Below are 57,671 nucleotides of genomic sequence, written 5' to 3' on the forward strand. Positions count from 1 at the left end.
TCATGACTTACTCTGACGGCCACTAGCTCTAGGAATTTAAGAAGAATCTTTGATGTCAAATTCAGCTTTTTTGGGCGAAGTTTCCAAACGTAGGACGTTCGCTATTATTTCCCACCCCGATGCGGGTAAAACTACGATAACAGAGAAAGTTCTTCTGTTTGGACGTGCAATTCAAACTGCTGGTACGGTTAAAGGAAGAGGCTCTGCGCAACATGCCAAGTCAGATTGGATGGAGATGGAAAAGGAACGTGGAATTTCTGTCACTACTTCTGTTATGCAGTTTCCATACAATGATTGCCTTGTTAACCTGTTAGATACTCCAGGACACGAAGACTTCTCAGAAGACACTTATCGGACTTTGACAGCGGTTGACTCGTGCTTGATGGTGATCGATGCAGCTAAAGGTGTCGAAGATCGTACACGCAAGTTAATGGAAGTGACACGTCTTCGTGATACGCCGATTGTGACTTTTATGAACAAACTTGACCGGGATATCCGTGATCCTATGGAGCTTCTGGATGAAGTCGAAAGCGAGTTGAGTATTGCTTGTGCTCCTATTACTTGGCCAATTGGTTGCGGAAAGGAATTTAAAGGTGTTTATCACATACATCGCAATGAAACGATTCTTTATGCAACGGGCCAAGGACATACCATTCAAGATATGCGCATTGTTAAAGGCTTGGATAACCCGGAACTTGATGAGGCTGTCGGGAGTGAATTAGCCCAGCAATTACGTGAAGAACTAGAGTTGGTAATTGGTGCGTGCCCTGAGTTTGATCAAGAGCTTTTCTTAGCCGGAGAACTCACACCTGTCTATTTTGGTACAGCACTAGGTAACTTTGGCGTTGACCATATGCTTGATGGCTTGACTAAATGGGCTCCAGCTCCGATGCCACGTCAGGCGAATGAGCGTCAGGTGGAAGCTCATGAAGATAAGTTCTCTGGTTTTGTATTTAAAATCCAAGCGAATATGGATCCCAAGCATAGAGACAGAATTGCCTTCATGCGCATCGTGTCGGGAACCTATAAGCAAGGCATGAAAATGAATCATGTCCGCCTTGGTAAGCAAATCAATATATCCGATGCTGTAACCTTTATGGCTGGTGACCGTTCAAGGGCCGAAGATGCTTGCGCTGGAGATATTATAGGCTTGCACAACCACGGAACTATCCAAATTGGTGATACCTTTACCCAAGGAGAAGCTCTAAAGTTTTCCGGTATTCCTAATTTTGCTCCAGAGCTTTTCCGTCGTATTCGTCTCAAAGATCCACTCAAGCAGAAACAATTATTGAAAGGCTTAGTCCAGCTCTCAGAAGAAGGTGCGGTACAAGTGTTTCGTCCGCTGCAGAATAACGATCTTATTGTTGGTGCGGTTGGTGTGCTGCAGTTTGATGTGGTCGTTGCTCGATTAAAAGCTGAATATAACGTAGAGGCTATTTATGAGAGTGTTAATGTAGCGACGGCGCGCTGGGTAGAGTGTGCAGATGGTAAAAAGCTTGATGAATTCCAGCGTAAGAACCAAGTCAACTTAGCACTTGATGGCGGCGACAATCTTACTTACATCGCACCGACTATGGTTAACCTCAACCTAGCAAAAGAGCGCTTCCCTGATGTCGATTTCAGAGCGACTCGTGAGCATTAATAATATCAATGTTTGTGCTTAATTAAGAATAAAGGGCTAGCGCTAATGGCTAGCCCTTTATTGTATCTGTGATAGTTATTTTTTCTTCTTAGTGGTTTTTTTCTTATTGTTGGGCTGTGCGGCTTTTTTGTCGTCCTTTTTCTTTTTCTTGAATACAGGCTTTTTGTGCTTTGGGCGAAGCTCTTTTATAAACCGCTCTTTAATTTCTTCTTTGACGTAACGAGCAACGCGTTCCATCATAGGTTGATCATGGGCTTCAATCAGTGAGATAGCATTGCCTTTTTTCCCTGCGCGAGCAGTGCGGCCAATCCGATGCAAGTATACATCTGCACTGCGAGGCATGTCATAGTTGATGACATGGCTTATATCTGGTAGGTCGATACCGCGAGCCGCTACATCTGTCGCAATAAGTATGTTGACTGTCCCATCTCGAAAGCGAGCAATAGCATTGTTGCGCCTATCTTGTGGCATTTCACCTTGAATCCAAGCACATGGAATCTGTGCTCTTTCTAACTCTGAACGCAGCTCTGCTAGACGATCGCGAGTTTTCACAAAGATAATGGTGCGTTCAGCTTGTTCTGTAAGTATGTTTTTGAGTAGGGCAAGTTTATGAGCTAAGTCATCCGCTCTGTGATACCACTGAGATATTTTCTTTCTCTCTCTGCGTGAGGGCTCTGCATCGATATGAGCGGGATCTTTCAATAAGTCAGCAGTGAAACCTTCTACCCCTTTTCCTTCTAATGTTGCAGAGAACAGCAGAGTTTGCTTACGCCAGCGGCATTCTGACGATAGACGGTCAACAGTTGGGCCAAAGCCCATGTCTAGCATACGGTCTGCTTCGTCCAAAATGAGCCATTCTATCGCTCGGCAGTCAAAACGTTCAGCCTCGATGTATTCCATTAGCCTGCCCGGAGTCGCCACCACAATATCTTGTGTTGTTGAAAGGATATCCGCATGCTCTTGATATTGGACGCCACCAGTAATGGTAAAAATATTCAAGTTGGTATGTTTGGCCAAAGCTCTCGCTTGCTCGGCTACCTGCATGGCCAATTCGCGTGTTGGTGTTAGGATCAATATACGTGCGGGGCCTGGTTTTCGGCGAGGGAAATCTTGTAGATACTGAAGTGCTGGAAGAACAAAGGCGGCCGTCTTACCCGTACCTGTAGGGGCTGATGCGAGAATGTCTTTGCCATCCAAAGCTTGCGGAATAGATTCAGCCTGAATTTGAGTTGGGCGGCTAAAGCCCATTTCTTCTATTGCGATGAGCAGGTTAGGGTCCAGCTCTAGTTCAGCAAAATGTTTGATCACTCTGGTATCTCCACAAACAGGTAAGTGAGAACAATAAATTGAGGACACGTATTATAGAGGCTTCGGTGATAAGGATCACACCTTAATTTTTACATCTTGAGGTAAAAGTCTTTGGTTAGAGCGATAAAGTCTTCTGTGTAGGTATTATTTTCTTGAATAATAATTTGCTGATACTCGGCTTCGGTTTCATGTGGGGTGAGTTGTATCAAAAGTCTATTCGTGGCTTTTTTGCCTGTAGGTTTAACTTCACATAGTTTTGATAGATGCCAACCAAATGTTTTGGCTTGTTCAATGAATTTTATTCCTTCTACTTTCGGGAGAATAAAACATGCTTTACCATCTTCAGTGATTAAGCGTAAAGCGATTTTCAGAAGCTCTTCATGCTCAAGTGTTAAAGTGTGCCTTGCAGTTGCTCTCGCCTTTATCTGGGCTGTTTCTCCATTGTTAAAATAGGGTGGATTGCATATCACAGTGTCATATTTGTATTTAAAGGGAAAGGTTAGAACGTCACCTTGTTGCAAACAGATACGAGTATGCCAGGGTGAAGTAAAGAAATTATTTTTGGCAATAAGACAAGCTTGTTCGTCAATTTCAATTGCATCAATCAAGCAATGATGGTTTCTCTGGACACACATTAAAGCTAACAATCCAGTTCCTGTTCCTATGTCTAGAATTCTTTTTGAGTTATGTATATCACTCCATGCGCCCAACAGGACGCCATCTGTACTGACTGGCATACCTATGCGCCCACTGTTCACTTTAAACTGTTTAAAGGCAAAACTTTTGGTCCTAATATCACTTTTTTTCATTGTTTACAGCCATAAATAAAGGAGGTTTTGTTTCTGATTTGTTTAAAATTTGTATTTATTGTGTTAGGTTGTTTTTGTGTGTGAGCGAAATTATTATCTTATTTTTATTTAAATCTTAGTCAATAATACTATCAATTGACCTTTTCTATAAATTTATATGGCGTTCTTTAAGCTAGGGTTGCGGGTAAGAGAGTGTTTCGTCATTATTCGCCTCCAAATTTATAGACTGAGTCGCCTACTTGGACAGCTCAGCATACACAACATCAATCTCAGATAGTTAAAGGGTCTCTTGTGAATCAGACTTTAAAATTAACAGATATTATCGCGTTAGGCTTTATGCTTTTCGCTTTCTTCTTAGGCGCCGGCAATATTATTTTCCCTCCACTGGCGGGCCAGTTAGCCGGTGAAAATATCATGCCTGCAATGATAGGTTTTCTCGTAACTGCAGTAGGTCTTCCTCTAATTACAATCGTTGCTATTGCAGTATCTGGTGGCTCATGGGAGCACCTTACTAAAGATTTACCTAAACGCTCTGCAACCTTAATGGCCGTATTAATCTTTATCATTATTGGCCCTGCTTTTGCGGCGCCTAGAACTGGGCTTGTTGCTTATGAGATGGCGGTTAAGCCATTTTTTATCGAAGCAACAGATGCGCATCTTGCGCTCTTTTCTGTGCTGTTTTTTACCATCGCAATGTTTTTTGCGTGGTCTCAGGGTAAATTAATTGATGTGATAGGTAAGGTTTTAACACCAGCTTTATTTATCGGATTGATTATTCTGGCATTTGCGGTGTTTTATGATCCTCAGGGTTCAATGCTATTTGCTCAAGATGAATACTTAAGCCATCCATTGCAAAAAGGCTTTCTTGATGGTTACAACACCATGGACACCTTTGGCTCGCTTATGTTTGGTGTTTTGATTGTTGATGCGCTTCGTAAAAAAGGTATTACAGAACAAAAAGCAACAGCTCGATATTTGATTAGCGCGGCTTGTATAGCAGCTGTCGGACTCGCTTTTGTTTATATTTCGCTTTTCTATTTGGGAGCGACGAGTTCTGTGGTTGCATCTGGTGCCGACAATGGTGGTGTGATCCTTAGCTTGTATGTTCAGTCTCTATTTGGTTCATACGGCCAAACTGTGCTGTCAGTTATCGTATTGCTTGCCTGTTTGACAACCGCGATAGGCCTTATTTCTGCCTGTTCTGACTACTTTAGTTCTTTGACTTCAATATCATACAAAAATTGGGTCATCATAATCGGCGTGGTTTGTGCTGTGGTCGCAAATGTTGGCTTGTCACAATTAATTGCACTGTCAGTACCTGTGCTTTTCGCTCTTTATCCTGTGGCGATTGCACTTGTAGGGCTTACATTTATTCGCAAGTTTTTACCGAATCCTAAGTTAGGTTATAGAGTTGTGCTCAGTGTATCGCTTATCTTTGCATTGATTGATGCAGCAAAAGTGGCAGGTGTTGATGTATCTGCTTTGAGCATACTGCCTATGTTTGATATCGGTATGGGCTGGTTACTGCCCACTCTTGCTGCCATGCTATGCATGTTCTTTATTGGTAAGGCTGAGCAGCCCAGCTTAAACAAAGAAGCAGCATAACTTCGCTTACCTTTACAAGTTCACATCCCTCTGTTTGGCCTAGTTCATCAGAGGGATTTTTGTATCCAGATTCGTGATTCGCTTCTAAAAAAAATCTGTATCTTCATCACACTTTTCAGTACAATCTTTCGGTTAAATTCTACTCATAAATGTTGAGCAAACATGTTTGAAATCAATCCAATTAAAAATCGCCTTAAGGACGTGTCTGAGCGCACGAGTGTCCTGAGGGGGTATCTTTGACTATGACGCTAAACAGGAGCGTTTAGAAGAAGTCAACGCAGAACTAGAACAGCCAGATGTGTGGAACGAACCTGAGCGTGCGCAAGCCTTGGGTAAAGAGCGTTCTGCCCTAGAAGCGGTTGTGGCAACGATTGACCAACTTGAGCAAGGAGTGGAGGACGTTGATGGTCTTCTCGAGCTTGCGGTTGAAGAAGAAGATCAAGAGACCTTCGATGAAATTGAACCAGAGCTTGCTGAGCTTGAAGCTAAGCTAGAAAAGCTGGAATTTCGTCGTATGTTCTCTGGCGATCATGATGAATCAGACTGTTATATTGACTTACAGTCGGGATCTGGTGGCACAGAAGCGCAAGATTGGACATCGATGATGCTACGCATGTATTTACGTTGGGCTGAAGCTAAAGGCTTTAAGACTGAAGTAATCGAAGTCTCTGAAGGTGAGGTTGCTGGTCTTAAAGGTGCTACGGTCAAAATATCCGGTGAGTATGCTTACGGTTGGCTACGGACTGAAACAGGTGTTCATCGTTTGGTTCGTAAATCGCCATTTGACTCTAGTGGTCGTCGCCATACATCGTTTGCTTCTGCGTTTATCTACCCAGAGATTGATGACAACATCGACATCGACATTAACCCTTCTGATCTTCGTATTGACGTATACCGAGCATCAGGGGCGGGTGGTCAGCACGTCAACACAACTGAATCTGCGGTACGTATTACGCACGTTCCAACCAATACAGTGGTCCAGTGTCAGAATGATCGTTCTCAGCACAAGAACAAAGATCAGGCGATGAAACAGCTTCGTGCGAAGTTATTTGAGTTAGAGATTCAAAAGCAAAATGCTGAGAAGCAAGCCAATGAAGACGCGAAGTCAGACATAGGCTGGGGTAGTCAAATTCGTTCATACGTACTGGATGATTCACGCATCAAAGATTTGCGTACTAGCGTTGAAAACCGCAATACTCAAGCGGTTCTTGACGGCGACCTAGACAAATTTATCGAAGCTAGCCTGAAATCAGGCCTGTAAGCTTTTCACCGAAAAACTATTTTCATAAAGAAAGACAGGATACATCAAAAATGACTGATGCTGTTCAAAACGACAATGTACAAGAAGAGAATAAGCTGATTGCTGAGCGCCGCGCTAAGCTGGATCACATCCGTCAGAGCTGCAAAGCAAACGGTCACCCAAATGACTTTCGTCGTGAGCACCTAGCTGGCGATCTGCAAGCAGAATTCGGTGAAAAGACGAAGGAAGAGCTAGAAGAGCTAAACCATGTTGTGGCGATCGCTGGTCGTGTCATGGCTAAACGTGGTCCATTCCTAGCGATTCAAGAAACCTCTGGTCGTATCCAAGCCTATGCTGCAAAAGATGTTCAAAAAGAGCTGAAAGAGAAATATCAAGGTCTAGATATTGGCGACATCATAGGTGTGAAAGGTGCACTTCATAAGTCAGGTAAAGGTGACTTATATGTGAACATGGAGTCTTACGAGTTGCTAACGAAAGCACTTCGTCCACTTCCAGAGAAATTCCACGGCTTGACTGACCAAGAGATGCGTTACCGTCAGCGCTATGTAGACTTGATCGTTAATGAAGATTCTCGTAATGCGTTTATTGTTCGTTCAAAGCTAGTCTCATCTATTCGCAATTTCATGAGTTCAAAAGGCTATCTGGAAGTTGAAACGCCTATGATGCACGTGATCCCAGGTGGTGCAACGGCTCGTCCATTTATTACTCACCACAACGCACTTGACATCGACATGTACCTACGTGTTGCTCCAGAGCTTTACCTGAAGCGTCTAGTAGTCGGAGGTTTTGACCGCGTGTTTGAGATCAACCGTAACTTCCGTAACGAAGGTCTATCACCACGTCACAACCCAGAATTCACAATGATGGAATTCTACCAAGCATACTCTGACTACAAAGACCTAATGGATCTGACCGAAGAGATGCTAAGTACAGTTGCAATGGACGTTCTAGGCTCAACGTCTATGCCCTACGGTGATGAAACCGTTGAGTTTGGCGGTAAGTACGCTCGTATGAGCATGTTTGAGGTAATCAAACACTACAACCCAGAGCATGCTGAGATCCAAGCACTAACAGAACAAGACCTTACTAACCGTGATAAGATGGTTGCTATCGCAAAATCGGTACACGTGGAAGTAGAAACGTTTTGGACATGTGGTCAGCTTCTAGAAGAAATCTTTGGTGAGACTGCTGAACCTCAGCTAATTCAACCAACCTTTATCACCGGTTACCCAGCGGATATTTCTCCTCTTGCTCGTCGCAGCGATGACAACCCATTCTTCACAGACCGTTTCGAGTTCTTCATCGGTGGGCGCGAAGTAGCGAATGGTTTCTCTGAGCTAAACGATGCTGAAGATCAAGATGCTCGCTTCAAAGCACAGGTTGATGCTAAAGATGCTGGTGATGATGAGGCTATGTACTACGATGCAGATTACATTACTGCTTTGGAACACGGTTTACCACCAACGGCAGGGCAAGGCATAGGTATTGATCGCCTCGCTATGCTGTTTACTGATACACATACAATTCGCGATGTCATTTTGTTCCCCGCGATGCGCCCTCAATCGCAGTAAACTTAATCCATATATCGACGAATATATTCATAAGGCCGCCACAAGTCGGCCTTTTTTGATATTTAAATTAGGCGACTTGTCAATACTTTTACCGGCTTATCCTTCTGTGTTGGGTAAAAATTTGCTCTACTTTGTATTTCGGTGAAGGATGAAAGAAGTGAAAGCCTTGGATAGAGTTGCAGTTTAAGTTTGTGACTAGCGCTGCTTGTTGCTTTGTCTCGACCCCTTCAGCAACAACATTAAGATCGAGAGATTGACCCAGTTTGATGATGTTTTCTATCACCGTCTTTTGTTTGGGTATAGATTTTATGTCTTTTATAAAGGTTCGGTCTATCTTGAGCTCATCAACAGGAAAGCGTGCCAGATAGGACAGTGAAGAGTAACCCGTACCAAAGTCATCGATAGACAGAGTAAACCCCAATTGTTTGATTGCATTAAGCGTTTCCAGTGTGTGCTCACTGTTGCCCATAACGGTACTTTCTGTTAACTCAAAAGTGATAGAGTGTGGGTTGATTCCAGTACGTTGTAAAAGCTTGTTGATGTAGGTTACTAGGTTTGGATTACAAAATTGTTCGGCAGATAGGTTGACGGCAATTTGACCAGGTAGGATACCTCGTTGGTCCCATTGCTTAACCGTATCGAAGACTTCTTGCATCACAACTTGGCCTAGACTTTCTATCAACCCTGAACGTTCCGCTATTGGAATAAAGGAGCTTGGACTGATGTAGCCCTCAATGGGATGCTTCCAACGTAACAAAGCCTCTGCACCATTAATATCGTGGCTGTGGGCATTAACTTTGGGTTGATACCAAACCTCTAGGCCATCTTGTTTTAAAGCCTTTTCCAATTCAATTTCTAACCAAAGTCGCATGCGAGCATTTTTGTTCATTGATTGATTAAACTTGATTGAGCGGTGTCTGCCTCGTTCTTTGGCTTCGTACATGGCGATGTCAGCATTTTGAACCAAAAGGTGTGCATTATTACCATCTTTGGGGTAGGTGACGCTGCCAATAGAGCAAGATAATCCTTTACTGAAGTGATTTAGGTCAAAAGGCACGCTCATCAGTGAAATAATACGTCTTGCCCAAACATCAGCAGAGCATGTATTACAATGGCTGGGAATTAGGATACCAAACTCATCACCGCCGAAATGTCCTACCGAAGCATGATGAGGTAAAAATTCAATAAGGCGAGTTGATGCTTGAGCTAATACCTTGTCACCAATGTTGTGACCCAAAGAACCATTAATACTTTTGAAATTATCAATATCGAGATAGAGGAGTAACAGGGGAACTTCGTCATTGATTAATTGGTTGATACTTTGGATAAATTCTAACCGGTTCAGGGTATTACAGTGTAGGTGCTCTAAAGTGGTATTCGGAAACAAAGGGTTAGAGGTTATCTTTTTCAACCAGTATTGCAGTTGTTGCGACAGTATCAAGGGTTTTACCGACTCTCCTGAGAGTAATGTAGGCTATAGATTAGGCATAATGCCTAATCTATAGCCCGGTGAATGTTCGACCAAGAGGATTGAAATTTACGGCTCACTGGAAAACTATATAAATTAGAGCGTGACCATATTCCGTTATTTACAAACTAACGGATTACTAGCTTGATTAACAAGAGCTTACATATGTAGATGTATGCTTGTATGTCGTTTTTGAGATATTCAATCCAGTTATTGCTATTTTTGACTAAATAATGTTTCAAAATTTTTTCGTGCACAGTTGGACTGAGATGAACGAATGAAAAATGTTTAACTCGTTGCAAACTTTTTTGATTTGTGTAGCGCATTGTGAGGATTCGCAGGTACAATGAATCATACGTAAAGAGAGGTGGTTAATGCTTATTCGAACTGAAGCACCGGCAGATATCTTGACCGTTGATACATTGATTAAGTCAGCTTTTGACACCGAGTCTGAAGCAAATCTTGTTATGAGGCTCAGAGAAAATGGTCGTAGAACATTATCGCTTGTCGTGAGTAACGATGAGGGTGAAATTATAGGTTATGTGATGTTTAGCCCTGTGACATTAAATGGTGAAGATTTGAATTGGCAAGGGCTTGCTCCATTAGCTATTCAAAAAGAATACCGATGCCAAGGGCTGGCTGCTGAGCTTGTTAAAGAAGGCTTAGCTTCTCTTAAAGAGTTTGGCTATCCCGTGTGCGTTGTACTTGGTGATCCCAACTATTATTCGCGTTTTGGCTTTAAAGCGAGCGAAAAATATGGTTTTTCGTGTCAGTGGGATGTCCCTAGTGGTGCATTTCAAGTATTAGAGCTTAGCGACAATGAGTTTGCTAATCGTTCAGGAAGGATTGAATACAGCTCTGAGTTTTCAGAACTTTAGTTCATATATTGGGCCGAAGAATAAGAAACACTCTTTTTGACCTTTTTTTGAACGCTTGACGTCTCTTATATGATTTTTTTTTAAATTCTGCTTGTCAGCGTAATAACCTTTCGTTAGTATTGCTCGGCCTTCAATAAGGGGGCCGCTAGCCTTGTTCAGAAAGTGATTTCGAGCGGCGCTGGCTCAACAATTTGGAACATAGGTGGAAGCAATGTTTACAGTTCTACTTGTGATTTACCTGTTGGCAGCGATTGGTGTAATCGGACTAGTGCTGATTCAACAAGGTAAAGGCGCAGATATGGGAGCCTCATTCGGTGCTGGCGCATCAAACACAGTGTTTGGCGCAAGTGGCTCAGGAAACTTCCTAACCCGAATGACTGCAATTTTTGCAACAGTATTTTTTGCACTCAGCTTAACGCTAGGTAACATGTCAACACACAAAACTGAATCTCAGTGGGTTGACCCGACTCAAGGTCAAGTTATTCAGCAAGCTGATGACGCAGCGAGCGAAGTTCCAGCACCAACAGGTGATGAAATTCCTCAATAAGCTAAAAATTTAGCTGCCGAGATGGTGAAATTGGTAGACACGCTAGCATGAGGTGCTAGTGCCTTAGGTGTGAGGGTTCGAGTCCCTCTCTCGGCACCATTTTTACAAACTTGTAAAACAACTTAGAGAGCGTATAATGCTCGACAAGTCGGACGCGGGGTGGAGCAGCTTGGTAGCTCGTCGGGCTCATAACCCGAAGGTCGTCGGTTCAAATCCGGCCCCCGCAACCAATCCTTTTGGAGTGGGCAAGTTTGCACAGCAGCGACCAAGTTGCTGTGGTTAGGCGAAATTTATTGCCTAGCATATAAGGGTCCAGCATAAAAAACCCCGACTAATCGGGGTTTTTTGTTATCTAAATATCCGAATTTGGGATAGTTAGAAGTTGCTTGGAATTTAAATTGGGCTATAAGCCCTTTTTTTGTTTCTGGAGTGGTTTAAATGACTGGTTTAGAAAGACAACTTACTGAAATGCTTGAAGTTCCAGTAGTGGCATTAGGCTATGAGTTAGTTGGATTAGAGTTTATTCGCGCAGGCGAACACTCAACGTTGCGTATCTTTATTGACCATGAAAATGGCATTACAGTGGATGATTGTGCAGAAGTAAGTCGTCAGGTCAGCGCAGTTATGGACGTCGAAGATCCAATCACAGTGGCTTACAACCTCGAAGTGTCTTCTCCAGGTTTAGAGAGACCACTTTTCAAAGCAGCACATTATGAACAATTTATTGGTCACGAGGTCAGCATTGTTTTGAAAATGGCTGTGGGTAATCGTCGTAAGTGGAAAGGTACTATCCATTCTGTCGACGGTGATACAGTCGCAGTCAATATTGACGGCAATGAAGAAGAGTTTGCTTTGAGCAATATTTCAAAAGCTAACCTGATCCCTAAATTTTAATCAAGGTCTTAGAGGCTATTTAAAATGAGTAAAGAAATTTTAGCGGTAGCAGAAGCGGTATCGAATGAAAAAGGGGTACCTCGTGAACGTATTTTTGAAGCGCTAGAGACCGCTTTAGCGACATCGACTAAGAAAAAGCACGAAATCGAGATTGATGTGCGTGTAGAGATTGACCGTAAAACAGGCGAATTTGACACGTACCGCCGTTGGCTTGTGGTTGAAGAAGTAGAAAACCCAACCAAGGAAATTTCTCTAGAAGCAGCTCAGTATGAAGACGACTCAATTGAACTTGGTGCTTTTGTAGAAGATGAGATCGATTCGGTTACTTTTGATCGAATCACTACTCAAACCGCAAAGCAAGTTATTGTACAGAAAGTACGTGAAGCAGAACGTGCACAGATTGTAGAACAGTTCATCGATAATGAAGGTGAGCTGGTAACTGGTGTGGTTAAAAAGGTAAACCGCGACACCATTATTCTTGATTTGGGCAATAATGCTGAAGCGGTAATCCTGCGTGATGACCAACTTCCGCGAGAGAACCATCGTCCAGGCGACCGTGTTCGTGGATTACTGTACCGTGTAGCGCCTGATGCCCGTGGCTTTCAGCTATTTATCACTCGCTCAAAACCAGAAATGCTTGCAGAGCTTTTCCGTGTTGAAGTGCCGGAAATTGCTGAAGAGATTATCGAGCTTAAAGGTGCTGCTCGCGATCCTGGCTCTCGCGCAAAGATTGCGGTTAAGACTAATGATAAACGCATCGACCCAGTGGGTGCCTGTGTAGGTATGCGTGGTGCTCGTGTTCAAGCTGTGTCAGGTGAGCTTGGTGGAGAGCGCATTGATATCGTGCTTTGGGACGACAATCCAGCACAATTCGTTATCAATGCAATGGCGCCGGCAGATGTTGCTTCGATCATTGTTGATGAAGACGCTCATGCTATGGACATTGCCGTTGAAGCCGATAACTTGGCACAAGCGATTGGTCGTAACGGTCAGAATGTACGTTTGGCATCTCAGCTTACTGGTTGGGAACTGAATGTGATGACAGTTGAAGATTTGCATAAGAAACACACAGAAGAATCTCAGGCAGCGATTGAGAACTTCATGAAGTACCTCGATATTGAAGAAGACTTTGCTCAATTGCTGGTTGAAGAGGGCTTCTCTTCACTCGAAGAAGTAGCTTATGTTCCAGTCAACGAGCTATTGGAAGTTGATGGCTTGGATGAAGACTTGGTTGAAGAACTACGTAATCGAGCTAAAGATGCTTTGACTACCTTGGCTCTTGCCCAAGAGGAATCTTTTGATGGTTTAGAGCCCGCTGAAGACTTGCTAGCGTTAGAAAGTTTAGAGCGTGAGCTTGCTTTCAAACTCGCAGCAAAAGGAGTGGTGACACTTGAAGATCTTGCTGACCAAGGTATTGACGATCTCGAAGGTGTAGAAGGTCTTACCGAAGAGCGTGCTGGTGAGCTTATCATGGCAGCACGTAATATTTGTTGGTTCGGTGAAGAAGAATAATTTCAGCAAGGAGGAAGCGCATGACACAAATTACTGTTAAAGCTTTGAGTGACGAGATCGGCACACCAGTTGATCGCTTATTGGAGCAACTTGCTGATGCTGGTATGGCAAAGGCAAGCGCAGACCAGGTGAGTGAAGAAGAGAAACAAAAGCTTCTTACACACCTTAAGAAAGAGCATGGTGACACTTCTGGCGAAGCCGAACCGACTCGTTTGACTCTACAAAGAAAAACTCGCAGCACCCTTAGTGTGAATGCAGGTGGAGGCAAGAGTAAAGATGTTCAAATCGAAGTTCGCAAGAAGCGAACTTATGTGAAGCGCAGCATTATCGAAGACGACGCAAATCGCGAAGCTGAGGAAGCAGCAAAGCGTGAAGCCGAAGAGCTTGCGAAGCGTGAGGCTGAAGAAGCAGCAAAACGTGAAGCTGTAGAGAAAGCAAAGCGCGAGGCTGAAGAAAAAGCGAAACGAGAAGCGGATGCAAAACGTGAAGCTGAAGAAAAAGCCAAACGCGTACAAGCTGATAAGGCTAAAAAAGACATGAATGCAAAAAGTGCCGAATTGACCGTGCAAGCGAAAAAAGAAGCAGACGATCTAAAACGTCGTCAAGAAGAAGAAGCTCAGCGTAAAGCAGAGCAAGAAGCGGCAAAATTAGTCGAAGAAGCTCGTAAACTGGCTGAAGAAAATGAAGCACGTTGGAGCGAAGAAGAACAAAAGAAAAAAGAACTGGAAAATTCGGATTACCACGTGACAACCTCGTCTTACGCACGTGAAGCTGAAGATGCAGCTGACCGTCGTGAAGAGGGTGGCCGTCGCAAGAAGAAGAAGAAGGCTTCCGGCTCAAACACTGAAGAACAAAGCCGTAATAGCCGCAGCCCTCGTGGCGGCAAAGGTCGTAATAAAGGCAAGCTGGCTAAACCTGCTTCAATGCAGCAGGGCTTTGATAAAACAGCGACTGTTGCGAAAGCAGATGTTGTTATCGGTGAGACGATTGTTGTTTCTGAGCTGGCAAGCAAGATGTCAGTGAAAGGCACTGAAGTCATCAAAGTGATGATGAAAATGGGTGCGATGGCAACGATTAACCAAGTGATTGACCAAGAAACTGCACAGCTTGTTGCAGAAGAAATGGGCCATAAAGTTATTCTTCGCAAAGAGAATGAACTGGAAGAAGCCGTTCTATCTGATCGTGATAGCAATGCAGAAGCGGTTCCTCGTGCTCCTGTTGTCACTATTATGGGTCACGTAGACCATGGTAAAACGTCAACACTTGACTATATCCGTAAGGCTCACGTTGCTTCAGGTGAAGCTGGTGGTATTACACAGCATATTGGTGCATACCACGTTGAAACTGACAACGGTATGATTACTTTCCTTGATACTCCTGGACACGCTGCGTTTACTGCAATGCGTGCTCGTGGTGCTCAAGCAACTGATATTGTTGTACTTGTTGTGGCAGCAGATGATGGTGTGATGCCGCAAACTATCGAAGCGATTCAGCACGCTAAAGCTGCTGGTGTACCTTTGATTGTCGCTGTTAACAAGATTGATAAAGAAGACGCTAACCCAGACAATGTTAAGAATGAGCTTTCTCAGTATGACGTGATCCCTGAAGAGTGGGGTGGTGAGAACATGTTTGTTCACATCTCAGCTAAACAGGGCACTAATATTGAAGGCTTACTTGAAACTATTTTGCTTCAGTCAGAAGTTCTTGAACTGACTGCTGTGGAAGAAGGCATGGCTTCTGGTGTTGTTGTTGAGTCCCGCCTAGATAAAGGACGCGGTCCAGTTGCAACGGTTCTTGTACAGTCTGGTACTTTGAACAAAGGTGATATCCTTCTTTGTGGTCAAGAATATGGCCGCGTTCGTGCAATGCGCGATGAAAATGGCAAGGAGATCTTCACTGCGGGTCCTTCTATTCCGGTCGAGATCATCGGCTTGTCTGGTGTTCCTGCATCAGGTGATGAAGCAACGGTTGTACGTGATGAGCGTAAAGCTCGTGAAGTTGCAAACTACCGTCAAGGTAAGTTCCGTGATGTTAAACTCGCTCGTCAGCAGAAAGCTAAGCTTGAGAATATGTTCTCTAATATGGCCGCAGGTGAGGTTGCTGAACTTAACGTTGTACTTAAAGCGGACGTTCAAGGCTCTGTAGAAGCTATTGCTGATTCACTACTGAAACTTTCTACTGATGAAGTGAAAGTAAACATCGTTGGTTCTGGTGTTGGTGGAATCACTGAAACTGACGCAGTGCTAGCGGCTGCTTCTAACGCAATTATTCTTGGCTTTAACGTGCGTGCCGATGCAACAGCACGTCGCGCAGTGGAAACTGAAAACCTAGACTTGCGTTACTACTCAATCATTTATCAATTGATTGATGAAGTGAAACAGGCTATGGGTGGTATGTTAGCGCCTGAATTTAAGCAAGAAATCATTGGTCTTGCTGAAGTTCGTGATGTGTTTAAGTCGCCTAAGCTTGGTGCGATTGCTGGCTGTATGGTGACTGAAGGCCTTATCAAACGTAACAACCCAATCCGTGTTCTACGTGATAATGTTGTTATCTATGAGGGCGAGCTTGAATCACTTCGTCGCTTTAAAGATGATGTTCAAGAAGTTAAGAGCGGCTACGAGTGTGGTATCGGCGTTAAGAACTATAATGATGTTCGCGTTGGTGACCAAATTGAAGTATTCGAAATCGTTGAAGTAAAACGTACTCTTGATTAATTGACTAAGAAGCTTTGAAAAATAAGCGGTAATTGGTTGTTGAATACGCCATGGGGGGCTGGTTATAACCATCCCCCCATTCTTTCTAATAAGAGAAAAGATATGTCAAAAGAATTTAGTCGTACGCAGCGTGTCGCACAGCAGCTGCAGAAAGAACTAGCGATGATCTTACAAAGAGAAGTCCGTGACTCACGTTTAGGTATGGTTACGATTTCTGATGTGGAAGTATCACGTGATCTTGCCTACGCAAAAGTATTTGTAACCTTCTTGTGTGTGGGTGAACAAACTCCTGAATCATGTTTGACGGCATTGCGTGAGCATGAGGTTCATATTCGTATGATGCTGGGCAAACGCATTCGCTTGCGCTTAACCCCAGAAATTCGTTTCCACTATGACAATACGCTTGTCGAGGGTATGCGTATGTCAAACTTGGTCAGCGAAGTCATTAGTGAAGATAAACGTAAGCAGAAAGATTCAGGTCGCGAAGATAGCAATCCAGAAGAGGGGACGGCTTAATGGGTCGTCGTCGTAAAGGCCGGCCAATTAATGGTGTGGTTCTTTTGGATAAACCTACTGGCATTTCATCTAATGACGCACTGCAGAAAGTAAAGCGTATCTATTTTGCAGAAAAAGCCGGTCATACGGGAGCTCTGGATCCTCTGGCAACGGGTATGTTACCTATTTGCTTGGGCGAGGCGACTAAGTTTTCTCAGTTTTTGCTCGATTCTGATAAACGTTATCGAGTGATTGCTAAGCTTGGTCAACGAACAGATACTTCAGATTCAGACGGTGAGGTTGTCGAAACTCGCCCTGTTAATGTTTCTCATGAGACATTAGAAGCCTGCATTGATAAGTTTCGTGGTGAATCCGATCAGGTCCCTTCGATGTTTTCAGCATTAAAGTACCAAGGTAAGCCATTATACGAATATGCACGACAAGGTATAGAAGTACCGCGTGAGGCTCGTAAAATAAAGGTATACGAAATTTTGCTTCATTGCTTTGAAGGCAGTGAAGTTGAAATGGAAGTGCACTGTTCGAAGGGCACTTATATCCGCACTATAGTGGATGATCTTGGTGAAATGCTTGGTTGTGGGGCGCATGTTACTATGCTTCGTCGTACAGGTGTTGCTAATTATCCATACGATAAAATGGTGACGTTAGAGCAGCTTAGTGAGCTGCTGGATCAAGCGCATCGTGATGAAGTGGCTCCGAAAGAGCTCCTTGATCCTTTGCTTTTGCCTATGGATACGGCAGTAGAAGATTTACCCGAGGTCAATTTGAACGCTGAATTGACCGACTTAGTCCAGCACGGTATGCCTGTTCAGGTTTTTGGTGTACCTGACGCTCCAGCTCTGCGAATGACATCGGGTGAAGAACGTACTTTTATCGGTGTTGCTGAGCTTAATGATGATGGCAAGGTTGCGCCTAAAAGATTGGTCGTATTTCGTGATGAAGTGAACTAATTCACCATAGAATCTCTAAGCCGAAGCCAAAATGCTTCGGCTTTTTTACGTCTATTTTATAGAATGAGTTTCTCTGTTTGAAGCTGTTTTCTTAGTTGTTCTGCTCGCTTTCTGTTAACGCCAAAGTCTGAATAACCTATTCGTGACTCTGAGCGCACGAGCAAAACATTACCGTCTATTCGTAACTCCAAGTCATCGACAAAACGCATGATCTTTGACGTGCATTCGATACGTAAATAATCGTCTCTCTTTTCAGCAAGTTTTGCTCCGGGCAATTCTAGAGCGGCTTGCTCAATCGCATTGATATTGGCTTGCTCTGTCAAAATGAAGGGCTCTATATTGTGCTCGCCTCTGGGATCTTGCGTAGATACACAATTAGGTTTATCACCGCAAGGTAGTAAAGTTCTGTCAGTCATTGTTTGAACTCCTTGGCTACAAGCCGAAAGCATCAGTAGTGATAAAGTCAAAAAGGCGGCTCTTATCATTCGAATTGTCCTAACTAGATAAGGTTTTAGTCATGACTATAAAAAAGGGTTGACGCAAATAGGTCAACCCTTTTTATACGTTTATGCCAAGTTATACATCGAGATAATCAAGAATGCCTTGTGCTGCTTTGCGGCCTTCATCTATGGCAGTGACCACAAGATCAGAGCCTCGCACCGCATCACCGCCTGCAAAAATTTTTTCATTCGTGGTTTGATATTGAAACTCTTGGTCTTTAGAAGCTTTGATACGCCCCCATTGATCAAGCTCGACTTCAAAGGGTGTTAACCAATCCATTTTATGTGGCTGAAAACCAAAGGCCATGATAACAGCGTCTGCAGGCAATATATGCTCAGAGCCTTCCATAGGTTCTGGTCTGCGTCGGCCTGCATCATCTGCGATGCCCAGCTGCGTTTTAACCACTTTAACCCCAGAAACCTTACCAGAAGCACCAACCTCTATACCAAGAGGCTGAAGATTAAATTGGAATTTAACGCCTTCTTCTTTGGCATTTTTAACTTCGCGTCTTGAGCCTGGCATGTTTTGTTCATCTCGCCGATAGGCACAAGTGACACTTGATGCTCCTTGTCTGATGGATGTTCGGACGCAATCCATTGCTGTATCACCACCGCCTAGCACGACTACTTTCTTTCCTGCCATATCGATAAAAGATGGGCTGTTTTCAAGCTCCATCACTTTGTAAGTGTTGGAAATTAGGAAAGGTAGAGCGTCGTATACGCCTTGAGCTTCTTCATTATCAAGACTGGCTCGCATACTTTTATAGGTACCAACACCGAGGAAAACAGCATCATGATCCGCCAGCAATTGTTCCATTTTGATATCTTGTCCAACCTCTACATTAAGGCGAAATTCAACCCCCATATCAGAAAAAATTTGGCGGCGATTTTCCATTACGCCTTTTTCCAGCTTAAACGAAGGAATACCAAAAGTGAGTAGGCCTCCTATCTCTGGGTAGCGGTCAAATACTACAGGTTTTACGCCGTTACGAACGAGAATGTCGGCAGCGGCAAGTCCAGCAGGTCCTGCGCCAATGATAGCCACTTTTTTATCTGTCCATTCGACTTGTGACATATCAGGCTTCCAGCCCATTTCAAATGCCTTATCGGTAATATACTTTTCAATATTTCCTATTGTAACCGCGCCAAAATCATCATTTAGGGTGCAAGAACCTTCGCACAGGCGGTCTTGTGGGCATACTCGACCACAGACTTCTGGTAAACTATTGGTTTGATGTGATAGCTCAGCCGCTTCTAAAATTCGCCCTTCATTGGCAAGTTTTAACCACTGTGGTATGTAATTGTGCACTGGACACTTCCATTCGCAGTAAGGGTTACCGCAATCTAAGCATCGATCTGCTTGTGCGGTTGCTTGCTGTTTTGTGAAAGGTTCATAGATTTCTACGAACTCTATTTTTCTCACCTTTAGCGACTTTTTTGCAGGATCTACACGATTTACGTCAATAAATTGGTATACGTTCTGGCTCATGATTCAGACATCCTCCTTGATTACTGTGCTTGAACGCGCAGCTCTGCTGCACTGCGACTTTGATGACCGAGCAAAGTGCGAAGATCCGCTGACTTCGGTTTAACTAAATAAAATTTAGGGATCCATTCATCAAAGTTGGCCAGAATATCTTCAGCGTGTGTAGAGGCTGTTTCTTCTAAGTGTTCTGCGATAAGACCACGTAGATGTTCTTGGTGTATGTAGAGATCTGATAGAGACAATGCTTCAACCGACTCATTGTTGACTCGACCTGTAAAATCTTGGTTTTGGTCTAAAACGTATGCGAAACCACCAGTCATCCCTGCACCAAAGTTGACGCCTGTGGCACCTAATATGGCAACGATACCGCCCGTCATATATTCACAAGCATTGTCGCCTGCACCTTCAACAACAGTTATTGTTCCTGAATTACGCACACCGAATCGCTCTCCAGCTTTTCCTGCGGCGAACAGTTTACCTCCCGTCGCACCATACAGGCAGGTGTTACCAATAATGGTTGCCTCGTTAGAGCGAAATGCACTACCAAGATGCGGTTTGATAACTAATTTACCTCCAGCCATCCCTTTTCCTACGTAGTCATTGGCATCACCAGTTAGGTATTGTTCGACCCCGCCAGCATTCCATACTCCAAAAGACTGCCCTGCGGTGCCCTCTAGGTGAAGTTTAATAGGAGAGGCGGCCATCCCCTGGTTACCATAGCGCTGTGCGATTTCACCAGAAATACGAGCGCCAATTGAGCGGTCAGTATTAATGACGTTATAGAAAAAACTTGCCGGTTGACGCTTTTCAATCGAGGTGGCTGCATCATCTAGAATTTTCTGATTGAGATCGCCTTTATCAAACGGTGTATTGGGCTCAGTCCAAAATAATGGATGTTTATCAGGCGAGACTGGCGCCTCTAAAATATGAGTTAAATCTAGCTTAGACTGCTTCGCTGATACGCCTTCCATCGCTTGCAAGAGGTCAGTTCGGCCAATAAGGTCAGTGAGTTTCTCGACGCCTAATTCAGCCAGTAGTGTGCGCACTTCATCAGCAAGGCCGATAAAGTAATTCATGACTTGCTCTGGCAACCCTTTGAAGTACTGCTTACGTAGAGTTTCATCTTGAGTGGCAACGCCCGTTGCACAATTGTTTAGGTGACAAATACGTAGGAATTTGCAACCCATAGCGACCATGGGGGCTGTACCAAAACCAAAGCTTTCAGCACCTAATATGGCTGCTTTTACTACATCCAATCCCGTTTTTAAGCCGCCATCGACCTGGAGGCGAATTTTGTGTCTTAGTCCATTTGCCACTAATGCTTGTTGAGTTTCTGCCAGCCCAAGCTCCCATGGACAACCTGCATATTTCACTGAAGTCAAAGGACTGGCCGCTGTTCCTCCATCGTATCCTGAGATGGTGATTAGGTCGGCATAGGCTTTTGCAACTCCAGTCGCTATGGTACCCACACCAGGCTCACTGACCAATTTGACAGAAACCAGTGCTTTAGGGTTAACCTGTTTTAAATCAAAGATTAATTGAGCAAGGTCTTCAATCGAGTAAATATCATGATGTGGAGGAGGAGATATCAACGTCACGCCTTGTACGGAGTAGCGAAGTTGCGCTATCTCTGCTGTCACTTTATGTCCCGGAAGCTGTCCTCCTTCTCCTGGCTTTGCTCCCTGAGCTACTTTTATTTGCAGTACATCTGCATTGGTTAGGTAGTGCGGCGTTACTCCAAATCGCCCTGACGCAATTTGCTTAATGCGAGAGTTACGTTCTGTACCAAAACGGCGAGGATCTTCACCGCCTTCACCTGAATTTGAGTATCCGCCTAGGCGATTCATTGCTGTCGCTAAAGCTTCATGAGCTTCAGGGCTTAAAGCTCCAATAGACATGGCGGCCGAATCAAAGCGCTTGAAGAGATCCTCACTTGGCTCAATGCGCTTAAGTGAGAGCGGTGTATCAGACTTTTTCAGTATCATTAAGTCTCTAAGGGTTGCCACGGGTCTTTGATTGACTTGTTGGGAGAAATGCTTGTAATCACTTTCGTCCCCCGATTTTACTGCTTGCTGCAGAGTACTAACTACATCTGGGTTGTAAGCGTGATATTCTCCGCCGTGAACATATTTAAGTAAGCCCCCATGTTCAATCTCTTTTCTTTTCGTCCATGCCTTTTTCGATAAGTTGAATAAATCTTGTTGGAAGTCTTCAAAGCCTGCTCCTTGGATACGGGTTGTAACGCCGTGGAAACAGAGGTCTACGATTTCGGAGCTGATGCCTACTGCTTCGAATAACTGAGAACAGCGGTAAGAAGCAACGGTCGAAATACCCATTTTCGACATGATTTTATATAGCCCTTTATTGAGCCCGTATTGGTAACTTTGCATCACATCGCGATAATTCTCATCCAAGATGCCATCATCAATTAACTTACCCAAGGATTCATAAGCTAGATATGGATAAATTGCGGTTGCTCCAAAACCGAGTAGAACAGCGAACTGGTGCGGGTCTCGCGCGGTTGCTGTTTCAACAAGTATGTTGGCGTCGCAGCGAAGGTTTTCTTCTATCAATCTGCGCTGAAGGGCTCCTACTGCCATGGCTGCTGGAATAGGAAGCTTGCCTTTTTCTATCGCTTTGTCTGATAGTACAACCAATACTGTGCCAGCTTTTACACACTCAATGGCTTGCTCGCATACATCATTGATTGCTTGTTTGAGGTTTTTACTATCAGGGTCGTAGTTAATATCGATTACTGTATTTCGGTAGTATTCATCGGAAAGTTCGAGGAGTTGCTGCTTATCTGAGTACAGTAATACAGGAGACTCAAAAGTGACTCTGTGAGCATGGCCGTCGGTTTCGCAAAACACATTCATCTCTTGGCCAACACTGGTTGCCAAAGACATCACATGCTTTTCACGTAATGGATCAATGGGTGGATTGGTGACCTGAGCAAACTTTTGACGGAAATAATCAGTGATCAAACGCTCTTTTGAAGATAGTACGGCCATTGGGGTGTCATCCCCCATGGAGCCGACGGCTTCTTGCCCCGTATCTGCGAGAATTCTGAGTACTTGATCGATCTCTTCATTGCTCACCGCAAATTGCTTTTGGTAAGTTTTGAGAAGAAGGTTGTCGAATTGACGTTGACCAATTTGGTTATCAGGTAACTGAGAAAACGGAGTGAGTTTATGGACGTTATTGTCCATCCACTCTTTATATGGATGGCGGCTTTTTAAATCATTATCGATGTCACTAGATTGCCAGAGCTTCCCATGACGTGTATCGACAACAAGTAACTCCCCAGGGCCGACTCGACCTTTTTCAGCAACCTCATCGGGTGCATAATCCCAAATTCCAACTTCCGATGCCAAAGTAATGAGTTGATCTTTGGTTATCACATAGCGTGCGGGGCGCAAGCCATTTCGATCAAGATTACAAGCTGCATAACGGCCATCAGACAAAACGATACCAGCAGGACCGTCCCAAGGTTCCATATGCTTAGAATTAAAGTCGTAAAATGCACGTAAGTCGGGATCCATATCTGGATGATTCTGCCAAGCAGGCGGAACCAGCATTCTCATTGCCCGAAACACATCCATGCCTCCCGCTAAGAATAGGTCGAGCATATTATCTAAACTGGATGAGTCCGATCCTGTTTCGTTAACAAATGGCGCTGCGGTTTGTAAATCAGGCAGTAAAGGGGAAGCGAATTTATATGCACGAGCACGGGCCCATTGGCGGTTGCCTTCAATAGTATTTATTTCACCATTATGTGCAAGGTAACGGAAAGGTTGAGCAAGGGGCCACCTCGGTTGGGTATTGGTTGAAAAACGCTGATGGAATAAACAAATAGCGGATTCCATGCGTAAATCAGCAAGATCAAGATAAAAGCGTGGTAAGTCAGCTGGCATACAGAGACCTTTGTAGACTAATACCTGAGTAGATAGGCTACATATATAAAAATCTTGATCGTTAACTATCTGTTTTTCTATGCGTCTACGGGCGATGTAAAGACGGCGTTCAATATCACGTTCACGCCAGCCTGCCGGAGCTGATATAAAGACTTGTTGAATGTTGGGTAGGGAGTTATGAGCTATTGGTCCAAGTACTTCAGGGTTGGTCGGAACGTCCCTCCAGCCTGCGATAGATAAGGTTTCTTGGGTTAGCTCTTTATTGATAATGTCTTTCGCTGACTGAGCTTTTATTGGATCTTGGCTGAAGAACACCATACCGATGGCGTATTGTTTGCCAAGCTTAAAACTGTTTTCTTCTGCGATGAGTCGCAGATAAGAATCGGGTTTTTGCAGTAGTAAACCGCATCCATCACCCGTTTTACCATCCGCTGCAATACCGCCGCGGTGAGTCATACGATCGAGCGCTGAAATTGCGGTACGAACCAGTTTGTGGCTTGGATGTCCATCCATATGTGCGATTAAACCAAATCCACAGTTGTCTTTGTCAAGACTTGGATCATATAAAGCCATTGCAATTCTCCCTTTGCTTCTCTGTCTTCCAGACAGTGTTGCCTAAATAATGAAAACGAATGCAGGCGATTTTCTATGCACTCATAGGGTTTAAATCAACATAATAATGTAAATTAAACCTCTTATTATTTTTCTCATTATGATGAAATCATTTTCATCTATCCCAACAACGTAAATCTTATGATATTAAAGGTCAAGCTTTTGATTAAATAGAGCATTAAATGCCTATTTATGAGATGTTTTTCTTTAAATTATTTATTTTTCAATTGCTTAGTGTTTTTGTTGTTACATTTTTGCAACAATTAGACTCGGGAGAAATTTAAAAACATTAGAACAATATACTGACTTAAAGATAAATTTTGGAAGGATTGAGTAGTTATTCTTCTTATGGCTAGAATTATTCATTGTTATTTAACTAAATACGCTTCCACTTTGGTAAAAAAGGGGACCAAGTAGAGAAAAATCAGCAGTCAACTGATATTTTTTGTAGTCTTATATAAGTGGTAGTTAAAGGCAGAGAAGTAAGAATGGAGCAGGTGTTTTACTGGTTGTGGGATACGTCTCATGGGCATGGTCTTGACCTCGTAGTGATTCTATTCTTCATTCTATTGTCGGCCGCGCTCTATTCCCGGGTTCAAAAACATATCGAGCTTCTGGTGCAGGATGCTCCATCAGCGCTTATTCTGGTCGAGGCTAAGACAGGCAAATTGTTGCTTTCCAATAAAAATGCGATGCAGTTATTGGCTATTCGTCGTGTCGGTAAATCTTTTTTATTCCCTGATTCTGTGTCGCGAGATTTTTTGATGTCGACAGTGGGGCTTTTTGCTGGAGATGGTTTCAAGTGTTTTCCGATTGAGTGGAAGGTATCCAAAAACAACCGAATCAAAGTAGATATAAGTGGACGAAGAACCATATATAGAGGTCGTATTGCTTGGTTACTCTATTTATCATCTCATCAAGCCTCACATGCAGAGATGGAGCGTGAAATACAGTCACTGTCTGTGGTGCGCAGTGCTTTGGATAATTTGTCTGAACTTGTGTTCGTCAAAAATAACGAAGGTGAACTTATATCCACAAATAGAGCTTTTGAGCGTTTTTGGGGAGAGCGTCAACAAGAAGGATGCGCTGATATTAAAGGTGTTGTTAAAGGCCGAGCTAACAAACGTAGATGGACGACGGATGAGGAAGGTCGAAGCTGCTTACTGGAAACCTATCAAAATATTCTGATTTCCTCTTCTGGCGAAAGAATCGGCACAATAGGCATTAGTCATGACGTTACAGATTGGCACAATGTACAGAAGAGTCTGCGTGATGAAATGGATAGACGTCGAGATACTGAAGTTGCGTTAGCACAGCGTGATACCATTTTGCAAAACATCCTTGAGTCCAGCCCAGATGCCATCGGCATTTTTAATGAGAATATGGTTTATCAAGCTTGCAACAAGCCTTTCATCAGAGCACTAGGAATTTCTGACGTCAATGAACTAATCGGCAAACGCCTTCAAGATATCATTCCTAATGACGTGTACCGTCGCTTATCAGAGACAGATCAAAAAGTGTTGTATGAGGGAAAATCACTTCGTTACATCGACCAACTGGTTGACAGTAAAGGAAACTTTACTTGGTACGATGTTGTGAAGTCCCCTTTTCGCGATCCTGCTTCAGGTACAAATGGTGTGTTAATCATGGCGAGAGATGTTTCAGAACGTTATTTGGCGGCACAAAAGCTTGAAGAAGCTAATCAGGAACTGGAACGCTTGAGCTTAGTTGATAGCTTAACGCAAATAGGTAATCGCCGCTTTTTCGATGAGCAGCTCACTACTTTGTGGTCTTTGCACAGTCGCGAGAAAAAAACTTTAGCTGTTATGCTATGTGACATAGATTATTTTAAAGGTTTTAATGATCATTATGGGCACCAAGCCGGCGATGATGCGCTAGTTAAGGTTGCTGAGGCTTTTAGTTCAGTCTTGCATCGCGGTAGTGATTGTGTTGCCCGTTATGGTGGTGAAGAGTTCGCATTTATTTTACCTAACTCTACTGCTGAAGGAGCATATCAAGTGGCAGAAACCATTCACTCAAAAGTTAGACAGCTTAGACTTGAACATAATGCTTCAAAAGTGTGCCCAATTTTGACCGTCAGTATAGGTATTGCAAGCATAGTCCCTGAACCTTCTGACACTAGCGAAAACTTAATAGCACTTGCTGATAGCGCTTTGTATCAGGCCAAAGCTAACGGACGAAATCAAACTTGTGTTCATCACACATCTAACAACTAGGTTCATGCAGTAATTAGAATTTTTAGCCGTGTGAGGTGAAAAAAGGTAAAATTTCACTATCTTGTTGCACGGAGCGTCTAATGAAACCTATTAAAAACCTCGCTCAGTATTATGTCGATCTTTTGGTAAAGCTCGGTATTTTACGTTTTTCTATTCTTCTCGCATTAGCCATCGTTGCTTTGGCCGTGGTTGTTCAAGTTGGCATCACATTAGTTCTTAGTGGGCGTGTCGATGATATTGATATTGTTCGCTCAGTGTTTTTTGGGCTCTTAATTACTCCTTGGGCTGTTTACTTTTTGTCTGTTGTGGTTGATCAGCTTGAAGAGTCGAGACAAAGACTTTCTAAGTTGGTTTCTAAACTGCGAGATATGCGTTCACGAGATCAAGATTTAAATCATAAGCTTCATCAAAATATCTCTAAACTGAATCTGGAAATAGAAGAGAGAATTAAAGCTGAAGAAGCGAGAGAAGAAGCAATGAAAGATCTTGAAAATGAGGTCTATCAAAGAGAGCGAACTCAGCTAGAACTGGCTGAAAGAACAGCACTTTTACGCTCTTTTATTGATGCTTCACCTGATCTTATATATTACCGGAATGCTGATGGCGTATTTTCTGGGTGCAACCGTGCCATGGAAGAGCTTACGGGTAAAAAAGAGAACCAGTTGGTCGGTCTAACTCCTTGGGATGTATATCGAAAAGAAGTTGCTCAACAAATTGTTGATACGGACCAAAAAGTCTTTTCTGATAATAAGGCACTGACTTACGAGCAATGGTTAGAATATCCTGACGGCCGTAAGAGTTTTTTTGAACTACGTAAGGTGCCTTTCTACAGCAAAGATGGTCGACATCTTGGTTTGGTTGGGTTTGGACGTGATATTACAGAACGTAAGCGACATCAAGAATCGTTAGAAAAAGCCAGCCGAGATAAGACAACGTTTATCTCAACGATTAGTCATGAATTACGTACACCACTCAATGGGATTGTTGGGTTAAGTCGCATGCTGCTTGAGACGAAACTTACCGATGAGCAGCGCCACCAAATGCAAACTATCAATGTTAGTGCAATTACTTTGGGGAATATATTTAACGATATCATTGATATGGATAAGTTTGATCGACGTAAGCTGGAGTTGTTTCCTGCCAGGTTAAACTTTGAAGAATTTGTTGCAGAAATAGAAAGTATCTCAGCTTTGATGGCTTCACAAAAGAATCTACGTTTTGATTTAGAGCGTCTAACTGAGTTACCTGATGCTATTGAGGTTGATGCGACTCGACTGCGTCAAGTACTTTGGAATTTGATCAGTAACGCCATGAAGTTCACCAAAGAAGGTGGTGTTGTCATGACGGTAGAAGCTGAAATCAGGGATGATGTGGCGCACATAACTATTGAAGTGGAAGATAGTGGAGTTGGCATTCCTGAATCTGAAGTGGATAAAATCTTTGCCATGTATTACCAAGTAAAGTCGGGTAAAGATAATCTTCATGCTGTCGGCACCGGTATTGGGTTAGCTGTCTCTAAGCAGCTAATCAAGATGATGGGAGGAGATATCTGCGTTAGTAGTGAAGAAGGGTTTGGTAGTACCTTTACTGTTTCACTCAGTGCCCCATTATCAGCTACTAAGGAAATGTTAGAGTCGTCTCAGGCTGCTCAAAGAGATTTAAATATTTTCATGGTAGAGGATATCGAACTCAATGTTACTGTTGCTCGCTCTTTATTTGAGAGTATGGGTCACGAGGTGACGGTGGCAATGACAGGCCAAGATGCGATTGAGATGTTTGACCCTGAGCTTTATGACCTTGTATTTCTCGACATTCAACTTCCCGATATGACAGGCTTTGATGTAGCCAGTTTTTATCGCCAAACTTATAAAGACTTACCCCCTTTGATAGCTTTAACGGCTAATGTACTCAAAGACAAAGATGAATACTTACAAAACGGAATGGATGAAGCGATAAGTAAACCTTTGTCTGTCACTGCAATGCAGGAAGTCATCGCCCAATTTACTTCTAATGATATACAAGAGCCTTTACAGCCTACCAAGTCTCTAAACCTAGGTGAGAAGAGCGAGTTATACAATAAAGTCTTAGACCTGGATATGCTTGAGTCTTATGTCGATATTGTTGGTACCCAGCCCGTGCTTGAGAGCATTAGTATGTTTGAAAATATGATGCCTGATTATATAAAAGTACTTGATTCGAATATGACGGCAAAAGATCAGCAGGGTATTGTTGAAGAAGCCCACAAGATTAAAGGAGCTGCAGGTTCTATAGGTTTAAAACATATTCAGCTAGTGGCTCAAAAAGCACAATCGCCAGAACGACCTGCGTGGTGGAAAAATATTGATGATTGGGTCGAAGAAATCAAAAATGAATATCAAAATGATATTGCGACGTTAAAGGAATGGCTTGGACAAAGAGGGTGAGTAAAGAAGGATGAAATGTATTTCATCCTTCTGTTTTATTCCAAGTTAGTAGTGATTAACTTTTGGTTTTTTTGCTTGCAACTTTGAGCCCAGCATTAATATCAAGAATATCTTGCTCATTCAGTGTTCCTACCGCTTCTCGAAGCTGAAGAACACTAAGTATGTAGTTGTAGCGAGCATCAGAGAGGTTTTTATTTGCATCGTACAGGTTTCTTGTTGAGTCTAAAACGTCAACAATAGTACGAGTTCCGACATCAAAACCAGCTTCAGTTGCTTCTAAGGCTGATTTAGCCGAAACCACGGTTTGCTCATAAGCACGCAGTGCACCGATAGAGGCATTAATGTTGTTATTAAAAGCTCGTACATCTTTGACGACACTTCGATAAGAGGCTTCAAGGTTTTGGCTTGCGGCCACAAAATCAAACTCAGCTTGTTTGGTTAACGAAGACGTCGCGCCACCACTGTAGATAGGAACTGAGAGATTTAGGCCGATGTTAAAATTGTCGGAGTCAGAATCTTGGGTTGCAATATCACTGTTCTTTTGTTCTGCAAGTGTATAGCCGCCATCTAACGTAAGTGAAGGAAGGTGACCGGAGCTTTGCAAAGAAATATTGTCTTTAGCAATATCTTTGGTGATTCGTGATGACAGCAGGGTTAAATTTTTCTGCTCTGCTTCTTTTAGCAGAGTGTCGACAGGTGTTTCACTTTTACTCGCTGAAAAACGTTCAATATCCAATACATAGAGGTTTGAATGTTCAACGCCTGTAATTTCACGCAGGCCTTCATAGCTATTTATAAGTTCATTTTCAGCCAAAACTTCATCTGCGAGAACAGAGTCATACTGAGCTTGTGCGTCATGAACATCGGTGATTGCTGATAAACCGACTTCAAAACGCTGCTTTGTTTGCTCTAGTTGACGGCCAACAGCGGCTTTCTCTGCTTGGACAAACTCTAAATTGTCTTGAGCTCTTAGCACATCAAAATAGGCAGTCGACACTCTAAGAATCAGTGACTGCTGAGCTGCTGCATAGGCAGCATCGGCTTTACGAGCGTTTTTTTCTGCGGTATCTAAAGTTATCCAGCTTGAGCGTTTATACAGCTCTTGCGAGAAGCCAAGCGTTGCGTTCCATACATCCGAATCGTTACTCGCATCGCTTAGTTGCTGGCTTGGTATGCTTGTTTCACCTCGATTGAGATCGTATGAAGCCGTTAAGTTGATTTGAGGAAGTAAGGTTGCACGGCTCGAATTGATCGCTTCAAAAGCAGAGTCTTTTGAGGCTTTTGCACTCAATAAAGTAGGATCGTTTGTGATTGCTTGATTATAAATTTCCGTTAGTGTATCTGCGAAAGCGTTCGCGCTAAGGCTGCCTAGTGCTGCACTTATCACCAGTGGAAGCAGTTTTCTCATCGGTTTTATCCCTGCCAAAATATGAAAAAGGTAACTCGTCGAGAGTTTACCTCAACTTTGATGCAAATTTACGCAAATTTTTGTAAATTTTTACACTTGGTTATCTAAAAAAACTCATCCCAAAGCAGTTAAATTTAACTCAGAATATAAAATTTGCATAAAAAGTTTATCTAGACCCTTGGAAGTTAAGCTTTTGTCTGAGTAAACTATAAAATTAACTTATGGGGTAGCCAATGTCACACAGTGAAGAACAACAGCACGAATTTACTTCCAAAGATGTAGAGATACTCTCAAAAGAAACCGTGTTCTCCGGTTTTTTTAATATGGTGAAATATCGTTTCAGACACAGATTGTTTAATGGTGGCTGGAGTGAGGTTATTGAACGAGAAATGTTTGAAAGAGGTAATGCTGCTGCCGTACTTCCATATGATCCTGTTACTGATAAAGTTGTTTTAATTGAACAAATACGTGTTGGCGCTTTGACTCATTCGAGTCCGTGGCAACTTGAGATTGTGGCTGGGATCATTGATAAAGGGGAAAGTGGTGAAAGTGTTGCTCGCCGTGAGGCAGTAGAGGAAGCCAATGTTTCTATTGACGATCTTTTGAAAGTTACTTCGTATTACCCCTCTTCAGGAGGTTGCTCTGAGAGGTTAGATGTCTATGTTGGCAAGGTTGATGCATCAAACGCAAGTGGCATTCATGGTTTAGACTATGAAGGAGAGGACATTAAAGTTCATGTCGTAAACCGAGAGACTGCCTATCAATGGGTAGTCGAAGGTAAGTTTGAAAATGGTGCTTCCATCATTGCGTTGCAATGGTTGCAGTTGAATTACCAGTCCGTAAGAGAGCAATGGCAAATTTAGCAGTAAAAAAAACGTATCATGTAGATTTGGCAGATTTGATGCGAACATATGAAACCAATTATGCCAAGTTAAATGCTTTGTTGCCAAACAAGGCACAGGTTGGTGATGTGCGCTGTTACCAAGCTGCCCATATGACATACCAAATTCAAGTGGCAGAAATCACAAAGTACACAACTTTGGTTGATATTTGTCAAAGCGATGATGTTCCGGTGTTTCCTTTGCCAAAAATGTCTGTCAGGCTTTACCATGATGCTCGAGTGGCAGAGGTGTGCGAGTGTGCGCATCTGAAACGAGTCAGAGCACGTTACGATTACCCCAATGATAAAATGGTTCAACAAGACGAAAAATTACAGCGCAACCGCTTTTTGGGGGATTGGTTATCTTTCTGTTTAAGGCATGGTATTAGTCGAACGCCGCTCAATATTTAGGTTTTTATTTTGAAAGTAACATCTAGTTCTGTGGATGGAAGCATCAGGCTGCTTCAAATTACAGATACTCATCTGTTTGAAGCAAATGATGGCAGTCTTCTTGGTGTCAACACGAGTGACAGCTTTGATGCTGTGGTGAGGGCGATCACTGAACAAAACACAAATTACGAAGCTATTGTCGCCACTGGAGATATTTCGCAAGACCACAGTGCGTTATCTTACCAACGTTTTGAATCAGGCATTTCAAAGCTCAACAAGACTTGTTTTTGGTTACCCGGCAATCATGACTTTAGGCCCAATATGGATTCTGTGCTTTGTTCTCAACAGATCCAGTACCTAGAACACCTTTTACTTGGCGATTACTGGCAAATGATAGTCTTAGATTCTCAAGTGGTTGGTGTACCACATGGTCGTCTTAGTGAAAAACAACTATCACTGCTTGAAGATAAACTCAACCTTTATCCTGAACGCTACGCGTTGGTTTTATTGCATCATCACCCTGTTCTTATCGGTAGTGCTTGGTTGGATCAGCATACCCTCAAGGATTCAGAGAGCTTTTGGAAAGTTATAGAAAAGCACTCCAATGCTAAGGCAGTGCTCTGTGGCCACGTTCATCAGGACATGGATAGATATCGACATGATGTCAGAGTAATGGCAACGCCATCGACATGTGTACAGTTTAAACCACTTAGTGATGACTTTGCCGTGGATAACCAGTCTCCTGGTTGGCGTGAAATTGTATTACATCCAAGTGGGAACCTAACTACAGAGGTTAAGCGTTTGCCTATGGGGAGCTTTATTCCTGATTTTAGCTCTTCTGGGTATTAACTTTCACTGCGTCATTATTATCACAGGATACATGATGAAACCTTCTTTACTCTTATATATCCATGGTTTTAATAGCTCTCCGTTATCGCAAAAAGCGACGTTGATGAGAGAGTACTGTGCATTGCACAGGCCTGATATTAAAGTTGTGGTTCCTCAGCTTCCATGTTTTCCCCAACAAGCTGCAGACTGCCTACTAACCATCGTTGAGCAATACAAAAATGATCATCGCATTGGACTTGTCGGTAGCTCTCTTGGTGGATATCTCTCTGTGTGGCTGAATACTCGCTTTGGCTTTAAAGCTGTGGTTGTAAACCCTGCGGTAAGGCCCTATGAATTACTGCAAGATTATCTAGGAGAGCAAGAAAACCCATATACAGGCCTGCGCTATTTCCTATCTGAAGCTCATATCGATGAATTAAAATCTCTCGATGTTGCGAGTATTCAAAATCCAGAAGACTTTTGGCTTTTGCAGCAAACTCATGATGAGGTACTTGACTTTCGTCAAGCTGTTGAGAGGTTTTCAATGGCTAAACAGACTGTAGAAGAGGGCGGAAATCACAGTTTTGTCAGTTTTGAACGTCATCTAGAGCCGATCATCGACTTCCTTCAGCTATAGTTTCCATTGAGGGAAAAGTCATAAATTTAGTGGTTAGTTAATTATCTCACTTGACATAGTTCCTTCTCTTCCAGACTATGTTTCTCCTGTACTGAGCTGGATAAAAAACGATGAGAGTTTGAGTGTTTTTAGAGTCTATATGCAACCTAATTGACAATGAAAGCAGATTAGCTCAGTTATTCATTATTTTCTACAAACGATATTCCGTATTATGACTGAACAATATAATGCTGGAGCCATTGAGGTTCTTAATGGCTTGGAGCCGGTAAAACGCCGACCCGGGATGTATACGGATACTGCGCGGCCCAATCATTTAGGGCAAGAAGTCATCGATAACAGTGTCGATGAAGCGCTAGCCGGACACGCTTCCAAGGTTCAAGTAATTTTGCATGCCGACCAATCTCTCGAAGTGATCGATGATGGACGCGGTATGCCTGTTGATATACATCCAGAGGAGAAAGTATCTGGGGTAGAGCTGATACTGTGTAAGCTTCATGCTGGTGGTAAGTTCTCAAACAAAAACTATCAATTCTCCGGAGGCTTACACGGGGTAGGTATTTCAGTAGTCAATGCTTTATCAAAGCGTGTCGAAGTCACTGTAAGACGAGATGGACAAGTGTATGAAATTGCATTTGAGCATGGTGATAAAGTTTCCGATCTGACAGTCACAGGGACATGTGGTCGACGTAACAAGGGTACAAGCGTTCACTTTTGGCCTGATGCAAAGTATTTCGATTCCGCCAATTTCTCCGTTGCTCGTTTGGTGAATAACCTTCGAGCTAAAGCGGTATTATGCCCTGGGCTTGAAATTACCTTTACAGACAAAGTAAATGGCAATGAACACAAATGGTTATATGAAGATGGTTTAAAGGATTATCTTGCCGAAGGTGTCAAAGGTTATACCGTATTGCCTGAAGCGCCTTTTACTGGCGAATTCTCAGCTGAAACTGAAGCGGCGACTTGGGCTGTTATTTGGCAGCCAGAAGGCGGTGACATGATCACCGAAAGCTATGTTAACTTGATCCCAACTGCGCAAGGAGGAACTCATGTTAATGGTTTGCGTCAAGGTTTACTTGATGCCATGCGAGAGTTTTGTGAATTTCGAAACTTGTTGCCACGAGGCGTCAAGTTAACAGGGGATGATGTATTTGACCGATGTTCTTATGTGTTATCGGTTAAGATGCAGGACCCGCAGTTTGCCGGTCAAACGAAAGAACGTCTTTCGTCCCGCCAGACCGCTGCTTTTGTATCCGGCGTTGTAAAAGATGCGTTTAGTTTATGGCTAAACGAAAAGCCTCAATTAGCTGAACAGTTGGCAGAAGTGTGTATTGCCAACGCTCACCGTCGTATGCGCGCGAGTAAAAAAGTCGTGCGCAAGAAAGTTGCGTCTGGGCCTGCGTTGCCGGGTAAATTGACCGACTGCTCTTTGCAAGATTTAAGTCGTACTGAAATTTTCTTTGTCGAAGGAGACTCGGCTGGTGGTTCGGCTAAGCAGGCTCGAGATAGAGAATTCCAAGCAGTAATGCCGCTAAGAGGGAAGATCCTCAATACTTGGGAAGTTTCCGCTGACCAAGTGCTCGCGTCTCAGGAGGTGCATGATATATCCGTTGCTCTGGGAATCGACCCTGATAGTGAAAATCTTGAAGGCTTGCGGTATGGTAAAATCTGTATTTTAGCGGATGCTGACTCTGATGGTTTGCATATCGCAACATTGCTCTGTGCCTTGTTTACCCGCCACTTTAGATCCTTAGTCGAAGCTGGGCATATCTATGTGGCTATGCCGCCACTTTATCGCATCGACTGTGGTAAAGAAGTTTTCTATGCCTTGGATGATGACGAAAAAGAGGGTGTGTTAGAGCGCCTATCGAAAAAGAAAGCCAAGATTAACGTGCAGCGATTTAAGGGGCTTGGTGAAATGAATCCATTGCAATTGCGTGAAACGACAATGGATCCAAATACCCGACGTCTTGTTCAATTAACGATTGATGATTCAGAAGCGACGATAGAAATGATGGATATGTTGCTTGGTAAGAAACGGGCAGATGATCGCCGTTCTTGGTTACAAAACAACGGTGATTTGGCAGGGGTTTAACGAATGTCGACAGAAATTACATACGATGGCGTTGAACAGTTGCCAATGCGCACCTTCACTGAAGACGCTTATCTAAATTATTCTATGTACGTCATCATGGACAGAGCCTTGCCATATATCGGTGACGGTTTAAAACCTGTTCAAAGACGTATTATTTATGCTATGTCTGAGCTTGGGCTTTCAGCTGCTGCAAAGTATAAGAAATCTGCTCGCACTGTCGGTGATGTGTTAGGTAAATATCACCCCCATGGTGATTCCGCATGTTATGAAGCCATGGTCTTGATGGCTCAGCCATTCTCGTATCGTTATCCATTGGTCGATGGGCAAGGGAACTGGGGTGCTCCTGATGATCCTAAATCGTTTGCCGCCATGCGTTATACCGAAGCAAAGCTGTCTAAGTTTGCCGAAGTTTTGCTAGGTGAGTTAGGACAGGGAACGGTTGAGTGGCAACCAAACTTTGATGGCACAATGAAAGAGCCACAAATGTTGCCAGCACGTCTACCACATATCCTTCTCAACGGAGTAACGGGTATTGCAGTTGGTATGGCGACCGATATTCCTCCTCACAACGTAAGAGAGGTAGCAGATGCAGCAATTCATTTGATCGACAGCCCTAAATCAGAGCTGGCTGACATAATGAATTTTGTTCAAGGCCCAGACTATCCTACTGAAGCTGAAATCATTTCCCCTAGAGCCGATTTAGAGAAGATCTATCGTACAGGGCGCGGCAGTATTAAAATGCGCGCAGTTTGGCATAAAGATGGTGGAGAGATAGTCATTACTTCTTTGCCTCATCAAGTCTCAGGTGCAAAGTTACTTGAACAGATCGCCAATCAAATGAGGGCAAAAAAATTACCCATGGTTGATGATTTGCGAGACGAGTCCGATCATGAAAATCCCACGCGTATTGTGATAGTTCCTCGCTCTAATCGAATTGATTGTGAACAGTTAATGGATCACCTGTTTGCTTCGACGGATCTTGAGAAAAATTTCCGTGTGAATCTTAACATGATCGGTCTAGATAACCGCCCTCAAGTCAAAGGGCTAGTTAAGATTTTGACCGAATGGATAGAGTATCGCCGTACGACAGTTCGTCGCCGTTTACAGCATCGTCTCGATAAAGTTCTTGCTCGCTTACATATACTAGAGGGTTTGTTGGTTGCTTACCTTAACTTGGACGAAGTGATAGAAATCATCCGTAATGAAGACGATCCTAAAGCTGTATTGATGACAAGGTTTGGCATCACCGACATTCAAGCTGATGCGATTTTGGATACCAAGCTTCGTCACCTTGCCAAACTGGAAGAGATGAAAATTCGTGGAGAGCAAGAAGAGCTTGAGAAAGAAAGGGAAAAACTTGAGCTACTGCTTGGCTCAGATCGTCGTCTAAATACGTTGATCAAAAAAGAAATTAAAGCCGATGCGGAAAAGTATGGTGATGATCGCCTCTCGCCACTTGTTGAGCGCGCCGAAGCGAAAGCATTGACAGAGCGTGATCTGGTGCCAAGTGAGCCTATTACTGTTGTCCTATCGGACAAGGGCTGGATCCGTCATGCTAAAGGCCATGATGTTGACCCTGAAGGGTTGAATTATAAATCTGGTGATAAATATCTTGCTCATGCAAGGGGTAAAAGTAGTCAACATTCAGTGTTCCTTGGCAGTGATGGCCGGAGTTACTCGCTTGAATCTCACTCTCTTCCCTCTGCACGTAGCCAAGGAGAGCCCATTACAGGTCGGTTAAATATCAATGCAGGTACAAGCGTTCGTCATGTAGTCATGGGCGAAGAAGAGCAGCTGTGGCTGGTTGGCTCAGATGCAGGTTATGGTTTCGTTTGTAAGGGCAGTGATTTACTGTCTAAAAATCGCAGCGGTAAAGCCTTGGTGACCTTGCCACAGAACTCTGAAGTGATGGTGCCATACAGCATAAGTAATTTAGATCACGATGAAATTCTTGCGATCACAAATCAAGGGCGGATGTTGTTATTCCCAATAAAAGATTTACCACAGTTAGGTAAAGGCAAGGGTAATAAGATCATTAACATTCCTGCTGCAAAAGCAAAAGAGCGGGAGGAGTTAGTGTCTCATTTGATGGCCTTACCTCAAGGGGCTTCGATAACCTTGTATGCAGGTAAACGCAAACTCGGCTTGAAACCTTCTGATCTGGATAACTTCCGAGGAGAACGTGGCCGCAGGGGTAGCTTGTTGCCAAGAGGTTTGCAAAGAGTCACGCGAATCGAGGTTGAAGCCTCTGAACCCAAGGAAAGCGAATAGAATGTAACCCCCCCATGGAAACATGGGGGTTTTTGGTAGATTAGATCTCTCTCGTGTCTTCGGCAATGGTCACCTTTATTGTTTGTTCCTCACCTTTTCTTAGGATGAGCACATCTACAACGGTCCCGGGGCGGAGCTCAGTTACAATGTCCATAACACTTTGCCTACCATTAATCTTATTGCCGTCAATTTTAAGAATAATGTCTTGTGGTTCAAATCCGGCGTCTTCCCCTGGGCCGTTAGGATCGACACCAAGTACAACAATACCTCCCATATGCTCGTTGCCTAAAAGGCGAGAAGTGACAGAAGTAATGTCTTGTCCATCAATTCCAATGTAGCCTCGAATTACTCGGCCATCAGCAATGATCTTTTGCATGATTTTGTTGGCCAATGCATAGGGGATAGCAAAAGAAATACCATATGTTTCAAGTTCGGTAGCCTGTTGGAAAGAAGCAGTATTGATACCGACTAACTCTCCACGAGTATTTACTAAAGCTCCTCCAGAGTTGCCGTCATTGATTGCCGCATCGGTTTGAATAAATGCTTGGCGTCCTCCAGTACTGATTGATGAGCGTCCAGTCGCGGAAATGATACCAAAGGTTGTGGTTTGACCTAAATTGTAGGGATTACCAATCGCTAATACCACATCTCCTACAGTCGGAGAATATTCTGGGTTTAATGGAATAACCGGTAAGTTGTTACCTTCTACACGCAGGATAGCGATGTCTGTTCGTTTGTCGGTGCCAACTAGCTGGGCGAAAGCGACTCGACCGTCTTGCAGTGCAACAACCACTTGATCGGCTTGTGCCACTACATGATAGTTAGTAATTATGTATCCCTTATGGCTGACGATTACTCCAGAGCCAAGGCTTTGGGTCTGCAGCTTTGAGCGGTTACCCTCAGCATACTTCCTACTATAGATATTGACGACTGCCGGAGCTGCTTTGCGAACGGCACTGTTGAATGAGATCTCTTGTGCTGATGTGATATTGTTTCCACCCGCAAAATCGTCAGAGAGAATATTGGTCCTAAGGGAAGGTATTGCTAATAGCAATAACAATGCCGTTGCTAAGCCTAACCCAATTGAACGCAACAAAAATTGCAGCATAGCCTCGCAACCACCTTAAAATTGAGACAAGTGGCGAAAGAATAGCATTAGATGAGAAAATAATAAAAGGATGGTAGAAGATACTACCATCCTTTGACACAAAGAATGGATGTCTCTAGCGTACGACGAGGTAAATTGTACGTTCTCCTCGCTGAATATTGAGAGCTAGTACACTTGGCTTTTTATCAAGTAATTTTCTAAACTCGGCTAAGTTCTTAACGCGTTTACGGTTAACGCCGATGATAATATCGCCTTTTTGAAGCTGGTAAGTTGCCGCTTGTGAGCCTTTTTCTACAGAAGCCACTTTAACGCCTTGAACAGAATCACTTGAGGTTGTGTTGGTTAACTCTGCGCCAGATAATCCTTCATGGAGTTTATCTGCTGATGCTTTCATGTTTTGCTGCTCACCCAATGTAACGTCATAGTTTTCTTTCTTTCCGTCACGAATGATACCAAGTGAGACTTTTTTACCGGCACCTAAAGTCGCCACTTTAGCTCGTAATTCACTGAATGAGTTAATATTTTTGCCGTTTACAGACACAATTACATCGCCAGCTTTTAGCCCGGCTTTATCGGCAGCGCTGTCTGGTACAACCTGACTAACGAAAGCTCCCTTGCTCGACTCATAGCCTAAAGCATCCGCGAGCTCAGATGTAATTTCTCCTCCTTGAACACCTAACATGCCTCGTTTAACTTCGCCAAATTCTAGAATTTGATCGGTCAGATTGGTCATCATATTAGAGGGGATTGCAAAACCAATACCAACGTTGCCACCGCTAGGACCCAAAATAGCCGTGTTGATACCAATCAGCTCACCTTGCAAGTTCACCAAGGCTCCACCTGAGTTTCCGCTATTAATGGCAGCGTCTGTTTGAATAAAGTTTTCGAAGTTTTCGATATTAAGTCCACTGCGTCCTAAAGCAGAAACAATACCTGAGGTGACAGTCTGTCCCAAACCGAAAGGGTTACCTATAGCAACAGCAAAATCACCCACTCGTAAAGAGTCGGAATCTGCAATCTTAATTTCCGTTAAATTTTGCGCTTTTTCGAGTTTTAGGAGCGCAACATCGGACATCTTATCGCCCCCAACGAGTTCAGCACCATATTCTCGGCCGTCATGAAGTTTGACTCGAATTTTTTCCGCTCCATTGATGACATGATAATTGGTGACGACATAAGCTTTATCTGCATCAATGATTACCCCTGAACCCAATCCTCTAAATGGGCGCTCTTGCAGCTGTTCTGATGGGAATTCTGGCCCGAAAAAGAAACGAAACTGCTCTGGAATTCGCTGCTTAGAAACTTGAGTTCCTTCAACTGCAATGCTGACAACAGCAGGGGTTACTTCCTCCAGCATAGGGGCAAGGCTGGGTAGCTGTTGACCAGAAACGACAAGGGGAAGGGCTGCTGTTGCTTGTATTGGTGTGATGATTGAACTTAAGCTTAAGGAAAGAACGGATAAAGCAAGCAAAGGTTTTTTCATCTGATAACTCCTAGTTTTAGTTAAGGCCTGAGACTTAATATTTGTGTAAAAAATAAGAAATCAAACGACACTTACGGGAATTATGACTAAAAAACCTTTACAAAGTTCACTATGAGCTGTTTGAACTTATGATGCTTCAGCCGCTATAGCCTGATCGGCGCTGAGTTGCTGTTTTTTTTCTTCCTTGAGTAAGCCCGTTGAACCAGAGGCATAATCCTTTGGCGCTTCACTTCTAACTGAAGATGTTTTTTCAGTGGGTGCTTTGGTTGAAGCATCCGACTGCTCAGCGACTTTCTTGCTAAACGGATTATCCTGTTCAGGAAGGCTAGGTAGTAGCTCAGAAGATGTCTTAGCCATATGTTGATACAGTTTGGTGTATTCTTTACCTAAAGAATCCAGCATATCTGCCGTTTTAGCAAAGTGGTCTGTGAGATCTTGCTTTTGCTGTTCAAGTTCGAACTTTGCATTTTCTAAATCTTTTTGGATGGTTTTTTGCTTTTTGTATCCCGGAGTAGTAATGCGCGAGATGATGATGCCTAAAACCGTACCAATAAGCAAACCTACGAGGGCGTAAATCCAAAGCATATTCGCTCCTTATCATTGTTATTTAACATGTTTTTCACCGAACGGTTACACATGCTTAGTGACATGTTACTATGAGAGGCCAAGACGATAAAGAAAAATGCGTGTGCACTGCATAGCAGTTTGTCTTCTTTTAAAGCATTTGAGTAAAGTAATGACACCATTAGATACCTATACCCGAGACATTAAACAACACGGTTTTCAGCAAGATGACGCGCAGCTCAAAGCGGTTCAATCTCTAGATAAGCTTTATCATGATTTTATAGAATATGTGAGCAATCCAGTCGTCAAGAAAACTAGATGGAAACGTTGGTTCAGTAAAACTCAAGCTCAGCATGCAGCACCTAAAGGGCTGTATTTTTGGGGAGGAGTAGGGCGCGGGAAAACGTATTTAATGGACACATTTTTCGAAGCTTTACCCTGCGAAAAAAAGATGCGTGTACATTTCCATCGTTTTATGTACCGCGTTCATGACGAGTTAAATTCTCTGGGTGAGGTGAATGATCCGTTAGAACTTGTTGCTGATAAATTTAAATCTGAAGCGGATATTATTTGTTTTGATGAGTTCTTTGTTTCAGATATTACCGATGCCATGATTCTTGGTACTTTGTTTCAGGCATTATTTCGGCGTGGTGTAGTCTTGGTTGCAACCTCGAATATTCCTCCTCAAGACCTCTATCGAAATGGTTTGCAACGAGCTCGCTTTTTACCTGCTATCGAACTCATTCAAGCAAATTGTCAGATACTCAATGTCGATAGTGGAATTGACTATCGACTTAGAACATTGGAGCAAGCCGAAATTTATCATTTCCCTCTCGATGAACAAGCGAGTATTAACCTTGGCCGTTACTTCGAACAATTGGTAGGCGAGAGCAAACAGGGAGAGACATGCATAGAAATCAATCATCGGCAGATAAATATCGTTAACTCTTATGAGGGAGTACTTCATGCAACCTTCGAGCAACTTTGTCAATCAGCGAGAAGTCAGAATGATTACATTGAGCTATCACGAATCTACAATACAGTCCTACTTGCAGATGTGAAGCAAATGGGGCGGTTAACTGACGATGCTGCGCGCCGTTTTATCGCGTTAGTGGATGAATTTTATGAGCGTAATGTTAAATTAATCATTTCCGCAGAAGTGGCTTTGGAAGACTTGTATACCCAGGGACAATTGGAGTTTGAGTTTCAGCGTTGTCAGTCACGTTTGATAGAAATGCAAAGTCATGATTATCTAGCTAAAGAGCATTTAGCATAAAGGAGTGAAGGTATTTGCTATGACAAGAAAAAAAATCGACTTTTTTGCTGAAAAGAGGTGATTTTTTCAACTGACTTCTCTATAATCCTGCGACCCACCGTTACTGCAGACCAAGTCCTAACGGATTTAGGGTCGAGAGTGCCAACCACTCGAAGGGGTGATGACTGGGCTCTTAGTCAGTGGGAGCAATGCTCCTTAAGTGTAAATTTTAATTAACGGGTTATTATTAGCATGAAAACTTTCGTTGCTAAACCAGAAACTGTAAAACGCGACTGGTACGTTGTAGACGCTGAAGGTAAAACTCTTGGTCGTCTAGCAAGTGAAATTGCATCTCGCCTACGTGGCAAACATAAAGCTGAGTACACTCCACACGTTGACACTGGTGATTACATCATCGTTGTGAATGCGGAGAAAGTTACTGTAACTGGTAACAAGGCTAAAGGTAAGATTTACCATCGCCATACTGAGTTCCCTGGCGGTCTTAAGTCAATCAGCTTTGAGAAGCTTATTGATCGTAAGCCAGAGATGGCGCTTGAGCTAGCAGTTAAAGGTATGCTACCACGTGGTCCTCTAGGCCGTGCTATGTACCGTAAGCTGAAAGTTTACGCTGGTGCTGAGCACAACCATGTTGCTCAACAACCACAAGTACTAGACATCTAATCGGGGATTTCGAAAATGGCAGAGAATCAATACTACGGCACTGGCCGTCGCAAAAGCTCAGCTGCACGTGTTTTCATCAAACCAGGCAGCGGCAACATCGTAATCAACAAGCGTGGTCTTGATGAGTACTTCGGTCGTCCAACTTCTCGTATGGTTGTTAAGCAACCTCTAGAGCTAGTTGAACTTACTGAAAAGCTAGATCTATATGTTACTGTTAAAGGTGGCGGTATTTCTGGTCAAGCAGGTGCTATCCGTCACGGTATCACTCGCGCTCTAATGGAGTACGATGAGTCTCTACGTCCAACTCTACGTGCAGCGGGTTACGTAACTCGTGATGCTCGTTGTGTTGAGCGTAAGAAAGTTGGTCTACGTAAAGCACGTCGTCGTCCACAGTTCTCCAAGCGTTAATCTTTCTTCAAGGTTATTTCCGGTATATCTATCGGAACTTGGTACCCAAAGCCTGGCTTTTTGTCAGGCTTTTTGTTTTCTATCCGTAAATACCTCTCTTTATATCCGTCTTAATAACATATTTTCTGCTAATCTTTCTTTTGTGAGCGAACGGGCTATTTACTTGACGCTTGTTGCAAAAAGGTACCTTTATCTTGTCAAAAAGTAGGGTTTTAATTATCATTTGCCGTCAAATACATACAACTAGATTCGTATTTTTTAGCCATGCTCTGTAATAGGAATAATAATAATCCAAAAGGAGCAACTGGGAGAATGTTTGGATGAGCAATGCGCCTTTAAATAACGGTCGCAGACGTTTCTTGACCGCTACAACTGCCGTTGTAGGGGGTCTCGGAGCTGCTGCTGTCGCCGTTCCTTTTATTAAATCTTGGAGCCCAAGTGAGAAAGCAAAAGCTGCGGGTGCCCCTGTCGAAGTTGAAATCGGTAAGCTTGAAGAAGGACAAATGGTTCGCGTTGAGTGGCGTGGTAAGCCAGTTTGGGTTGTTCGCCGAGCGCAGTCTATTGTTGATGGGCTGAAGAATATTGATGGTCAACTTCGTGACCCATCTTCAGGAGAAGAGCAACAGCCCGATTATGCACAGAATGCTTATCGTTCTATAAAACCAGAGTTCTTTGTTGCAGTCGGAATATGCACTCATTTGGGTTGTTCGCCAACTTATTTACCGGACACTTTTAGTGAACAAGTCCAAGGTGTGAAGTCAGGGTTCTTTTGCCCATGTCACGGCTCTAAGTTTGATATGGCGGGGCGTGTTTTCCAAGGCGTACCTGCTCCTTTGAATCTTGTTGTTCCCAAACATATGTATATCACGGATACCAGAATCATTATCGGTGTTGATGAAGAAGGAGAAGCATGATGCAATCTCTACTTGATTGGGTGGAAAAACGCATACCCGCGATGAATGCGTATAAAAAGCACCTCTCTGAATATCCGATGCCAAAGAACTTCAATTTCTGGTATTTGTTCGGCTCATTGGCGATGATTGTCCTAGTCAACCAGATTTTGACAGGTATCTGGCTAACGATGAACTATGAACCGTCAGGTGATGGTGCATTCGCCTCTATTGAATACATTATGCGTGATGTTGAGTATGGGTGGCTGCTGCGCTATATGCATTCAACGGGTGCCTCTGCGTTCTTTGTGGTTGTATATCTGCATATGTTCCGTGGTTTGATCTATGGATCCTACCAAAAGCCACGTGAGCTGCTGTGGATCTTCGGCATGTTGATTTTCCTTGTGTTGATGGCTGAAGCCTTTATGGGATATCTATTACCTTGGGGGCAGATGTCGTATTGGGGAGCTCAGGTCATCATTTCTTTGTTTGGCGCGATTCCTGTGATTGGCGACGATCTGACGCTTTGGATTCGTGGTGACTATGTTATCTCGGGTGCAACGCTAAACCGTTTCTTCGCACTACATGTGATTGCGTTGCCAATTGTGTTGCTATTACTTATCGTCTTGCATGTTTTAGCTTTACATGAGGTTGGTTCAAATAACCCTGATGGCATTGAAACTAAGCTGCCCAAAGGCACCATGGGTGATGACTATAAAACCCAGTTCAAATTCCATGATGATTATGTGAAAAAGTATGACATTATAGACAGCATACCTTTCCATCCATATGGCACAGTGAAAGACTTAATTGGAATCGCTGGATTCTTATTCCTGTTCTGTTATGTGTTGTTCTTCAATCCTGAAATGGGGGGGTATTTCTTAGAACCACCTAACTTTGAAGCTGCTAACCCTCTGAAAACACCGGAGCACATTGCGCCAGTTTGGTACTTTACACCTTTTTATGCCATCTTACGTGCGGTTCCAGATAAACTGCTTGGGGTTATCGCTATGGGGGCATCGATAGCTGTCCTATTTGTTCTACCCTGGTTGGACCGCTGTCGAGTACGTTCATATCGCTATCGCAGTAAGTTCCATTTGTTTAATATCATCCAATTCACGATCAGCTTCATTGCTTTGGGTGTGCTTGGTGCGCTTCCAGCGACACCGACATACACGTTGCTAGCGCAGATCTTTAGCGTAGCTTATTTTATGTTCTTCGTTCTGCTGTACTTCTACAGTAAGAATGAGGCGACTAAGCCACTACCAGAAAGGGTGAACTTCAAATGACAAAATGGATTGTAACTTTATTTGTAATGCTGCCCTCTCTGGCGATGGCAGCAGGAGCGAACGTGCCTTTGGATAAAGCGAATAATGATTTGAGTGACCAAGCTTCGTTACAAAATGGTGCCAAGTTGTTTATGAACTACTGTTTTGGTTGCCACTCGTCTCAATATCAGCGATACGAACGTGTGGCAAGAGATATAGGTATCCCAGTTGAATTACTCAAAGAAAATTTGATTTTTGATCCGAATGCTAAAGTTGGCGACCTGATGGAAAACGCCATCCCAGATAAGGCGGCTGCCAAATGGTTTGGTGCGACGCCTCCTGATCTCACTTTAGTTGCTCGTGTACGCGGTGTAGATTGGTTATATACATATCTTCGTTCGTTCTATGAGGACCCTTCTAGGCCGTTTGGTGTAAATAACATCGTATTCCCTAGCGTAGGTATGCCTCATGTATTAGAAGAGCTCCAAGGTATTCCTAGCCCCATTTATGAAACTAAGGTTATCGATGGCCAAGAGCATAAAGTGGTTGTAGGCACCGAAACTAATGGCAAAGGGGAACTGAACCAAGAGGAATATGATGATGCAGTTCGTGATCTAGTTAACTTCCTCGAATACTCGGGCGATCCGGTTAAATTAGAACGTCATGCTTTAGGTTGGTGGGTAATGGCTTTCTTAGTTATTTTCACTATAGTTGTTGTCTTGCTTAAGAAAGAATATTGGCGCGATGTCCATTAATTGTGCTAATATGCGGTGCTAATTCCAAATTTTATTGTTGATAATGGAGGCTTAGCCTCCATTATTTTTTATATCTGTATGTGTGCTGGAGGGCTCCATGGCTGTAGCTGCCAATAAACGTTCTGTGATGACTCTATTTTCAAGTGCATCTGATATGTATAGCCATCAGGTCCGTATCGTCCTGGCTGAAAAAGGTGTAAGTGTTGAAGTTGAATTAGTCGATGAAGTAAACCTTCCTGCTGAATTGATTGAACTTAACCCTTATAAATCAGTACCCACTCTAGTTGATCGTGAGCTGGCGCTATACGACTCAAAAATCATTATGGAATACTTAGATGAGCGATTCCCTCATCCACCCTTGATGCCTGTTTACCCCGTAGCGAGAGGAAACAGTCGTTTGATGATTTACCGTATTGAAAAAAATTGGTACACCTTGGCAGAAAAAATTGCCAATGGTAATGCTGATGAAGCTGAAAGCGCTCGCAATAAGTTGCGTAACGATTTACTAACACTGGGTCCAGTCTTTGCCGAGTTTGAATACTTTATGAGTGAAGAATTTAGCTTGATTGACTGCTATCTTGCTCCTCTATTGTGGCGTTTGCCTCAGTTAGGTATTGATCTTGTTGGTCCTGGCTCAAAAGAACTGAAAGTTTACATGAATCGTGTATTTGAACGTGATTCATTCTTAGCGTCTCTAACAGAGGCTGAGCGCGAAATGCGCCTGAGTCGTTAACTTAGGGAGCAAAATGGACATCGCAAACATGACGCCACGTCGGCCATATATGCTGAGAGCATTCTATGATTGGCTAGTTGATAATGAATTAACCCCTCATCTAGTGGTTGCTGCTACCTTGCCAGGAGTCCGTGTACCAGAGGAATTTATTCAAGATGGACAAATTATTTTGAATATTGCTCCTCGAGCGGTAGGTAATCTAGAGTTAGGTAATGAGGCTATCACCTTTAATGCTCGTTTTTCTGGTCGCCCGCATAGCGTAATTGTACCTCTTTATGCAGTGCAGGCTATATATGCGCGTGAAAACGGCGCTGGGACTATGTTCGAACCGGAGGATGCTTACGACGAGGAGCGGATGGGGCTTGATGATGATTTCTCATCTGTAGAAGAACACGATGCTGAAAGTTCTGGCCTTTCATTGGCAACAGAGGTTACTGATGATGATCCGACGCCTGATGATGAGCCGCCTAGGCCTAAAGGGCGCCCAAGTCTTCGAGTAGTAAAGTAATAAAAAAGCAGCCTGAGCTGCTTTTTTATTAGTTGCTGGTTTTAAATGCTTTGATTACTTGCTTTACGCCGGAAATGTTTCGGGCAACATCGACAGCAACATCCGCTTGTTCTGGTGTCAGATAGCCAAGTAAAAAGACTTCTTTATCTTCTGTAATCACTTTCACTTTGACGCCATTAAGCTTTTCATTGGTGAGCAAGGCTGATTTGACTTTAGTGGTTATCCAGCTGTCATGACTAATTTGGCCAATAGATAGAGGTGCTTTGATCCGAACTTGATTGTGGATTTTTTCTACACCTTTTATCTTTTGAGCTTTAGAAATGAAGTTATCAAGAAGTTCAGAGTTACTTGCTTGGCCTATTAAAACAACAGTACCTTCATAGGAGCTGGCTGAAATTCTTACCTGATGCACAAAAGGTGCCTTATTCGCTATGCCAGCAACCTCAAATTCGATATTGTTGTCATCCCAAATTTCTTGTGTGGTACGCGTATCCGTGACTATGTTGGCCGTGGTTGCCGCACCAGCGACAAAAAGACCAGCACAACCTGTAGTGCCTAATAGAGCGCAGCTTATAAGTAATGTGCATAAATATTTCATGAGTTATTCATCGTGAGCCGGAAATAAAACTTGATCGATAAGATCGCACAAGCAGTGAAGTGTCACCATATGCACTTCGTGAATTCTAGCTGTTCTGTGAGATGGAATCCTAATTTCGACATCATTATCACCCAATAGACCTGCCATTTCACCGCCATCTTTACCTGTAAATGCAATGATAGTCATATCGCGAGTTACGGCAGCTTCCATAGCCTTGATGATATTTTTGCTATTACCACTGGTTGATATTGCCAGAAGAATATCACCTGCCTGACCAAATGCTCGGACTTGTTTTGAAAAAATTTCTTCGTAGTGGTAGTCGTTAGCGACGGCTGTTAGTGTGGTATTATCTGCTGTTAGAGCCATGGCAGGCAAGCTAGGGCGCTCAGTTTCAAATTGGTTGAGTAGGCATGATACAAACTGTTGAGCATTGGAAGAAGATCCTCCATTGCCACAACATAATATTTTATTGCCATTGAGTAAGCTAGTAACCATTGCTTGTGCAGCGTGAGTGATGGCATCAGGTAATGCCTCTGCCGCTGCAATTTGAATCTGAATACTTTCTGTAAAGCTGTCTTTAATGCTGTCTAGCATTGATTATCCTTGAGTTATTGCGTTTTTTATCCATTCGATTTGTTGGCCGTGTTGGTGAATGGCTATAAGATCAAATCGAAAGTCAGTAGTATGAACTGATTTACCCTGTTTCATCAACCATACATTGGCTGCTTTGATGAGTTTGAGCACTTTACTCTGGTTCACGGTTTCTGCAGCATGACCAAAATATTGGCTTGAGCGATAGCGCACTTCAACAAACACTATGCTAGCGCCATCTTGCATGATTAGATCGAGTTCACCTCCCTTTACATGGAAGTTCTTTTCGATACTCGTTAGCCCTTTGCCAATCAGAAACCGCTCAGCCAAAGCTTCATAATGTTCACCACTTTGTCGTTTATTCCACTTGTCCATATTCAGCCCAGCTTATCTCACGTTGTACGACGCAGTCTGAGCTGAGACTTAGCAGTCCAGTATTTCCTTGCAATGTATAGCCTTCGACTACTTTCATTTGTGGAAGTTGCTCCATCAATAAATAAGCGTCCATACCAAGAGCTTGTAAACGTTTTTCTGAATTTGAGTCTTTGGGCCAAAGTAGATCCATTTGCGCTTCAAGTGACTCATTAGGCTGAACAAGCAATGGTATATCGCTATACATTACACCTGACAAATCCTCATACTGTTGACGTCCGCTGTTACTGCGTGAATTAGAAAATAGCTTAGGTGGAGCAGTGTCCGGGTTAACTGCTACTTCAATAAAAGGTTTGATTAAGGTCAGTTCAGCATTCCCAGCAACAATATAGACAGCATCTATATCACGTCTACTACGTGGCTGGGTTTTGAGAGGGATATTAAGCAGTAATTCCATTTGTGCGATGTGCTGCTGGCTTTCCTGCAAACCAAATACTTTGTTGATGTCTTTTTGAAGTTGGCGTTTATCTCCGAACAAATTAACCGCAACGTGATTATTGCTATGCTTTTTCCACTCTTGCTCAAAGGCTTCGACAACGCGCGTACCTAAGCTTCCCTGAGGAGCCAAGAGCAGTGGGTAGCGATAACCTTGTGAATATAAATGTTTTGCTGCCTGAGAAACCTCTTGCTCAGGAGAAAGCGCAAGGTAACAAGTATTATTCCCGTTTTCCAAGTTATCTGGAATGTTGAGTGCGAGTGTTGGTAAAGGTTGTGAGAAACTAGACTGTGCTTGGGTGAGCTTGTCTATATTGCTTTTTATTAGTGGCCCTACAACGAAGTCGATACGTTTCTCTACCAGGGTTTGTTCTAGCTGCTCAACTGTAGTGTTGTTGGTGTCAATAATAGTCAGACTGGCGTTTTCATCACGCTGAGTGTCGTTCATCATCTCCAGAATGAAGCCGTCACGGATCAGTTGTGCCTGTTTAGAAAATTTTCCTGATAATGGGAGTAGTAGAGCAGTGTTTACAGGCTTAGTTACTTCTAGGTTGAGAAGATCAATAATTCCTGACGGTGTATATAGCGCGGCAGGGTGATTAGGGTTTTCTTCGAGCCACTTTTCAAGGGTATTCTTTAACTGGGCAAGATTAGCAGATAAGGTTTTTGTGTAGATAGATAACTGCAACCAACCATCTAAAACTTCTTCATCACGGTTAGCGGTAAACTCTGTGATCTGATATTGGTTATATTGACTTAAATTGTCCCAAATACTTTGAGAGATACCTTTTTGTTGTGAAAGTTGTGCGTATTTAGCCGAGGCGACCAGCTCCCTAGCGGCTTCAAAGTAATTAGCCTGCCTGTTGAATAATTGGGCTCTCACTTGATGATAGGTTTGCCATTGAACGTCTGCTAACTTCCACGAAGCATCGAAGTTTAAGTTATTCAAGGCTTCATCATACTGAGCTTGTTTAATTAATAATTCTGTATGTGCTAGTTGCCACTCTGCTTGTTGCATGTGAGAAAGATCTTGTCTAGCTAAGCGACGGATGAGTAAATCACTTTGAGTGTAATCATTGGATTTTATTGCAGCTTTCAGTGCCATGATTAGCCAGTCATTTTGAATATTGCCTTGACTGCTGTCAGCCCGCATAAGGTAAGTTCTCGTTGATTGATTTGGAGAAAGGGTGATATCAACGTTTGTTTGCTTAGATGGTGCCGTAGAACAAGCTGTCAAAATGATAGCAAGGGCTACAGGAGTCAATATGCGTGTTACACTGCGTCTCTTGTGGTTATTCATAGCCATGAGTTATTAACTATTTCCGTACAAATTTTGTCTATATTAATCGTTGAAGTGATGGTAAACAAATGACAGATAAAAAAACCTTACCAACTGAGGTTCCAACTCTCTACATTGTCCCGACGCCAATTGGCAATTTAGGTGATATCACTCAACGGGCTCTTGATACATTAACCAATGTTGATCTTATCGCTGCTGAAGATACTCGCCATACTGGCAAGTTGTTATCCCACTTTGGTATTTCGACGAAAACCTTTGCTTTGCATGATCATAATGAGCAGCAAAAAGCGCAAGTTTTAGTTGAGAAACTGTTATCTGGATACTCTATTGCACTGGTTTCTGATGCTGGTACCCCATTAATTAGCGATCCAGGATACCATTTGGTGACAAAGTGTCGTCAGGCTGGCGTTAAAGTTGTACCGCTGCCTGGTGCATGCGCGGTTGTCACCGCTTTAAGTGCATCTGGTTTACCTTCCGATCGTTTTAGCTTTGAAGGCTTTTTACCTGCTAAGAGCAAAGGACGAAAAGATAAGTTTCTTGAAATTGCTAAAGCTGAGCGTACCTGTATTTTCTATGAATCACCACATAGAATACTCGATTCCCTTCACGATATGCTAGAAATCCTAGGGCCTGAACGTGAAGTGGTTCTCGCTCGTGAATTGACCAAAACCTTTGAAACCATTCAGGGATTACCATTGGCTAAGCTGGTTGATTGGGTTAAATCTGATGAGAACCAGCAAAGAGGGGAAATGGCATTGCTTATTCATGGATATCGAGCGGTTAGTGATGATTCATTGCCTGAAGAAGCAACACGAACTCTGGCTATTTTAAATAAAGAGTTACCCCTTAAAAAAGCCGCGGCTTTGGCCGCTGAGATATATAACTTAAAGAAAAATGCGCTTTATAAGTGGGGTCTTGAGCACCTTAACTAATAGGATTTATAAAATGCTCTTAGGCAATCTAAGATGGTTTTTTCGCCGGTCGTTCTCTTGATTTCATCATATTTGTGATCTCACTAGACACTGAGTGTTAATGTCTATACAATCCGCCTCGGAGTTGACTGGGTAGTCGCTGCTTTATTGATGTCCTTTATCCATGTGGTAGGGGAGACTGATAAAGGGGAGGAAAGTCCGGGCTCCATAGAGCAGGGTGCCAGGTAACGCCTGGGGGGCGCAAGCCTACGACAAGTGCAGCAGAGAGAAGACCGCCGATGGCTCGTTAGAGTACAGGTAAGGGTGAAAGGGTGCGGTAAGAGCGCACCGGACGACTGGCAACAGTTCGTTGCAGGGTAAACTCCACCCGGAGCAAGACCAAATAGGCTTCCATATTGCGTTGCTCGCGTAAGGAGGCGGGTAGGTTGCTTGAGCCAGTGAGCGATTGCTGGCCTAGACGAATGGCTACCGCCGCGTATGCGGAACAGAACCCGGCTTATATGTCGGCTCCACCTATTCGAAACCCATCATAACTCTCATGTTGTGATGGGTTTTTTGCTTTTTATTGACGAACATACTGCCGTAAGCACTAAACTTAGCGCAATATCACGTGTACGATTTAGCATAGGTGGTGATCCTAGACCAAATCAGTAAACTGGCTAGTTTGAACGCATTGGTGCAAGAGTGAGATACAAATACAATGACCGAAGAATTTAAGCACATTTCCGTACTACTGCACGAGTCAATCGATGGTTTGGCAATTAAGCCCGATGGTATATACATCGATGGAACCTTTGGTCGAGGCGGCCATAGTCGTCAGATATTAAGTCAATTAGGAGAATCTGGGCGTTTATTCAGTATCGATCGTGATCCTCAAGCCATTGAAGAGGCTAAGACTATTCAGGATGCTAGGTTTACTATTATTCACGGTCCTTTCTCCGGGATGGCCGATTATGCGGAGCAAAGAGGTTTAGTTGGCAAAGTGGATGGTGTCTTACTTGATTTGGGTGTTTCGTCCCCTCAACTCGATGATGCAGAACGCGGCTTTAGTTTTATGAAAGATGGTCCTCTCGATATGAGAATGGACCCAACCACGGGTATTCCAGTGTCTCAGTGGTTACTAGAAGCTGGTCTGGATGATATAACTTGGGTTATCCGTGAGTTTGGTGAAGATAAACACGCTCGTCGTATTGCGAAAGCCATAGTTAACTATCGCGAAAATGAAGATAATGAACCTTTGACGAGAACCAGTCAGTTAGCAAAGCTTATCTCAGAGGCTGCTCCTAAAAGTTTCAAAGAAAAGAAACACCCAGCTACGCGAGCTTTTCAAGCATTTAGAATATACATAAATAGTGAATTAGAAGAAATTGATACCGCGTTAAAGTCGGCCGCCAGTATTCTTGCCCCTCATGGGCGTTTATCTGTGATCAGCTTCCACTCATTGGAAGATAGAATGGTAAAGCGGTTTATCCGTAAAGAAAGCAAAGGACCAGAAGTGCCTCATGGTATCCCAATGACAGAGGAGCAAATCAGTGCACTTGGTAAAGCAAATTTAACGCCTGTCGGCAAGGCGATTAAACCCTCTAAACAAGAAATTGATATCAATACACGCTCTCGCAGCTCTGTGCTTCGAATTGCGGAAAAACTATAGGTAATCATGGACAAACCTGTTCCTAATTTGGCTAAGCTCATCGTATTGGACCTTGTTACTATTGGTCGAATACCTTTGTTGATCCTTGTGTTTATATTCGCATCCGCAATGGCGGTTGTGTTCACGACACATCATACACGTCAAGCCATTACAGAAAAGGATTTAGCTTTACAGGAACGTGAACGTCTAGACAATGAATGGCGTAATTTACTGATCGAAGAAACGGCATTAGCAGAACATAGCCGAGTTCAAGAAATCGCAAAAGACGAATTGCAGATGAAGCGTCCAGATGCAGATAAAGAGGTGGTTATCGACTTACCATGAGTAAAAATAGAGAGCCTTCCTCAGTAAAGAAAACATCCAAGAAAGTATCGGGAAAAAAGTCTGGGCATATTGAACAGCCGAACCTGATACGTTGGCGTTTCTATTTAGTGCTACTGGCCATGTTTGTTGCATTCTCAGCACTTATCACAAGAATTGCCTACATCCAAATTGTTGAGCCAGATAATCTGATTCAGCAAGGTGACTTACGCTCAGTGCGAGCTAAAACGATTCACTCTGCCCGTGGCATCATTTCTGACCGCAGCGGTGAACCACTTGCGGTTAGTGTTCCCGTTGAAGCTGTATGGGCTGATCCTGTGACCATATTTAAGCGCGATGGCTTTAGCAATATAGATCGTTGGTATGCACTGGCTGACGTGCTCGGCCTTGATCGTCAGAAAATGATTGAAAAGATTCGCCGTAGTAAATCACGCCGGTTTATTTATCTCCAACGTCAAGTTAGTCCTGCGATGGCTAACTATATCCGAGAGTTAAAACTTGCGGGCGTTGGACTAAAAGCTGAATCCCGTCGCTATTACCCCACAGGCGAAGTGAGTGCCCATATTGTAGGCGTAACAGGAATCGACGGACATGGTTTGGAAGGTGCTGAGCGCAGTTACGATAAATGGCTAACAGGGGAAGCAGGAAAGCGGATCATCCGTAAAGATAGATATGGCCGAGTGGTTGAGAATATTTCCCTTGAAGAAAGAGAGCAAGGTAAGCCTTTAGACTTAACCATAGACCAGAGAATTCAAGCCATCGCTTATCGTTCTATTAAACAGGCAGTCGCCGATTATAGAGCGACATCGGCAACGGCTGTTATCCTTGATGTTAAAACGGGTGCTGTGTTAGCCATGGTTAACGCGCCGTCATACAACCCCAATAATCGCTCCGATCTTCAATCGGCAAAAATGCGTAACCGTGCTATTACCGATGCGTTTGAGCCAGGCTCTACAGTGAAACCTTTTGTGGTTTTAGCGGCTCTCGAAAATGGAGTAGCCGATAAAACTACAATTATTGATACCGGCAATGGCGTTATGCCGATTGGTGGCCAAAAGGTTCGTGATACGTCGAAAGTAGGTAAAGCCGACCTGGCTACGATATTAAAAAAATCGAGTAATGTTGGAGTTGCTAAGCTTGCGCTAGATATGCCTCTTGAAGCCTTATTGGGTATGTACAGTTCAATAGGTTTTGGTGAGCTGTCTGGGCTGAATCTTGTTGGCGAGACGCAAGGCATTTTTCCTAACCGTCGCCGCTGGTCAAAGTTTGAAATCGCCACTTTGGCATTTGGATATGGTTTATCCATAACTCCGCTGCAGTTGGCGCATGCCTATGCAACTTTAGGTAATTACGGTAAATACCAACCGATTCACATTATCGAAAGTAATCAACAAGATTTGTCACGTCAGGTGATTAACGAAGAAAATGCGCATGTCGTACTTGATATGCTCGAAACGGTAACACAACCAGGCGGTACTGCCACTAAAGCAGCGGTCCCTGGCTATCGTGTAGCTGCTAAAACGGGAACATCACGCAAGGCTATTGCTGGCGGTTATGGGGATGAATATTTTGCTTACACCGCGGGGATCGCACCTGTGAGTAACCCAAGAATTGCTGTTGTTGTAGTTGTGAATGAACCTCAAGGTGACAACTATTACGGAGGGTCGGTCGCAGGCCCTGTATTTTCTGAAATTACTAAAGGCACGTTACAAATTCTGAATGTTGCCCCTGACGAGAATCGATTCAAAAGAGGTAAATAGAGAAACGATATGACCCAATCCATGACTGTTACTGAGCTATTAGCACCTTGGCTAGATATTTCGGCTGAAAATAGCTTAGATTTTCTTGTTAGAAAGCTTGAACTAGATAGTCGTCTGGTAAGTTCTGGGTGCACTTTTGTGGCGGTAAAAGGTCATGTGGTTGATGGTCGGGATTTTATTGACTCGGCTATTCGTCAAGGTGCAAACGCAGTCATTGCTGAAACTGAAGAGCTAGACAGCCATGGTAAAATTGAGTGGCGTGGAAATATACCTATCATCTACATTGCGAACCTGAATCAGAACCTGTCGCATATTGCAAGCCGATTAATGCCGTTAAAGCATAATCGTTTGATTGCGGTAACAGGAACCAATGGTAAAACGACGATTACTCAGTTAATTGCCCAGTGGCTAGATCTTTCGGGGAAAAAGTGCGCGGTTCTAGGTACTACGGGGAATGGATTTCTTGATGCTTTGCAGCCAGCCGCCAATACGACTGGCCATGCATTAGAAATTCAGGATGTTCTATCAGCACTAGAGCAGCAAGGCGCTCAGTATACAGCTATGGAAGTGTCGTCCCATGGCTTAGTACAAGGCCGGGTTAAAGCACAGCAGTTCGCGGTAGGTATCTTCTCCAATCTAAGCCGTGATCACTTAGATTACCATGGCAGCATGGAGCAATATGCGTTAGCTAAACGTTCGCTTTTTACTGAGCATGATTGTGCTCAGGCTGTTATCAATATCGATGATCCTATTGGCGCCTCATGGACTAAGGAAATCAAATCTTGTATTCCAGTATCACTGTCGCCGATAGCATCTGGTCAAGGCGTATATGCTACCAGTATAAAATATGCATCAACTGGGATTGAATTAACCTTCTCTGGTCAGTTTGGCGAAGGTTGCTTCACCGTGCCTCTCGTTGGAGAGTTTAATGCGAGTAACATACTGCTTGCATTTGCTACTTTGCGTTCTTTAGGAATAGAAAAGAATGAACTGCTGGGTAGTGCTGGTCAATTACAATCAGTATTGGGTCGTATGGAATTATTTCAAGCAGAAAGTAAAGCGAAAGTTATTGTCGACTACGCTCATACTCCCGACGCATTGGAAAAAGCCCTTCTGGCATTAAAGCGCCACAGTAATGGCAAGCTTTGGGTGATTTTTGGTTGCGGCGGAGATAGAGATAAAGGGAAACGACCCATGATGGCAGCCATAGCAGAATCGCTCGCAGATGAAGTGATTTTAACCGACGATAATCCTCGAAGTGAGTTGCCCATAGAGATAGTGAAAGATATGCTGGCTGGAATGACATTTCCCACAAAAGCAACCGTGGAACACGATCGCTATCAAGCTTTGGCTTATGCTCTGCGGCACAGTTGCGCAGACGATATTATCTTGTTAGCAGGTAAAGGGCATGAAGATTACCAGATCGTAGCTGATAAAACCCTACATTACTCAGATCGCGAATCGGCATTACAACTTTTGGAGCTAACACAATGATCTCTCTAACTCTGTCACAATTGGTCGAGGTTCTCGATGCTGAGCTTATCGGTGATGATGTCGTGGTTAAGAGTATCTCGACAGATACTAGAGTCATTGAAGAGAATGCTCTTTTTATTGCTTTGATCGGTGAGCGATTTGATGCTCATGACTTTATTCCTCAAGCAGTCTCCTCTGGCGCGTCTGCTTTGCTCGTTAGTCGCTGTGCTGATGTAAAAGTGCCTCAATTATTGGTTAAAGATACCAAAGTCGCGCTTGGCTTATTAGGTAAGGTTGTGCATCAGATCTGCCAGACACCTACGGTGGCAATCACGGGTAGTTGTGGTAAGACAACTGTTAAGGAAATGTTAGCAAGCATTATGGCTCAAAAGGGGAGAGTGCTATATACCGCTGGTAATTTTAATAATGACATCGGAGTGCCACTGACCTTGTTGCGTTCACAGCCCGAAGATGATTTTGCTGTCATTGAATTAGGGGCTAATCATATTGGTGAGATTGCTTACACGACTCAGCTTGTCAGCCCTGATATTGCTCTTGTCAATAATGTAGCAGCAGCACATTTGGAAGGGTTTGGCTCATTGGAAGGGGTTAAGAGAGCAAAGGGTGAAATTTACCAAGGGTTGAAATCTGGCGCTGTTGCTATCGTAAACTTGGATAGTAATGGCGGGTCGCTATGGGACAGAGTTTTATCTGACAAAACAGTAAAGACTTTCTCACTCTCTGATAACAGAGCGCAATATAAAGCACGTAACCTAACAATGGATATCAATGGTATGGCTTCTTTTACCATTGATACGCCGGATACCAGCTTTGATGTTTCGCTGGGAATGATCGGCCAGCATAATGTCGCCAATGCTTTAGCGGCCACTGCGCTATCGATTGAGTTGGGAGCCTCAACACAAATGATTGCTGCAGGATTGGAAGCTCTGTCTATGGTTAAAGGCCGAGTAGAGAGTATCGAACTCAGCGAAAATATTAAACTGATTGACGATAGTTATAACGCCAGTGTACCTGCTATGAAAGCGGCTGCAGATTTGTTGGGTAGCTTTAATGGTGTACGATGGCTTATTTTAGGCAATATGGCTGAGTTAGGTGAGGAAAGTCTTGCACTTCATCGCCAAGTCGGTGAACATGCGGCCCCATTTAAATTTGAA

General features: G+C 43.4%; 46 protein-coding genes, 2 tRNA genes, 1 other RNA gene and 1 pseudogene (1 of these 50 only partly in view). 36 read left to right on the top strand and 14 right to left on the bottom strand.

Annotated features, from left to right (window positions below):
- The first annotated feature begins 52 nt into the window (after positions 1–52).
- Complete coding sequence (gene prfC, locus DPF90_RS04260; protein ID WP_114785023.1) at positions 53–1,642, top strand: peptide chain release factor 3; 1,590 nt, start codon at positions 53–55, stop codon at positions 1,640–1,642.
- A 75-nt stretch (positions 1,643–1,717) separates the two neighbouring features.
- Here prfC and srmB read toward each other — a convergent pair whose 3' ends face one another.
- Positions 1,718–2,950: an ATP-dependent RNA helicase SrmB gene (srmB, locus tag DPF90_RS04265; RefSeq protein ID WP_114785025.1), complete on the bottom strand. Its 1,233-nt coding sequence runs from the start codon at positions 2,948–2,950 to the stop codon at positions 1,718–1,720.
- Between the two features lie 89 nt (positions 2,951–3,039).
- Positions 3,040–3,759 carry a tRNA1(Val) (adenine(37)-N6)-methyltransferase gene (locus tag DPF90_RS04270; protein ID WP_114785027.1) on the bottom strand — a complete coding sequence of 240 codons (720 nt, stop codon included), beginning with the start codon at positions 3,757–3,759 and terminating at the stop codon, positions 3,040–3,042.
- Between the two features lie 291 nt (positions 3,760–4,050).
- On the opposite strand from DPF90_RS04270, the gene brnQ reads away from it, so the two are divergent.
- The 3 genes from brnQ to lysS all read left to right on the top strand — a co-directional run bounded on the left by brnQ (position 4,051) and on the right by lysS (position 8,196).
- A complete protein-coding gene (brnQ, locus tag DPF90_RS04275; protein WP_114785029.1) occupies positions 4,051–5,364 on the top strand; it encodes a branched-chain amino acid transport system II carrier protein in 1,314 nt (437 codons plus the stop codon).
- Between the two features lie 162 nt (positions 5,365–5,526).
- Positions 5,527–6,625 (top strand): peptide chain release factor 2 gene (gene prfB / locus DPF90_RS04280; protein ID WP_114785032.1). Its coding sequence is split into 2 segments (ribosomal slippage): positions 5,527–5,601 and positions 5,603–6,625, totalling 1,098 coding nucleotides; the frame shifts between segments, so codons are not numbered across the junction.
- A 50-nt stretch (positions 6,626–6,675) separates the two neighbouring features.
- Positions 6,676–8,196 carry a lysine--tRNA ligase gene (lysS, locus tag DPF90_RS04285; RefSeq protein ID WP_114785034.1) on the top strand — a complete coding sequence of 507 codons (1,521 nt, stop codon included), beginning with the start codon at positions 6,676–6,678 and terminating at the stop codon, positions 8,194–8,196.
- A gap of 88 nt (positions 8,197–8,284) precedes the next feature.
- On the opposite strand, the pseudogene DPF90_RS04290 reads toward lysS, so the two are convergent.
- Positions 8,285–9,580: pseudogene (locus tag DPF90_RS04290) on the bottom strand (putative bifunctional diguanylate cyclase/phosphodiesterase); the annotation flags it as partial.
- Positions 9,581–10,038: 458 nt separating this feature from the next.
- On the opposite strand from DPF90_RS04290, the gene DPF90_RS04295 reads away from it, so the two are divergent.
- From DPF90_RS04295 to truB, 9 genes are all read left to right on the top strand, one after another.
- On the top strand, positions 10,039–10,542 hold the full coding sequence (locus DPF90_RS04295) for a GNAT family N-acetyltransferase (protein ID WP_114785039.1): 504 nt from the start codon (positions 10,039–10,041) through the stop codon (positions 10,540–10,542).
- 211 nt (positions 10,543–10,753) lie between these two features.
- Positions 10,754–11,089: a preprotein translocase subunit SecG gene (secG, locus tag DPF90_RS04305; RefSeq protein ID WP_114785257.1), complete on the top strand. Its 336-nt coding sequence runs from the start codon at positions 10,754–10,756 to the stop codon at positions 11,087–11,089.
- 15 nt (positions 11,090–11,104) lie between these two features.
- Positions 11,105–11,188 (top strand) — tRNA-Leu (locus tag DPF90_RS04310).
- Positions 11,189–11,242: 54 nt separating this feature from the next.
- Positions 11,243–11,319: transfer RNA gene (locus tag DPF90_RS04315), tRNA-Met, on the top strand.
- 208 nt (positions 11,320–11,527) lie between these two features.
- Positions 11,528–11,983 (top strand): ribosome maturation factor RimP, encoded by a 456-nt coding sequence (rimP, locus tag DPF90_RS04320; protein WP_114785041.1) that lies wholly within the window; start codon positions 11,528–11,530, stop codon positions 11,981–11,983.
- Between the two features lie 24 nt (positions 11,984–12,007).
- On the top strand, positions 12,008–13,495 hold the full coding sequence (nusA, locus tag DPF90_RS04325; protein WP_114785043.1) for a transcription termination factor NusA: 1,488 nt from the start codon (positions 12,008–12,010) through the stop codon (positions 13,493–13,495).
- A 20-nt stretch (positions 13,496–13,515) separates the two neighbouring features.
- Entirely contained in the window at positions 13,516–16,209 is a 2,694-nt protein-coding gene (infB, locus tag DPF90_RS04330) for a translation initiation factor IF-2 (RefSeq protein ID WP_114785046.1), read from the top strand.
- Between the two features lie 102 nt (positions 16,210–16,311).
- Positions 16,312–16,725 (top strand): 30S ribosome-binding factor RbfA, encoded by a 414-nt coding sequence (gene rbfA / locus DPF90_RS04335; RefSeq protein WP_114785048.1) that lies wholly within the window; start codon positions 16,312–16,314, stop codon positions 16,723–16,725.
- A complete protein-coding gene (gene truB / locus DPF90_RS04340; RefSeq protein WP_114785050.1) occupies positions 16,725–17,672 on the top strand; it encodes a tRNA pseudouridine(55) synthase TruB in 948 nt (315 codons plus the stop codon). Before rbfA ends, truB begins: the two co-directional genes overlap by 1 nt.
- A 56-nt stretch (positions 17,673–17,728) precedes the next feature.
- On the opposite strand, the gene DPF90_RS04345 is transcribed toward truB, so the two are convergent.
- From DPF90_RS04345 to gltB, 3 genes are all read right to left on the bottom strand, one after another.
- Positions 17,729–18,157, bottom strand: a complete 429-nt coding sequence (locus DPF90_RS04345) for a DUF1499 domain-containing protein (RefSeq protein ID WP_114785052.1) — start codon at positions 18,155–18,157, stop codon at positions 17,729–17,731.
- 91 nt (positions 18,158–18,248) lie between these two features.
- Positions 18,249–19,661: an FAD-dependent oxidoreductase gene (locus tag DPF90_RS04350; RefSeq protein ID WP_114785054.1), complete on the bottom strand. Its 1,413-nt coding sequence runs from the start codon at positions 19,659–19,661 to the stop codon at positions 18,249–18,251.
- Between the two features lie 20 nt (positions 19,662–19,681).
- On the bottom strand, positions 19,682–24,145 hold the full coding sequence (gltB, locus tag DPF90_RS04355; RefSeq protein ID WP_114785056.1) for a glutamate synthase large subunit: 4,464 nt from the start codon (positions 24,143–24,145) through the stop codon (positions 19,682–19,684).
- Between the two features lie 527 nt (positions 24,146–24,672).
- On the opposite strand from gltB, the gene DPF90_RS04360 reads away from it, so the two are divergent.
- Entirely contained in the window at positions 24,673–26,421 is a 1,749-nt protein-coding gene (locus DPF90_RS04360; RefSeq protein WP_114785058.1) for a sensor domain-containing diguanylate cyclase, read from the top strand.
- An 80-nt stretch (positions 26,422–26,501) separates the two neighbouring features.
- A complete protein-coding gene (arcB, locus tag DPF90_RS04365) occupies positions 26,502–28,844 on the top strand; it encodes an aerobic respiration two-component sensor histidine kinase ArcB (RefSeq protein ID WP_114785060.1) in 2,343 nt (780 codons plus the stop codon).
- A 55-nt stretch (positions 28,845–28,899) separates the two neighbouring features.
- Here the strand turns inward: arcB and tolC are convergent, their stop codons facing one another.
- Positions 28,900–30,252 (bottom strand): outer membrane channel protein TolC, encoded by a 1,353-nt coding sequence (tolC, locus tag DPF90_RS04370; RefSeq protein ID WP_114785062.1) that lies wholly within the window; start codon positions 30,250–30,252, stop codon positions 28,900–28,902.
- Between the two features lie 233 nt (positions 30,253–30,485).
- Here tolC and nudF point away from each other — a divergent pair, with 233 nt between their 5' ends.
- The 6 genes from nudF to parC all read left to right on the top strand — a co-directional run bounded on the left by nudF (position 30,486) and on the right by parC (position 37,350).
- Positions 30,486–31,115 (top strand): ADP-ribose diphosphatase, encoded by a 630-nt coding sequence (gene nudF / locus DPF90_RS04375; protein WP_114785064.1) that lies wholly within the window; start codon positions 30,486–30,488, stop codon positions 31,113–31,115.
- Complete coding sequence (locus DPF90_RS04380; protein ID WP_114785066.1) at positions 31,103–31,543, top strand: DUF1249 family protein; 441 nt, start codon at positions 31,103–31,105, stop codon at positions 31,541–31,543. Before nudF ends, DPF90_RS04380 begins: the two co-directional genes overlap by 13 nt.
- Before the next feature lie 9 nt (positions 31,544–31,552).
- Entirely contained in the window at positions 31,553–32,371 is an 819-nt protein-coding gene (cpdA, locus tag DPF90_RS04385; RefSeq protein WP_114785068.1) for a 3',5'-cyclic-AMP phosphodiesterase, read from the top strand.
- Between the two features lie 31 nt (positions 32,372–32,402).
- A complete protein-coding gene (gene yqiA, locus DPF90_RS04390) occupies positions 32,403–32,987 on the top strand; it encodes an esterase YqiA (protein ID WP_114785070.1) in 585 nt (194 codons plus the stop codon).
- A gap of 211 nt (positions 32,988–33,198) precedes the next feature.
- A complete protein-coding gene (gene parE, locus DPF90_RS04395) occupies positions 33,199–35,079 on the top strand; it encodes a DNA topoisomerase IV subunit B (RefSeq protein ID WP_114785072.1) in 1,881 nt (626 codons plus the stop codon).
- A gap of 3 nt (positions 35,080–35,082) precedes the next feature.
- A complete protein-coding gene (parC, locus tag DPF90_RS04400) occupies positions 35,083–37,350 on the top strand; it encodes a DNA topoisomerase IV subunit A (protein WP_114785074.1) in 2,268 nt (755 codons plus the stop codon).
- Positions 37,351–37,390: 40 nt separating this feature from the next.
- On the opposite strand, the gene degS is transcribed toward parC, so the two are convergent.
- The 3 genes from degS to zapG all read right to left on the bottom strand — a co-directional run bounded on the left by degS (position 37,391) and on the right by zapG (position 40,526).
- Positions 37,391–38,458, bottom strand: coding sequence for an outer membrane-stress sensor serine endopeptidase DegS (gene degS, locus DPF90_RS04405; protein WP_114785076.1), 1,068 nt, complete (start codon positions 38,456–38,458; stop codon positions 37,391–37,393).
- A 115-nt stretch (positions 38,459–38,573) separates the two neighbouring features.
- Positions 38,574–39,941, bottom strand: a complete 1,368-nt coding sequence (locus DPF90_RS04410) for a DegQ family serine endoprotease (protein ID WP_114785078.1) — start codon at positions 39,939–39,941, stop codon at positions 38,574–38,576.
- Between the two features lie 126 nt (positions 39,942–40,067).
- Positions 40,068–40,526, bottom strand: coding sequence for a Z-ring associated protein ZapG (gene zapG, locus DPF90_RS04415; RefSeq protein ID WP_114785080.1), 459 nt, complete (start codon positions 40,524–40,526; stop codon positions 40,068–40,070).
- Positions 40,527–40,677: 151 nt separating this feature from the next.
- Between zapG and zapE the strand changes: the two genes are divergently transcribed.
- The 8 genes from zapE to sspB all read left to right on the top strand — a co-directional run bounded on the left by zapE (position 40,678) and on the right by sspB (position 47,003).
- Positions 40,678–41,781 carry a cell division protein ZapE gene (gene zapE, locus DPF90_RS04420; protein WP_114785082.1) on the top strand — a complete coding sequence of 368 codons (1,104 nt, stop codon included), beginning with the start codon at positions 40,678–40,680 and terminating at the stop codon, positions 41,779–41,781.
- Positions 41,782–42,012: 231 nt separating this feature from the next.
- A complete protein-coding gene (gene rplM, locus DPF90_RS04425; protein ID WP_114785084.1) occupies positions 42,013–42,441 on the top strand; it encodes a 50S ribosomal protein L13 in 429 nt (142 codons plus the stop codon).
- 15 nt (positions 42,442–42,456) lie between these two features.
- A complete protein-coding gene (gene rpsI, locus DPF90_RS04430; RefSeq protein WP_114785086.1) occupies positions 42,457–42,849 on the top strand; it encodes a 30S ribosomal protein S9 in 393 nt (130 codons plus the stop codon).
- 320 nt (positions 42,850–43,169) lie between these two features.
- Positions 43,170–43,763, top strand: a complete 594-nt coding sequence (gene petA, locus DPF90_RS04435) for a ubiquinol-cytochrome c reductase iron-sulfur subunit (protein WP_114785088.1) — start codon at positions 43,170–43,172, stop codon at positions 43,761–43,763.
- The gene (locus tag DPF90_RS04440) at positions 43,763–45,028 is read left to right on the top strand and encodes a cytochrome b (RefSeq protein ID WP_114785090.1); all 1,266 of its coding nucleotides are present in this window, start codon (positions 43,763–43,765) and stop codon (positions 45,026–45,028) included. The genes petA and DPF90_RS04440 overlap by 1 nt, the downstream gene beginning before the upstream one ends.
- Positions 45,025–45,762, top strand: a complete 738-nt coding sequence (locus tag DPF90_RS04445) for a cytochrome c1 (RefSeq protein WP_114785092.1) — start codon at positions 45,025–45,027, stop codon at positions 45,760–45,762. Before DPF90_RS04440 ends, DPF90_RS04445 begins: the two co-directional genes overlap by 4 nt.
- Positions 45,763–45,859: 97 nt before the next feature.
- Positions 45,860–46,495, top strand: a complete 636-nt coding sequence (sspA, locus tag DPF90_RS04450) for a stringent starvation protein SspA (RefSeq protein WP_114785094.1) — start codon at positions 45,860–45,862, stop codon at positions 46,493–46,495.
- Positions 46,496–46,508: 13 nt separating this feature from the next.
- The gene (sspB, locus tag DPF90_RS04455) at positions 46,509–47,003 is read left to right on the top strand and encodes a ClpXP protease specificity-enhancing factor (RefSeq protein WP_114785096.1); all 495 of its coding nucleotides are present in this window, start codon (positions 46,509–46,511) and stop codon (positions 47,001–47,003) included.
- A 28-nt stretch (positions 47,004–47,031) separates the two neighbouring features.
- Here the strand turns inward: sspB and DPF90_RS04460 are convergent, their stop codons facing one another.
- From DPF90_RS04460 to DPF90_RS04475, 4 genes are read right to left on the bottom strand one after another with little or no spacing between them, the layout of a single operon-like run.
- A complete protein-coding gene (locus tag DPF90_RS04460) occupies positions 47,032–47,601 on the bottom strand; it encodes a BON domain-containing protein (RefSeq protein ID WP_114785097.1) in 570 nt (189 codons plus the stop codon).
- 3 nt (positions 47,602–47,604) lie between these two features.
- Entirely contained in the window at positions 47,605–48,195 is a 591-nt protein-coding gene (locus DPF90_RS04465; protein WP_114785099.1) for a phosphoheptose isomerase, read from the bottom strand.
- Between the two features lie 3 nt (positions 48,196–48,198).
- Positions 48,199–48,567 carry a YraN family protein gene (locus DPF90_RS04470; RefSeq protein WP_114785101.1) on the bottom strand — a complete coding sequence of 123 codons (369 nt, stop codon included), beginning with the start codon at positions 48,565–48,567 and terminating at the stop codon, positions 48,199–48,201.
- Positions 48,551–50,365, bottom strand: coding sequence for a penicillin-binding protein activator (locus DPF90_RS04475; RefSeq protein WP_114785103.1), 1,815 nt, complete (start codon positions 50,363–50,365; stop codon positions 48,551–48,553). The genes DPF90_RS04470 and DPF90_RS04475 overlap by 17 nt, the downstream gene beginning before the upstream one ends.
- Before the next feature lie 62 nt (positions 50,366–50,427).
- On the opposite strand from DPF90_RS04475, the gene rsmI reads away from it, so the two are divergent.
- From rsmI to DPF90_RS04510, 7 genes are all read left to right on the top strand, one after another.
- Positions 50,428–51,291, top strand: coding sequence for a 16S rRNA (cytidine(1402)-2'-O)-methyltransferase (gene rsmI, locus DPF90_RS04480; protein ID WP_114785105.1), 864 nt, complete (start codon positions 50,428–50,430; stop codon positions 51,289–51,291).
- A gap of 120 nt (positions 51,292–51,411) precedes the next feature.
- An RNA gene (gene rnpB, locus DPF90_RS04485) (RNase P RNA component class A) lies at positions 51,412–51,806 on the top strand.
- A gap of 185 nt (positions 51,807–51,991) precedes the next feature.
- On the top strand, positions 51,992–52,942 hold the full coding sequence (gene rsmH / locus DPF90_RS04490) for a 16S rRNA (cytosine(1402)-N(4))-methyltransferase RsmH (RefSeq protein WP_114785107.1): 951 nt from the start codon (positions 51,992–51,994) through the stop codon (positions 52,940–52,942).
- A gap of 6 nt (positions 52,943–52,948) precedes the next feature.
- The gene (gene ftsL / locus DPF90_RS04495; protein ID WP_114785109.1) at positions 52,949–53,266 is read left to right on the top strand and encodes a cell division protein FtsL; all 318 of its coding nucleotides are present in this window, start codon (positions 52,949–52,951) and stop codon (positions 53,264–53,266) included.
- A complete protein-coding gene (locus DPF90_RS04500) occupies positions 53,263–55,023 on the top strand; it encodes a penicillin-binding transpeptidase domain-containing protein (protein ID WP_114785110.1) in 1,761 nt (586 codons plus the stop codon). Before ftsL ends, DPF90_RS04500 begins: the two co-directional genes overlap by 4 nt.
- 9 nt (positions 55,024–55,032) lie before the next feature.
- A complete protein-coding gene (gene murE, locus DPF90_RS04505; protein ID WP_114785112.1) occupies positions 55,033–56,517 on the top strand; it encodes a UDP-N-acetylmuramoyl-L-alanyl-D-glutamate--2,6-diaminopimelate ligase in 1,485 nt (494 codons plus the stop codon).
- Positions 56,514–57,671, top strand: the 5' portion of a protein-coding gene (locus DPF90_RS04510) for a UDP-N-acetylmuramoyl-tripeptide--D-alanyl-D-alanine ligase (protein WP_114785114.1). 201 nt of this gene lie beyond the right edge of the window; the window shows 1,158 of its 1,359 coding nt (coding positions 1–1,158); the start codon lies at positions 56,514–56,516; its stop codon lies beyond the right edge, outside the window. The genes murE and DPF90_RS04510 overlap by 4 nt, the downstream gene beginning before the upstream one ends.

This window comes from Vibrio tetraodonis (assembly GCF_003350295.1).
Lineage (GTDB): Bacteria > Pseudomonadota > Gammaproteobacteria > Enterobacterales > Vibrionaceae > Vibrio > Vibrio tetraodonis.

Coding starts and splice junctions, on each gene's coding strand:
- DPF90_RS04380 (WP_114785066.1), top strand. CDS start 31,103: ATGGCAAATTTAGCAGTAAAAAAAACGTATCATGTAGATTTGGCAGAT.
- rsmI (WP_114785105.1), top strand. CDS start 50,428: ATGACAGATAAAAAAACCTTACCAACTGAGGTTCCAACTCTCTACATT.
- zapE (WP_114785082.1), top strand. CDS start 40,678: ATGACACCATTAGATACCTATACCCGAGACATTAAACAACACGGTTTT.
- DPF90_RS04295 (WP_114785039.1), top strand. CDS start 10,039: ATGCTTATTCGAACTGAAGCACCGGCAGATATCTTGACCGTTGATACA.
- gltB (WP_114785056.1), bottom strand. CDS start 24,145: ATGGCTTTATATGATCCAAGTCTTGACAAAGACAACTGTGGATTTGGT.
- arcB (WP_114785060.1), top strand. CDS start 26,502: ATGAAACCTATTAAAAACCTCGCTCAGTATTATGTCGATCTTTTGGTA.
- DPF90_RS04410 (WP_114785078.1), bottom strand. CDS start 39,941: ATGAAAAAACCTTTGCTTGCTTTATCCGTTCTTTCCTTAAGCTTAAGT.
- parE (WP_114785072.1), top strand. CDS start 33,199: ATGACTGAACAATATAATGCTGGAGCCATTGAGGTTCTTAATGGCTTG.
- murE (WP_114785112.1), top strand. CDS start 55,033: ATGACCCAATCCATGACTGTTACTGAGCTATTAGCACCTTGGCTAGAT.
- lysS (WP_114785034.1), top strand. CDS start 6,676: ATGACTGATGCTGTTCAAAACGACAATGTACAAGAAGAGAATAAGCTG.
- DPF90_RS04345 (WP_114785052.1), bottom strand. CDS start 18,157: ATGATAAGAGCCGCCTTTTTGACTTTATCACTACTGATGCTTTCGGCT.
- DPF90_RS04465 (WP_114785099.1), bottom strand. CDS start 48,195: ATGCTAGACAGCATTAAAGACAGCTTTACAGAAAGTATTCAGATTCAA.
- ftsL (WP_114785109.1), top strand. CDS start 52,949: ATGGACAAACCTGTTCCTAATTTGGCTAAGCTCATCGTATTGGACCTT.
- nusA (WP_114785043.1), top strand. CDS start 12,008: ATGAGTAAAGAAATTTTAGCGGTAGCAGAAGCGGTATCGAATGAAAAA.
- DPF90_RS04445 (WP_114785092.1), top strand. CDS start 45,025: ATGACAAAATGGATTGTAACTTTATTTGTAATGCTGCCCTCTCTGGCG.
- DPF90_RS04440 (WP_114785090.1), top strand. CDS start 43,763: ATGCAATCTCTACTTGATTGGGTGGAAAAACGCATACCCGCGATGAAT.
- yqiA (WP_114785070.1), top strand. CDS start 32,403: ATGATGAAACCTTCTTTACTCTTATATATCCATGGTTTTAATAGCTCT.
- DPF90_RS04350 (WP_114785054.1), bottom strand. CDS start 19,661: ATGAGCCAGAACGTATACCAATTTATTGACGTAAATCGTGTAGATCCT.
- DPF90_RS04500 (WP_114785110.1), top strand. CDS start 53,263: ATGAGTAAAAATAGAGAGCCTTCCTCAGTAAAGAAAACATCCAAGAAA.
- sspB (WP_114785096.1), top strand. CDS start 46,509: ATGGACATCGCAAACATGACGCCACGTCGGCCATATATGCTGAGAGCA.
- DPF90_RS04460 (WP_114785097.1), bottom strand. CDS start 47,601: ATGAAATATTTATGCACATTACTTATAAGCTGCGCTCTATTAGGCACT.
- tolC (WP_114785062.1), bottom strand. CDS start 30,252: ATGAGAAAACTGCTTCCACTGGTGATAAGTGCAGCACTAGGCAGCCTT.
- truB (WP_114785050.1), top strand. CDS start 16,725: ATGGGTCGTCGTCGTAAAGGCCGGCCAATTAATGGTGTGGTTCTTTTG.
- zapG (WP_114785080.1), bottom strand. CDS start 40,526: ATGCTTTGGATTTACGCCCTCGTAGGTTTGCTTATTGGTACGGTTTTA.
- prfC (WP_114785023.1), top strand. CDS start 53: ATGTCAAATTCAGCTTTTTTGGGCGAAGTTTCCAAACGTAGGACGTTC.
- DPF90_RS04470 (WP_114785101.1), bottom strand. CDS start 48,567: ATGGACAAGTGGAATAAACGACAAAGTGGTGAACATTATGAAGCTTTG.
- DPF90_RS04270 (WP_114785027.1), bottom strand. CDS start 3,759: ATGAAAAAAAGTGATATTAGGACCAAAAGTTTTGCCTTTAAACAGTTT.
- rbfA (WP_114785048.1), top strand. CDS start 16,312: ATGTCAAAAGAATTTAGTCGTACGCAGCGTGTCGCACAGCAGCTGCAG.
- rsmH (WP_114785107.1), top strand. CDS start 51,992: ATGACCGAAGAATTTAAGCACATTTCCGTACTACTGCACGAGTCAATC.
- rimP (WP_114785041.1), top strand. CDS start 11,528: ATGACTGGTTTAGAAAGACAACTTACTGAAATGCTTGAAGTTCCAGTA.
- petA (WP_114785088.1), top strand. CDS start 43,170: ATGAGCAATGCGCCTTTAAATAACGGTCGCAGACGTTTCTTGACCGCT.
- rplM (WP_114785084.1), top strand. CDS start 42,013: ATGAAAACTTTCGTTGCTAAACCAGAAACTGTAAAACGCGACTGGTAC.
- parC (WP_114785074.1), top strand. CDS start 35,083: ATGTCGACAGAAATTACATACGATGGCGTTGAACAGTTGCCAATGCGC.
- nudF (WP_114785064.1), top strand. CDS start 30,486: ATGTCACACAGTGAAGAACAACAGCACGAATTTACTTCCAAAGATGTA.
- degS (WP_114785076.1), bottom strand. CDS start 38,458: ATGCTGCAATTTTTGTTGCGTTCAATTGGGTTAGGCTTAGCAACGGCA.
- infB (WP_114785046.1), top strand. CDS start 13,516: ATGACACAAATTACTGTTAAAGCTTTGAGTGACGAGATCGGCACACCA.
- rpsI (WP_114785086.1), top strand. CDS start 42,457: ATGGCAGAGAATCAATACTACGGCACTGGCCGTCGCAAAAGCTCAGCT.
- DPF90_RS04475 (WP_114785103.1), bottom strand. CDS start 50,365: ATGGCTATGAATAACCACAAGAGACGCAGTGTAACACGCATATTGACT.
- sspA (WP_114785094.1), top strand. CDS start 45,860: ATGGCTGTAGCTGCCAATAAACGTTCTGTGATGACTCTATTTTCAAGT.
- DPF90_RS04360 (WP_114785058.1), top strand. CDS start 24,673: ATGGAGCAGGTGTTTTACTGGTTGTGGGATACGTCTCATGGGCATGGT.
- secG (WP_114785257.1), top strand. CDS start 10,754: ATGTTTACAGTTCTACTTGTGATTTACCTGTTGGCAGCGATTGGTGTA.